We start from the raw sequence: 57,671 nt of genomic DNA, 5'->3' as shown, positions 1-57,671 counted from the left end.
AATGCGCCAAACTTCTGAAACTAGCTTTTGCTCATTTGTCAAAGCTGTTGCTTGGGGGATAAATCCCCCCATCGCCAAACAAAACGCCAAAAATAATGAAAATCCTACCCGAAAAACGTGCTTTTGCATGAACCCCATTTTCAATCCCACCTGAACCCAAATTGTATAGAACTGCCCAGTTCTCTTGTTATTGATGAAATCTATCTCTCGACTATGTTACTTTTTTTATAGAAGTAGTGCATTGCTCTCATCAAATTGTTAGGGCAACTAATGAGAGCAATGCACTCGGCAAACGATAAGATCTACTTTGGAACTGACATTTTAAGTGTTTGGTTGCAAAGAGAGCGCCATATATTTCATATTTACAGAGTGTTAAGTTGCTTAAAACTCTACTCACTCTGACAGCAAAAAAGCAAAAAATAACCTTTTTGTGAAAATCCCAAAATTGCCAATTGGGAGATTTATCAACCGCAACCGATTTTTAGGAACTTGAGATTGTATGGCCAACGTTTACGACTGGTTTGAGGAACGCTTGGAAATTCAAGCGCTCGCTGAAGACGTAACAAGCAAGTACGTCCCTCCTCACGTCAATATTTTTTACTGTTTAGGTGGAATTACCTTAACTTGCTTTCTCATCCAGTTCGCCACTGGATTTGCCATGACGTTCTACTACAAGCCAACAGTTGCTGAAGCTTACTCTTCGGTGCAGTACATCATGAACGAAGTAAACTTCGGTTGGCTAATTCGCTCCATTCACCGCTGGTCTGCCAGCATGATGGTGTTAATGATGATTCTGCACGTCTTCCGGGTTTACCTGACTGGTGGTTTTAAAAAGCCCCGCGAACTAACTTGGGTTAGTGGCGTAATTTTGGCTGTAATCACCGTTTCTTTTGGAGTTACAGGCTACTCTTTACCTTGGGATCAGGTTGGCTACTGGGCTGTGAAAATCGTTAGTGGCGTACCAGAAGCAATTCCCGTGGTTGGAACACTGATTTCTGACTTGCTGCGTGGTGGTTCCAGTGTTGGTCAAGGAACCCTAACTCGCTACTACAGCGCCCACACCTTTGTTTTACCTTGGTTAATTGCAGTCTTCATGCTGTTCCACTTCTTGATGATCCGCAAGCAAGGTATTTCCGGCCCTTTGTAATCGAAATTGTTCAGCCAAAATGTCAAAAGGCAACAGCTATTTCCAGATAAAGTTGTTTGTCTTAAACTGATGAAAAATCAGGTATGGCACATAAGCGAGACAATCGCAGACACTTTTATAGGAAGCTAAAAGCTAAAAACTCCCTTGTCTAAGGTTTTTTAACAGATGTAAGACCAGGGTAGCCTCATAGCAAATGGCTGATATCAATGCTTTAACTGAAATTCAGCAGGAGAGCGCACTGAAAAATGGCAACACAGAAAAAACCCGATCTGAGCGATCCTAATTTAAGAGCCAAACTCGCCAAGGGTATGGGTCACAACTATTACGGTGAACCCGCTTGGCCTAATGACCTACTTTACATTTTCCCAGTTGTAATCATGGGATCTTTCGCTTGTCTTGTGGCTCTAGCTGTACTAGATCCAGCAATGACAGGTGAACCAGCAGATCCCTTTGCTACACCATTGGAAATTTTGCCAGAGTGGTACTTGTACCCTGTATTCCAAATTTTGCGATCGCTTCCTAATAAACTTTTAGGAGTGTTAGCAATGGCTTCTGTACCTTTGGGACTAATTCTTGTTCCCTTTATTGAGAACGTTAATAAGTTCCAAAACCCCTTCCGTCGTCCAGTTGCGACTACAGTATTTCTGTTTGGAACTCTCGTAACTCTGTGGTTGGGTATTGGTGCTGCTTTACCCTTAGACAAATCCTTGACCTTGGGACTGTTCTAAATTAGATTAGTTACCAAAAAGTGCTTTGACGCTTGTAAGTTTCAGTAGCATGTACAAGGATGTGAGTGGTGGTTAACGCCACTCATACTCCGTGAAAATATGCTGGTGAAACACTCAACAAGCGTCAATTTTAGTAATCCAGGTGGGTAGCATCTTGGATGTTTAGTTTTGGACTGTCTCACAATCTTACTGTCTTACTAGTCTTACAGAGTTATGGAGTAAATTTTTCCTCCTAGAATTCTGCTAAAAAGTCAACAAGTAAAAACATTTTTTATTGAATATTTAAGTCAAGGTCAATGCTGAGCATGGTGGAGCGAGACCATCTGACGGTAAAGAGCGACCTTACGCTCTTAAATAGAGTGCAACAATGGTTTGAGCAATTTTGTCTGCAATATGTATTTCAATTTGGTTGGTCAGATACCCAACTTTATCGACTCAATTTAGCATTAGCAGAGGGCTTTACCAACGCAGTTCGTCACGCTCATCGGGCTTTACCACCGGAAACAACTATAGAGATTGAAGTTACTCTGTGGGTTGACCGACTGGAAATCAGAATTTGGGATCATGGCAAACCTTTTAATCCTGATGCGATCGCCGAGCCAGAACCAGGTACTCTGCAAGTAGGCGGCTATGGATGGTTCCTACTGAGGCGTTTAACTGATCGGGTTGTCTACGAACGTAGCATGGATGATAGAAATTGCCTGATAATTGTCAAATACGCCAGCCAATAAATTCCCACTGGTTAACTAAAAAAGTTTGTATAAAAAAAAATACTCACTTAAGTAAAGTCAGCATACGATTGTAGTTACTCCTTTGCTAAAATTTGGCAGCAGCATTGGGATAACTCAAGCTGTAAGAGAATGAAATTTATCTAAATAAAAACATAAATGCTGAGTGATGTAGTGGGACAAAACCCTAAAACCAGTCACAAAATTAACATAAAAACTAACCATGTCTTCGCTTTTATCGAGATTTTTGCTTGCGAAGGTGGTATTCAATCTTATGTAAAAGATATTTTTCAGGCTTATTTAGAATTGAATACAAGCGACAAGACAGAAGTATTTGTACTGCGAGATAGTCCTGACTGCTCAAATCCTTTTGAGTCGGATAGTTTAAAATTTCATTATTTTAAAAATCAGTCTCCTCAAATAGGGAGAATTAATATGGCAGGGGCTTTGCTAAAATTCCTCTGGCAACAACGCCCAAAACATGTGTTTTGTGGTCATATTAAACTAGCAGTATTAATCCAAACCCTTTGTCAGCCTCTAGGTATTCCCTACACAGTCCTCACCTACGGTAAAGAAGTTTGGGAACCGTTAAGAAATCAAGAACGCCGCGCACTAGCCGCAGCCAGTGAAATTTGGACAATCAGCCGCTACAGCCGCGATCGCGCTTGTGCTGCTAATGGTATTGACCCCAGCAAAGTTAAAATGCTTCCTTGTGCAATTGATGGAGACAAATTTACACCAGGGACAAAACGTCCAGAATTAGTGGAAAAGTATGGCTTAACAAATGCCAAAGTCTTAATGACAGTGGCGCGTCTGTGGTCAGGAGATATTTACAAAGGTGTAGATGTGACGATTCGAGCATTACCAAAGATTGCCCAGGTGTTTCCAGAAGTAAAATATTTAGTAATTGGTCGTGGTGATGACCAACCACGATTGGCACAGTTGGCGAAAGATTTGGGTATGAGCGATCGCGTTGTCTTTGCTGGCTTTGTCCCTACAGAAGATTTAATCTCACACTACCGCCTTGCTGATGCTTACATCATGCCTTCTCAAGAAGGCTTTGGAATTGTTTATCTAGAAGCAATGGCTTGTGGCGTACCTGTATTATCTGGTGATGCTGACGGCTCCGCTGACCCCTTACAAGATGGTAAATTAGGCTGGCGAGTGCCACACCGCGATGCTGATGCAGTCGCCACAGCTTGTATTGAAATTCTCCACGGGAACGACCAACGTTGTGATGGAAAGTGGTTGCGAGAACAAGCGATCGCTCATTTCGGGATAACAGCCTTCCGACAGCAGCTGTTGTCTTTAATCAAAAGTTAACAATCTAAACTCCAATAACTTAATTTCACACTTCACACTACCCTGCGGGAACGCCAGGGGCGAACACACTTCATACTTCAGTTGACTTCCAATAAACTCGCTATCCTAGAAAGAGAGCAAGAAAGTATTTTAAAAATGAGCTTTAACAATTCTCAATTGAATCTGGTAAATCTCCGCCCTTTGCTCACTTTATTAGCAGTTATCTGGTTGCTAGGAACATTGGGCTTGGGTTGGTTAGTGAAATCTTTATTTATTCTTTTCCTACTGCTGTCACTAGCACCTGTAGTTGCATTTCTTGGGTTTCGCTGGTGGCTACAACGTAACATCGTAAGTGACAAATGTCCTGTCTGTGAATATGAATTTACAGGTTTAAACAATAGTCAATTACAGTGTCCTAACTGTGGAGAACGGCTATCAGTCCAACAAGGACACTTCCAGCGCTTTGCACCAGAAGGCACAATTGATGTTACTGCGGTGGAAGTACCAGCCCAATCATTGGAAGATTAAAGATAAGAGTTTTGCTGGTTTGTGGTTAGCACTTTAGTGCTAACCACAAGCCTAATTTAATTGATCAGTTTAACTGGCGTTAGCCAATCTACCTTCGATTTCTGATGCTTGTACCGCACCAGTGTAATTTTCAGTATTGATCACTAAGAAAGGTGTGCCAGTAATGCCTAATTTGTCAGCAAGTTGGACATCTTTCTCAATCGCCGTTTTAGCAAGCTTGCGATCGCTCTCAAACTTCGGTAAATCTAGATTGAGTTTTTTGGCAAGATCCAAGTACAAAGTTTCACCTAGTTGCTTTTGATTTGTAAACAAAGCATCATGATATTCCCAAAACTTACCTTGCTGTTTAGCAGCCCAAGCCGCTTGTGCAGCTGGTAATGCTTCTGTATGGGATAAAGTCAAGGGTAAATTTTTATAAACCAATGTCAAATTATCCTTGTGCTTTTCTACCACAGACTTCAGTGTTTTATGTACCTCAGCACAGTAAGGACATTGAAAATCAGAGAATTCTACCAGCACAGTTTTTGATTTAGTTGCGCCAGTTGTAGGTGAATCTCCAATCACACCTTGAGGATCAGTCTTTAAATCTTGTAAAAAAGCCTGTTGTGCTTGCTGTAATGTTTCTTGCTGTTTCAGCTGATATCCTTGTACAGCATTGATAATGGCTTTTGGATTGTCGCGGAGAATCTGTAAGACTTGCTGTTCCAGTTTAGAATCAACTTGAGTAGCCGCTTGTGCAGGTAGTGACCAGCCTAACACTAAACAAAGTAGGCAGAGGATTACCGATGTACGTAGATACTGAAATAATTGTCGCATATCAAAGTACTGAAAATGATCCATCATCATTTCAGTATTATGTACTGCCTGTAAAGGCTAAAAGTAGGGCAGCGTAAATATTTTTTGTCGAGATAAAGTAGGAAGAAAGAGGGTTTTAGCCTGGTAATTTTTCTTGAATGGTTATCTTTATCTGGTTCTTCTACTTAATTAAAAATTAAGAATTACCAATGATCTAGACACGATATTAATTCTCGCCGTTCTTTTCAAGTCAACTCCAACCGACCACGATAGCCGGTGACAATGCGACTACCATCCTTGAGGATATGGATTTCTATTTGGTCACTAGCCCAAGTAATTTGGTTTACTAAAGCTGGGGTAAAGACATTCACCCGTTGATTACTGGAAGAAACTGGAGAATTGGGAGAGTTAATTGCCAGAGATTCTACAAATGGCCCATCAATTAAGATATCTAACTGCTCTAATAATTCTTGAGAACCTGGAGGTGCAGAATCAGACTGGAGTTGCTTGAGGGTAAAACCTGTAAAAGACATAACATTTAAACCAGCGGCTTTGAGTTGACGTGCTAAAGCGGCTAATGCAGGTGCTTGCCAAAAGGGTTCACCGCCGGAGAAACTTACGCCTGTGTTTTGTGGTTTGCTGAGAATTTGTGCGGCGAGGGTATCTACAGAAATTAGTTGGTTAATCTCAAATGGCCAAGACTCAGGATTAAAGCAACCAGAACACTCACGCAGACAACCTTGTACCCAGACAACAGCACGACAACCAGGGCCGTTTACTTCTGACTCGTCCACGTAGCCCATAATGTTGAGATAGCCAAGGGGAATTTCTGGGAGTGTTTGTGATGGTTGAGTTGGTTGAGTTTCCATCTGTTTCCTCCTTTGTTTGCATTGTCCAAGGCTTTCGGTATTCTTTTCGGAATCTTCATTCAATCAATTATCGCTACAGCTGGCTCGACGTGCTGCAATTGATTTGACGAAACGGTATCTAATTTTGGTGTTTACTAAAAAAATACAAAGCGAAACATTTCTTTAAACCAATCTAAACAAAAATTTAACATTACAATATGAGGAACTTGTGGAGGACTGTCTTGTTAAGAGAGTTCTGCACAAAACAAAGTATGCAAATTTTTATTCCTTAGTCTTTAACACCAATCAAATCTATGTTAATAGTATTTTTCCCTATTAATCCAGGCAAATACTTTTTGATGATTTTAGGTACATGGCTAAAAATTTATACGTGCGTTATATTTATTAACAATTCTCTGATTTTAGAGATATTTTATTTTCACTTTTAACACTGAAAGTTTTTAATAAATTAGAAAATTTTATATAAATATGTATAATCAACCGCTCAAGATTCTATTAGTTGATGATCACCCTGTTGATTTAATTTATTTAACTAAAATTCTTGAAGGTCAAAATTATCAGATACAAACATTTACTTCTGGGCAACTAGCGATTAATGCAGTAATAGAAACACCACCTGATTTGATTTTGCTTGACATTTTCATGCCAGAAATGGATGGCTATGCAGTTTGTCAACATCTTAAAAGAAATAAACAAACTCAAGATATTCCCATAATTTTTCTCAGTCCCATAGAAACTTTGAAGGATAAAGAGAATTTTTTTGAGTTAGGTGCTGTTGACTATATTACTAAACCATTATGCTCACAAGAAATTTTAGTCCGAGTTCAAAATCAAGTTAAGATCAAACAAAGAGAATACCAAACCAATGGCACAATTTGTTTACATCAATTAGCTCAACAAAAAGAGTGGGCATTAATCCAAACACAAGATAAATCTACAGAACAAGCCTTAAAAGTAATTAATAACAAGCTCCGCAATCATAGCTTAGTATTAACAGAATTAGCAAAAAATCAAGTATTGTATCAAGGCAATTTGCAGGAAGTATTTAGAAAAATTACCGAAGCAGCTACCAAAAATATTCCAATCGAACGAGCCAGCATTTGGCTATATGATCAAACTTCAACTCATATCTGTTGCCTTGACTTATTCGAGCAAAGTCATCATCAACACAGTGAAGGACATACTTTAGCTGTAGCAGACTATCCTATTTATTTTCAAGCTTTGCAGGAAGATGAAGTGATTGCCGTTGAAGATGCTCACGCCGATCCTCGAACCCAAGAATTTTATAAACCTTACTCAGCCTTGAACATTACTTCTACCTTAGATACACCAATTAGATTGGAGGGAAAGACAGTAGGAGTTTTGTGTTTGGAGGCGGTGGGAGTAGTTTGTAACTGGACATTAGAAGATCAAAACTTTGCCCGTTCCCTGGTAAGTTTAATCTCTTTGGCACTAGAAGCACGGGAACGCCAACGAGCCGAAACTGCTCGTCGTGCTTCAGAGGCAAAGTTAGCATCCGCCTTTAAAGCTTCTCCTGACCCTATTGCCTTGTGTACCTTTCCTGAAATTCGCTACATTGAAGTTAATGACAGTTTCTGTAGGCTGTTTGGTTATTCTCGCACTCAAGTGATTGGTCACACTGATCAAGAATTGCAGATTTGGTCTAATCCTGAAGAATATGTTTTGCTTGCCCAAATCCTGCAACAAACAAAATCCCTACGCAACCATGAAGTTGATTTCCGTACCTCTAATAGAGAAATCAAAACAATGCTGTTAAGTGCAGAAATGATGGAAATTGATGGAAAAAAATATGTTTTAGGCACAGCTAAAGATATTACTGAACGCAAGCAGGCAGAAAATGAAAGTAGGTTATTACTGTTAACATCTCAAGCTATTACCCGTGCAGTTGATGTTAAGAGTGCTTTAAAAGTAGTGCTGCGTTTAATTTGTCACTCTATAAACTGGGATTTTGGCGAAGCATGGTTGCCTAGTGATGATGGCACAGTTTTGGAGCATAGCTTAGTTTGGCATGGAGAGGAAAATAGTTTAGAGAAATTTTGCCACGAAAGCCAAACTATCAAATTTGCCTCTGGTGAGGGACTAGCGGGGCGTATCTGGCAAACTAGGCAACCCGAATGGATTGAAAATGTTTCTGTTGTTACGCAACCATTATTTTGGCGATCGCCACAAGCTGCAAAAGTGGGATTAAAAGCTGGTTTTGGTGTGCCAATTTTAGCTGATGGCGAAGTATTAGCGATTTTAGTATTTTTTAAACGCAGTTCAGCATCAATAGATAAACGGTTGCTGATTTTAGTCGGGGCTGTAGCTACCCAGTTAGGTGGTTTGATTCAGCGCAAAGTGATAGAAGCCGCCCACAGATACAGTCAAGAACGTTTACAACTAGCCCTAGAAGCCAGCGATTTGGGCTTGTGGGATTGGGATCTCAGCACTGGCAAGGTGTATCGTGACTGGCGGTGGAAAAAAATGCTGGGGTACGCAGAAAACGATATTGCAGATAATCACCAAGCCATTGAAAAGATTATCCATCCAGAAGACTTACCCGTAGTCACTTCAGCTTTAAACGACCATTTCCAAGGTGTGAGTGCTGTTTATGAAGTTGAATGTCGGATGCGCTGTGCTGATGGTGAATGGAAGTGGATTCAGTCTCGTGGTCAGATTGTCGAACGCGATGATTGGGGTCAACCTTTGCGGATGACAGGAACTCATAAAGATATTACAGAACGCAAAACATTAGAACGAGAACTGGCGCTACGCGAGGCTAGGCTCAATGCCTTTTTTAGCAGTGCGCCTGTGGGGATGAATATATTAGATAAGCAATTGCGGTATGTGCAGATTAATCAAGTTTTAGCAGATATTAACGGTTTATCTCAACAAGAGCATATTGGTAAGACAATGTATGAAGCCATACCCGAAATTGCACCTTTAGTAGCGCCATTTTACGAACAAGTACTATTAACTGGTCAAGCGATTCTCAATGTAGAAGTCTCTACACCCACACCCAGACAACCAGAAACACTTTGTTACTTCCTCACTTCCTATTTTCCGATTCCTGGGGAGGACAACTGCCTTTCTGGTATAGGTACAGTTGTGGTAGAAATTAGCGATGCCTATCGGCAAGCTACGCAACGCAAACTTGCAGAACTAGCTTTGCAAGAAAGTCGGTTGCGCTATCAAACATTAGCCGAGACTTCCCCTGTAGGTATCTACCATACCGATAAATTAGGTAATTGTATTTATCTCAATCAGCGTTGGTGTGATATTACTGGCTTAAGACAACCAGAAGCTATGGGGACAGGCTGGGCAAAAGCCCTACATCCAGACGATCGTGATCGCGTCTATACTACATGGAGTGAGGCAGCAGCAGCTAAGTCTCTATATAAGTGTGAGCATCGCTTTCTGCGTCCTGATGGTAAAAGTGTTTGGGTAATTTGTCAGGCTTTGCCAGAAATAGACGAAAACGGAGAAATAACCGGACACGTAGGTACAATTACAGACATTACCGATAGCAAACTAGCAGAAGCGGCCTTACATGAAAGTGCTGAACGAGAAAAAGCGATCGCGCAGGTAATTCAAAGAATGCGTCAGACACTAGATTTAGACACAATCTTTGCCGCCACAACCGCAGAATTGCGACAACTACTCAATTGCGATCGTGTGGTTGTCTATCGTTTCAATCCCGATTGGAGTGGTGAATTTGTCTCAGAGTCAATGGGAGAAGGTTGGAATTCTCTAATTATCGAACAAAGAAATGATCCCATTGTGATCAACAATGCTATGGAAGATGATCGATGTCTGGAGACTCTCTTAGAGAATGTAACATATTCAGTTCAGGATACTTATCTCCAAGCAACCCAAGGTGGTTTTTATAACCAAGATGCTAGTTTCCGTTGTGTTCCAGATATCTACAAAGCCGAGTTTGATTCTTGTTACGTAAACTTGTTAGAACGCTTTCAAGCAAAAGCCTATATTGTTGTCCCAATTTTTCACGGTAGTCAACTGTGGGGATTATTAGCAAGTTATCAAAATTCCAGTCCCCGGCAATGGAAAACGGGAGAAATTAACATCGTTGTGCAAATTGGCAATCATCTGGGAGTTGCTTTACAACAAGCAGAACTACTCGCACAAACTCAAAGGCAGTCACAAGCATTACAAGAAGCGGTGATTGCCGCTGATGCTGCCAACCGAGCCAAAAGCGAATTTTTAGCCAACATGAGCCACGAATTGCGAACGCCACTCAACGCGATTCTAGGCTTTACCCAAATTATGAGCTATGACAACGGACTTTCGAGAGAACATCAACAAAACCTAGCAATTATCAATCGTGCCGGGGAACATCTACTCAACTTAATCAACGACATCTTAGAAATGTCCAAAATCGAAGCAGGCAGAACCACATTAAATATTAATAGTTTTGACTTAATTGCACTGTTAGAAAATCTTGAAGAAATGTTGCGCCTGCGTGCTGAATCTAAAGGTTTACAACTGAGATTTGAATATGCACCACAGCTACCGCAATATGTTCAAACAGATGATAACAAACTGCGGCAAGTCTTAATCAACCTCTTAGGAAATGCAATTAAATTTACTCAAACAGGCAGTGTCACATTGCGAGTCAAACTAGGAGAACCAGCAGGAGAGCAAGAGGAAAATATTCTTCTCCTCGGTTCCCTAAAATTTCCCCATTCCCTAATCTTCGAGATCCAAGACACCGGTGTTGGTATTTCTCCCGCAGAAATTGGATTGTTGTTTGAAGCCTTTGGACAAACAGAAATCGGTAGAAAATCTCAACAGGGAACAGGATTAGGTTTAGCGATTAGTCGCAAATATGTGCAACTAATGGGAGGAGATATTACTGTCAATAGTTGGGAGGGTATGGGCAGTATTTTTACCTTTCAAATTGACGTTGATATAGCCTCCAGCAGTCAAGTTTCAACTAGGCAAACTCAACGCCAAATTATTGGTTTAGCACCAGGACAAACCGAGTACCGCATTTTGGTTGTGGATGATGTTTTAGAAAGTCGTTTAGTAGTGGTGAAATTGCTTCAATTCATGGGTTTTGTGGTAAGGGAAGCGGCAAATGGCGAAGAAGCCGTAGCTTTGTGGCAGGTATGGCAACCCCATCTAATTTTTATGGATATGTGTATGCCTGTTATGGATGGTTATGAGGCTACAAAGGTGATTAAAGCCAAAAATGAGGCAGCAGCTTTGCCCAATGTTTATCCTATTATTATTGCTTTAACTGCCCATGCTTTTGAGGAACAACGAGAAGCTATCCTATCAGCAGGTTGTGATGCTTTGATTAACAAACCTTTTCGAGAGGAGGAAATCTTAGAAAAACTCCGTCAATATCTGGATGTTAAATATATTTATCAAGCAGAAAATCAGCAAGTTTCAAATGTAATCCAGCCAAATTTAAAACCTATTGTTACACATGAATATTTATTACCTTGGTTAGCTCAAATGACGGATGAATGGTTAGCACAAGTATATAATGCCGCTGCCCAATGCAGTGATGATCTAATTTTACAATTAATGGCAAGAATTCCTGTAGCAAATACTATTTGTCAACAGTATTTAACAGATTTAGCTCATAACTTCCAGTTTGAAAAAATTATGGAAGTAACAAGAATAGCTAAGGTTGAAGAAGGCAGAAGGCAGAAGGCAGAGGGCAGAAGGTTTTGTTTAGAAGGGGATTCCGATCCCTCCTAAACAAGAGCCACCAAATTTTCAATTTGGTGGGGGTCTGTAATTCTTTTGGGGTAGTTTGAAAGATTTTAGTTTTAATTTGCATGAGAAAATTAAATTAAGGTAATGAAATGACTGGTAACAAAATTTGAGAACTCCCATCGCCGCTACAACTGACTGTTAAGGTGATAATTTGTGCATTTAGTAATTGAGTGCTATTCATAACTGCACCATTACCAGAATTCATTGCATAGGCGGGAAAACACGCTGCACTCAAACTCAAGCGTAAGGCGTTACCTTTGGCAATGCGTACACAAGTCGTTTGCAATTGAATTTTGATTGGGATTGGCGTTTCTCGTTGACAATGCACATAACCTTGGGTGAAATTAAATACCCGTCCATCAGGATGCAACTCTGACAAAACGGCACATACATCATAACTAGGTTGATCGGCAGTGCAATCTATTTCTACTACTACATCTCCTAGTAAATGTAGGTCTTCTATTAGTGGTTGACTGGTGTAAGTTAAAACATCTGAACGTCCATCAATATGCGATCGCTCAAATACACCCGCAGGTATTGCTGCATGACCGCCCAACGATGGTGCTGGTCGCCAAGGGTCGTGAACTAACGCGTCAAAAGAGTTTTGAATTTTGGATTTTGGACTTCGGCTACGCTCAGTCGAACTATTTTGGATTAAAGTTCCTGAATCTTCGCGGATGCTGGCTAATCCGGTAGTTGACAAAAAATAGGATTTCTGGTTTGCTATGTTTAAGCTAGGGAAAGTGCGCCATATATTACTTCCCATTTCAAACAGGCAAATAGATGATTCTTGCAACAAGCCAGTATCAGCCTCTTTAAGAAATTGATCGAACCAACGGATTTGCATTCTATCTACAGGACTGCCAGCCTTAGCCCCAAAGTCAACTTCACCGACTTTTCGACTCCAAGGCAAATGTATCCAAGGCGCGACTAATAGATGTTGTGGTTTAGTACTTCGGGCTGCCATATCTTTGTATAAATGCAGCGTACCACGCAGGTAAGTATCAAACCATCCCCCAATATGGAACATGGGTAAATCAACAGCTTGTAAGTGGTACTTTGGTGAAAGTTCTTCCCAATAAGTGTTTGGTTGAGGATGTGCTACCCACTCATGATAAAACGACTCAGGGGCGAGTTGTTGCAGAACTTCGGGATTATTTACAGGTAAATTGCGAAAAGCAGCAAACAAAGCTTGATAGGCTGTTTGATCACCGCGCAGACGTGCAGTTTCTGTGGCTAATTGAATCGCCCAAGCGAGATTAGTTTGTAAACAGAATGCACCGCCTTCATAAGCCCAATCGGTATATAAATCATAAGCGATCATGGCTGGGCAAATTGTTTTTAAGGCGCTGGGTTTAGCGGCTGCGGCGTATAGTTGTGTCATTCCCTGATAGGAAAAACCATACATCCCAACTTTGCCATTACTACCAGGTAAATGTGCTGCCCAATAGATGGTATCTTCACCATCAGCGATTTCATGAGCAAATAACTTAAATTCTCCCGCTGAAGTGCCGCGTCCGCGGACATCTTGAACAACTACAATATAACCGTGACCAGCATACCAACTCGGATGAGCATAAACAACAGTAGAGGCGATCGCTCTACCATAAGGTTGCCGCATTAATAATACAGGAAGGTTTTCTGTTGCATCAGGGCGATAGATATCTGCATCTAGACGTACACCATCGCGGGTGTACATGGATGCGGTTTGTTTGGGAAGGACTTTATACATATAGCAGGTGACAGGGAACAGGCTTCCGCCGTGAGCGTCAGCCGAACGGTGACAGGTGACAGGGTTAAAAGTCTTTTAGTGCATGAGTTTTATCATTGGCCGATGTCCTAACTGCCTTGGCTACTGCTATACATGGAATTGAGCTAATTATGCAGTTTGTTCTGGTTCTGTTGTTAAAATCTGCCCAATTTTTGGTTCAGTACCCGTCAACAATCGCTCTATATTACTGCGGTGACGCATAATCACATACAATCCACCAAGAATGCCAAACAAAATATAGGGCAATGGTTGATAGAAAACTACCATAAAAATAGAAACAGCGATCGCCCCAGTCATCGAACTCAACGATACAATTCTAGAAATAGCCACAACAAAGGCAAATACTCCCAAGGTTGCCAAACCAACTTGCCAACTCATCGCCAATAATATGCCTAGACTGGTAGCCACAGATTTACCACCTGTAAAGCCGAGAAAAATTGATTTACTGTGTCCCAAAATGGCGGCTAACCCAGCCAAAGTAACCATCCAGGGTTGCCATAGTTGTAAATTTACAGTTGGGGGAATGAAATCTTGGTTAGAAGCAAAGTTAAATAAAGCATAAACTAGAGCGATCGCTAACACTCCTTTTAAGCAATCAATGCCTAAAACAAAAGCTCCCGCACCTTTACCCAAAGTTCTCAATACATTGGTGGCTCCGGTTGAGCCTGAACCCACTTCCCGAATATCAATACCTTTTAACTGCTTGACAGCAATGTAGCCTGTGGGAAAGGAACCCAGCAAGTAAGCTACAACTAAACTCGCTCCGCACAAACTTAACCAAATAGCCATAAAAAATTCAAAAAAGTCAACAGTCTTTAGTCAATAGTGTAAGTGTTTTTGACTGTTGACTAAAGTTTATGTCTGAGGTGTTCAAAATTTTAGATCCTCCTAAATCCTCCTTTTTAAGGAGGACTTTGTGAATGAAGACCGCCGCGCTTCTACTCAGCACTTTTTACAGAATGTCTTTCTAAAGCCAGTTGGATCAATTTATCCCCTAATTCAGGGAAAGATACACCGCTATGAGACCAAAGTTGGGGATACATACTGGTAGCTGTAAAACCAGGTAAGGTATTGATTTCGTTAATTAATATTTCCCCGGTGGCTTCTACGTAAAAGAAATCTACCCTAGCCAATCCCGCCGCATCAACCGCCGCAAAGGCTTGCAACGCTCTATCTTGAATTTGACGGCTGATATTATCTGGAAGCAGAGCCGGAATTAGTAAATCTGCTTTACCTGCTGTATATTTAGTTTCGTAGTCATAAAAATCGCTGTCAAAGGTAATTTCACCAATCACAGAGGCTTGGGGTTGATCGTTGCCTAACACTGCACATTCTACCTCTCTGGCGACCACTCCTGCTTCAACAATGATTCGGCGATCGTAATTGGCGGCTTGGTCAAGTGCAGCTTCTAATTCTGAGCGCGATCGCACTTTGGCAATACCTACCGATGAACCCAAGTTAGCAGGTTTAACAAAACAGGGATAGCCCAATGTTGCTTCTATTTCATCGCACAGTTTGGGAAATACACAAGGATTTGACCAAACTTGCGCTCTGGTTAACGCCTTATATTTTACTTGGGGTAATCCTGCTTGCTCAAATGCCATTTTCATGGCTATTTTATCCATCCCCATTGCCGAACCTAACACCCCAGAACCCACAAAGGGGACTTGCATCAACGTGAGTAAACCTTGAATTGTCCCGTCTTCCCCGTTGGGGCCGTGGAGAATGGGAAACCAAACATCCACTTCTGCAACTTGGGAAGGAGATTGCCAACGGACTAAGGCTTGGGTTTGGGTGTTGCTTAGTTGATTTTGTTCTGAAGTTGTGGGGTTTTGGGATTCTAATAAAGGTTTACCAGAGCTTAGTACCTTTTGAGCTGCATCCCCAGCTAACCAACATCCATCTTTTTGAATGTAGAAAGGCAGAATTTCGTACTTACTAGCATTTTGCTCTGCACTTAAGGCTTTAGCGATCGCCCTTGCCGAATTAATCGAAACTTCATGCTCACCAGAACGTCCACCAAACAGCAATCCCACCCTTAGCTTAGTCATTGTCTGTACCTCTACACTCCTATCGCAGATAGCGTATCACAACCTGCTGAAGTTGCTATGTTTTCCTTTGACTCAGAAAGATTCTGCAATCAAGGATGAGGAACAATCGTAATGGCGTGTCTAGACTAATTTGTTGCATTAGAATCACCTGTTTCTTGGGACTCAAAAATCGGATAAAGATGTTTAAGTTTGACAGGAGCATCATCAGTATCAGTAGTAAAGTGCTAAATCACCTTACTGGTGGTGGAGTTACGTTCTTGTTACCAAGCAGCCAACTCACGAGAAAGTTCTTCAGTAGAAGAAATCCGTCGAGCTAGACACTGTTGGCTTAAAACACAGTATAGTGTCTTTATTTACCATGATTTTTCATCGGTATTTTATTTTCGGCATCATGTTGACTGTAACGGGCAATTTCTGAACAAGTAGCTTCTACAGATTTATGAGCTAAAAAATATTTGCCATCAGGATGAGGACAAAACGCCACTGGGTCGCAAACAAGATATTCTAAACCGTACTTATAAAGTTCTAATTCCTGGATGACTGGCCCTAAGAAAATAAATAAGTGATTCATGGCACAGGGATTGAATTTAAACCCAGGTGCTTCATTTGGCATGAGTTCTTCAGTTGTGCAACCACCACCAGGAAGCGATCGACCTTCCAGCAACAAGACGCTATAACCAGCTTTCAGTAAGTATCCAGCACATACCAAGCCATTGTGACCAGCACCAATAATCACCACGTCATACGCTTCCATTACTGCACTTGAAAATGAGAGTATTTTCCTGATGTTAGAAAATACAACAGACATCTAAATCTTTCGTGGGTTATATGATTTTTCTATTTAGAATTATGCGATGCCTGCGGCGGGCGCAGCCAATCGCACTAATATATAGGGTGAGGTAGTGTTTGTGATGAGGGCGATCGCTTGATCATCTCACGCAGAGAGGAGTAATAAGAGAAATACTTACTCAGCACTTTTTCACTTTTCTTGCTCTGCGGCGCTGCGTTCGCGTGCCAAGCTATCGATAGCATCACCTAAAGCAGTGGTGAGGCTCTTGCGTGTTTGGACGTGGCTTTCTTGTTCGGTTTTCAATGCTTGCAATAAGCGATCGCGTTCTTTGATGGCTGCAATCAGTTTTGTCTGCAATTCTTCTACAGCTTGGATTTGGGTAATTTCGGCTTGGATGGCGGCTGTGGCTTTACCGTCAGCGAGTGTTGCAGCTTCTATACCTTTGAGTTTGTGAATATCTGCTTTCAGGGATGCGATCGTTTGTTGAAATAAATGCGTATCTGTACGGCGTTGTTCTGCTTCTGTGTTATAAAATTTACGCCATTTTTCGGCACTTTCCCAAGCTGCTTCTAAATCAATTCTTTGTTCTGCTAGTTGACGCTTGAGTGCCTGAATCTCCGCTAACCATTGCTGGGTTAAAGATGTATTATTATTAATGCTTTCAGTCATATTTATACTGTGTTTTACGCTTACTCTGCGAGAACGCCTAACGACGAATGCGTGAGGCAAATCAATAATTTATCCAATAAGTCTATTTATATTTACCAAAACGGGATAGGCAAACCTATCCCGTCAATATATCCTATCGCTTAAACTCTCATACTGAGGTTAAGTTCCAGTAGTCCAAGAGTTGATGTACTCAACTTGATCTGCTGTTAGGGTATCGATATGAATGCCGATAGCTTCCAATTTCAACCGAGCAATTTCTTGATCTACCTCAGTAGGAATTGAGTGCAAACCAGGTTCCAATTTACCTTGGTTCTTCACCAGGTATTCGCAAGCCAGCGCTTGATTCGCAAAGCTCATATCCATCACTGCGCTGGGATGTCCTTCCGCAGCGGCGAGGTTTACTAAGCGTCCTTCACCCAAAACAATTACTGACTTACCACTCTTCAGTTGATATTGTTCTGTAAAGGGGCGTACTTGCTTAATTTCTTGAGCTTGACTAGCTAAGTATTTCAGGTCAAGTTCGATATCAAAGTGACCAGAGTTACAAACGATCGCACCATCTTTCATCACATCAAAATGCTCACCGCGAATGACGTGCTTGTTACCAGTCACGGTAATAAACAAATCACCTTGGGATGCGGCTTCAGCCATCGGGAGAACGCGGAAGCCATCCATAACCGCTTCAATGGCTTTGATGGGGTCGATTTCGGTGACAATAATGTTAGCACCTAAACCACGAGCGCGTAATGCTGTACCTTTACCGCACCAGCCATAACCAGCGACAACAATGGTTTTACCAGCCAGCAGAATATTTGTAGCGCGGATAATGCCATCCAGGGTTGATTGTCCTGTACCGTAGCGATTATCAAAGAAGTGTTTGGTGTCTGCGTCATTGACGTTCACCGCTGGGAAGGTGAGAACGCCATCTTTAAACATGGCACGTAGCCGCACAATTCCGGTTGTGGTTTCTTCTGTAGTGCCAATTAAATCAGCAATTTGATGTTGGCGTTGCTGAACTAAGGTAGCAACCACATCACTACCATCATCAATAATGATGTTAGGACGGTGATCTAAAGCAATTTGGACGTGGCGGCTATATGTTTCGTTATCTTCGCCTTTGATTGCAAAGACGGGAATTTCATGATCGACAACGAGACTAGCAGCTACGTCATCTTGTGTCGATAAGGGGTTACTAGCAATCAAAACTGCATCTGCACCACCAGCTTTGAGCGCAATGGCTAGATGTGCTGTTTCAGTTGTGATGTGGGCGCAAGCCACAAGGCGAAGCCCAGCAAAAGGTTTTTCTTGAGCAAAGCGATCGCGGATTTGCCGTAAAACTGGCATTTCCCGTCCAGCCCATTCAATGCGCTGTCTTCCCAAGGGAGCGAGGGCGAGGTCTTTAACCTCGTGCTTTAATCGGGGAGAAGTTGCGGTCATAAATTCCTCAAAAATGTAAAAAATGCACGTAAATGTCTGTTACGTACTTTATTAGTTTATTGTACGACTAGGATTTTTGGGTTGTTTATGGAGGATTTTGAAGTTGTGGGCGATCTGTGGAGTCTTCTGAATTCTGACTTCTATTTATTGACAAATAATTAGTTAATGTACATCCTGAAAGGCGACACCCGGATTTGAACCGGGGGATGGAGGTTTTGCAGACCTCTGCCTTACCACTTGGCTATGTCGCCGGACTCACCATCTACTATCATAGCAATATTTTATCTAAATTGATATCTTTTTGCCTTTCAATCACGTAATACCAATTCTCTAAAATTAGGCAACACATTCAAACCCCACAACCCAGACCAAATCAGAGTTTCTTAATTACGAATTACGTTAGCGCAGCGTTAGCGAGTCCGCGAGCGTCATTACGAATTACGAATTGGTATAAGAAGCAGGCGGTAAGATGATTGGTGTTCAAAACCCACTACATACTTAGAGAGTTGCAAGAAAATAATCAAAAAGAAATATTACTTAGGCAAATATACTGTTAAAATCAGCTAATAAATTCACTGTAGTAATTTTTGGGTGTGTATTTTTAGTGAAAGCACTTAAATCTTCCTAAAAGTAGATACTGAAATAGGTCAATTTTTGAGGTATGGGTGCATATGTGGTTAAAGCTGGCAAGTAGTTTAACTGGATTTGGGGCGATCGCTTGTGCATGTACGCCCCTGGCTTTAGCTCAACAAATCACAGGTGATACTCGCCTACCACTCGGTCAACGAACACAAGTAATCAACAACAACCCCAATTTCCAAATCGACGGCGGAGCAACACAAGGCACAAATCTATTTCATAGCTTTAATGAATTTTCTGTACCCACAGGTGGTGAAGCTTTTTTCAACAATGCTACAACAGTGCAGAACATCATTAGTAGGGTGACAGGTTCCATACCATCTGACATTCAAGGCACAATTCGCGCCAACGGCACAGCAAACCTCTTTCTCATCAATCCCCAAGGAATTGTATTTGGCCCGAATGCCAGATTGAGTATTGGCGGTTCATTTATTGCCAGCACAGCAAATAGTGTCATATTCCAAGACGGTGTGCAGTTTAGCGCCACTAATCCTGATGCTGCACCCTTATTAACTGTCAGCGTTCCCATTGGCTTGCAATTGAACCCCAATTCCGGAAGTATAGAGAATCAATCAAGAACATCTAACAGTCTAGGTCAGCTAATTGGACTACAGGTGCAACCAGAAAAAACCTTGGCACTAGTAGGTGGTGATGTAACCTTAGCCGGAGGGATTCTCAGCGCACCTAACGGAAGGATTGAACTAGGAAGTGTTGCGGGTAATAGCATGGTGAGGTTGACATCAATACCCACAGGCTACGCTCTTGGCTATAACAGTGTAGAAAGCTTTCAAGATATCAATTTAGAACAACAAGCTACGGTCACTACAATCGGCAATTTGAGTGGCAGTATCCAAGTACAGGGCGCTAACTTAACGCTGCTTGATAATTCACTGATTCAAGTAGGGATTTTTGGCAATGGCAGTGGTGAAGGCTTGACAGTCAATGCTTCAGAATCAGTGCAGTTGATTGGTGCTGGTAATCGTTTGTTTACTCTCAATGAAGGTACAGCCACATCTGGAAATTTGACGATTACCACCCCTAGATTGCTCATCCAAGATGGGTCAGAAGTTGTATCTTCGACAACAGGTTTTCGCAAAGGCGGGGATCTAAATATCAACACCTCCCAATTGCTGCAAGTAACTGGTAGCGGTAGCCGCTTGTTTACCCAAACAGAAAGCCGAGAAGTAGGTGCAAGCAATGGGGGTAATCTAACAATTAATACTGGTGAGTTACTCATCCAAAATAGGGGACAAATTTCAGTCGGTACTTTGGGATTTGGTGATGGCGGCGATTTGAATGTGATTGCTTCCCAATCTGTGGAATTGGTGGGTAGAGATAGCCGTTTATTAGCTCAAACTGAAAGCCAAGCCACCGGTGATGCTGGAAATTTAACAATTACTACTCCTGTACTGCGAGTATTGGATGGCGCACAAGTCATAGTAAGTACATTGGGTGCAGGCAACGCTGGCAATTTGACTGTGAATGCTACCGAATCAACCCAACTCATAAGTCGCTCACAAGATGGTGTAGTTGCCAGTGGTTTGTTTGCACAAACTCAAGGTTCAGGAGACGGAGGAGATTTAACAATTACTACTTCTGTACTGCGAGTATTGGATGGCGCACAAGTCTCAGCAGGTACATTGGGCGCAGGTAATGCTGGCAACTTGACTGTGAATGCAGCCGAATCAACCCAACTCATAGGTCGCTCACAAAATGGCAGATTTGCTAGTGGCTTGTTTGCTCAAGCTGAAAGCCAAGCTACAGGAAACGCAGGCAATTTAACGATTACTACCCCCATACTCCAGATTTTTGATGGCGCACAAGTCTCAGTCGGGACATTGGGCGCAGGTAATGGAGGAAATTTGACTGTGGATGCGACGACATCCGTCACATTAATTGGACGTTCTGTTAATGGTGAATTTGCCAGTGGTTTGTTTAATCAAGCCGAAAGCCAAGCTACAGGAAACGCAGGCGACTTAACAATTACTACCGCCACATTCCAGGTTTTTGATGGCGCACAAGTTTCAGCCGGTACTTTAGGTAGCGGTAACGGTGGCAGCTTAACTGTAAATGCTACCAAATTAGTGGAACTGATTGGACGCTCATCAGATAATAGATTTCCCAGTGGCTTCTTTACTCAAACTCAAAGCACAGGAGACGCAGGAGAGGTGAGGGTTACAACTCCTATATTGCGCGTCTTGGATGGAGCGGAAGTATCCGCAGCTACTTTGGGAACTGGCGAGGGGGGAAATGTAATTATCAAGGCTGCTGATCTTTTACGTGTGCAGAATGGGTCACAAATCTCAGTTAGCAGTGTTGGAGCAACAGCACCTGCGGGCAACCTAGATATTACCTCTGGTTTGGTACAACTGGATGGTGGCAGGCTTGTCGCACAGACTTTATCAGGTAACGGCGGTAATATCACATTGAACATTGCTGACTTATTACTTTTACGTCGTGGTAGTACAATTTCTACTACTGCTGGTACAAACGCATCTGGTGGTGATGGCGGTAATATCTCAATCAAAATCCCTAATGGCTTTATTGTCGCTATCCCCTCAGAAAATAGCGACATTACTGCTAACGCTTTTACAGGCAGTGGCGGCAGAATTGATATTACAGCACAAAACTTGTTTGGCCTTCAGAGCCGACCGTTTGATACACCTGAAAGTGATATCACTGCGAGTTCTGAGTTTGGCATTAATGGTGTGGTCAATATCAATACCCCTGATGTTGACCCCAGTCGCGGTGTTATAGCTTTATCGACTAATGTCATCGACCCTTCCCAAATTGTTGATCAAGGTTGTACTGCTTTTGATAGTTCTCAAGGTAGTCAATTTACCGTCACCGGACGTGGAGGGCTACCTGCCAGTCCTAATGAGCCTTTCAGTGGTGAAGTAGTTTGGTCAGATACACGGATACTAAATACTACAGCACAACGGCATCAATCCAGAACGTTTACAGCAAAATTACCAAAAGCGGTTGATGTGCCATCCAAGATTCCTGCTACTGGCTGGATATTTAACAAAGGCGAAGTCACACTGATTGCTCATGCTCCCACAACAAATAACACATCCTGGTTTACATCTACCTGCCATGCCCGCTGAATATTGTTTGAGTCTGAAATATCGTAGGCGATCGCTCAGTCTCCTGATCCTCACATCCTGGTTTCTCGGCAATTTATATCCAAGTTCTGCCATAGCGCAGACTGGGAACACTAATCCAGTCACACAGGCTCAAACCACGCCCAATCTACCATCGCCAGATATATTGCCCCGGCCGCAGCTACCCCAACCTGCTCAACCAGAGACTCCCACCCTACCACCTCCAGAAGATTTATTCCGAACTCCGCCAGAAACTACTCCTACGCCGGAAACAGTCCCCAGTGGTGTACTAGACACTATTCAAGTAGACCGCTTTGAGGTAGTCGGTAGTACTGTATTTAGCCGCGAAGAATTAGCAGCAGTTACCAAAGAATTTACTGGTAAACCCATCACCTTTGCAGAACTGCTGCGAGTAAGTGATGCCGTGACAAAGTTCTATACAGATAAAGGTTACATTTCCTCTGGGGCATTTATTCCATCTGATCAAACTTTCAAAGCTAGAGGTAGTGTTGTTAGAATTCAGGTAATTGAAGGTAGCGTTGAAAGTATCGAAGTTAGAGGACTAAAACGGCTCAATCCACACTATGTGCGTAGTCGCATCGCCGTAGCTACAGGTAAACCCCTCAACGTTAATAAATTACTCCAAGCACTGCAACTACTTCAACTTAACCCCTTAATTCAAAATATCTCAGCGGAGTTGGCTGCGGGTTCCCGCCCTGGAAGTAGTGTGATAGATATCAAGGTATCAGAAGCCAAAACATTCAATGCCCAAGTCGGTTTAAACAATAATCGAGTTCCTAGTATTGGCAGTTTTCAACGACAAATTCAACTCACCCAAGCCAACTTGTTAGGTTTAGGTGACGGACTTTCCATTTCTTATAGCAACACCGATGGCAGCAATGATGTTGATGTCAGCTACACATTACCAGTCAATGCCTACAATGGGACAGTGCAGTTTCAATATAACTATACCTCTAGTAATGTAGTTGAAGAACCCTTCGATATTTTAGATATTGAAGGTAGATCCCAAGACTTTGCTGTGACATTTCGCCAACCGCTAATCCAAACCCCAACCACAGAATTTGCCTTGGGGATTACAGCCAATCGACGCAACAGTGACATTGGTTATTTAGAAACCTTGGCTGGTGAACGCATTCCCTTTCCTTCGCCAGGATCTGTCGATGGACAAACGCGCCTGTCAGTGCTGCGGTTTTTTCAAGATTGGACACAACGCAATAGCCGAGAGGTATTTGCCGCGCGATCGCAATTTAGTTTTGGCTTAGATGCCTTTGATGCTACCAACAGCGGCGCACCACCAGATAGCAGATTTTTCTCTTGGCGCGGACAAGCACAGTGGGTACGCCTTTTAGCTCCTGATACATTACTCTTACTACGTACGGATGCTCAATTAGCAGACAGGGCATTAGTACCATTAGAACAGTTTGGTTTAGGAGGTCAACAAACCGTGCGGGGCTATCGCCAAGATTTGCTATTGACAGATAATGCTTTTTTTGCGTCTGCTGAGTTACGCTACCCCATTCTTCGCGCCCCTCAATTAGGAGGTGTATTACAACTGACACCATTTGTTGATTTTGGTACTACTTACAACAATTCCAATCGCGCCGACCCCGACCCCAGTAGCCTCGCCGCTGTCGGGTTGGGATTACTGTGGCAAAGCGATCGCATCAACGCCCGCTTTGATTGGGGTATTCCCTTAATTGATGCCAATTCTCGCAATAACACCCTGCAAGAAAATGGTCTGTATTTTTCTGTAGTTTATAATCAACCGTTTTAAAAAGTATGAAGTATGAATAATATACGAATTACGAATTAAATCACCAGCCTTTGCCAGTGGGAGCTGCTCATCCTATGTCTGCATTTATTTTTTTAGCGACACTATCTCAAATTACTAACCCAGTTGCCCTAATACCCAACTCTTACCAAGTTGCTATCCAAAATATGACTGCACCTGTAGCGGATACTCTGCGATCGGCAAATCCGCTACAACTTTTAGAACAGGGTATTCAACTTTACCAATCAGAAAAGTTTGCGGAAGCGGCAAAGCTTTTCCAACAAGCGGCTGGAGGCTTTCAAACTCAACGAGATCATCTCAATCAAGCCCTAGCATTAAATTATCTGGCATTGGCTGATCAGCAAATTGGGCAATTACCCCAAGCCGCTAAGGCGATCGCAGACAGTTTGGCATTATTACACATCATTGCTCAAAAAGATTCTCAAGAGTATTTATCCATACTTGCCCAAGCCCTCAACACTCAAGGACAAGTGCAACTGGCATCAGGACACTCCCAAGAAGCATTAACCAGTTGGGAGCGAGCAACAGCTATCTATAGCAAAATGGGTGATGATGCCGGGAAGATTGGCAGCCAACTAAATCAAACTCAGGCATTGCAAGCCTTGGGACTATATCGCCGCGCCAAAATCACCTTAATTCAGGTAAATCAATTACTACAAAAACAACCACTTTCTCCTCTCAAAGCCACAGGATTGCTGAATTTGGGTAATACTTTGCGGGTAGTGGGTGATTTAAATCAAGAAGATACCAAGGTGAAACAAATAGACCAACTTGGCTCTCAACAGGTATTAGAGCAGAGTTTGTCCATAGCAGAGCAAGTGTATCCTCAATTGGTTCCCGAAATTCATTTGAGTTTAGGGAACACGGCCCAAGCATTGAGTTTAGGCGAAAATCCTCAAGAGCAAAGCCAGAGAATTGCTGAGGCTTTAGATTATTACGCAAAAGCGGCTGTTGCCAAATCACCCTTAACTAGAGTACAGGCACAACTCAATCAGATGCGCCTGTTCATGGATCAGAAAAAATGGAACCAAGTACAAAGCTTGTGGCCGGAAATTCAGCAAGAATTGAATGTTGCACCAACCAGCCGCAAAACCATTTATGCGCGGATTAACTTTGCTCAAAGTCTGACTTGTTTTAAACAGTTGACTGAGACTTCCAAGATAGCAATCAATGCTAATTGTCCCAAAAACGAAATATTAGCAGATGATCGCTCAACTGATGTAAAAAACTTGGAAACTGCTCAATCAGCTAGAACTAATTTGGAATGGAAAGCGATCGCCCAAATTGTCGCTACCGCCGTTAACCAAGCCAAAACCCTCAAAGATACCCGTGCGGAAGCTTATGCGTTAGGGACATTAGGTAACTTGTACGAGCAAACCCAGCAGTGGTCAGAAGCACAGCAGCTAACTCAGCAAGCGCTAAAAATGGCTGAAGGTATCAATGCAGCTGATATTGCCTATCGTTGGCATTGGCAATTAGGACGAATTCTCAAGGCGGACGGTAATTTGCAACGCAACGAACCAGGTGCGATCGCCTCTTACACCAAAGCCGTGAATATCCTCAAGTTATTACGTAATGATTTAGTGGCTATCAATCGCGAGGTGCAGTTTTCTTTTCAAGAGGGAGTTGAACCTGTCTATCGAGAACTTGTGAGTTTGCTGCTGCAAAATTCACCCAATCAAGACAAACTCAAAACTGCTAGGGATGTGATTGAGTCACTCCAGTTAGCCGAGTTAGACAACTTCTTCCGCAAAGCTTGTTTAGATGCTAAACCTGTGCAGATTGACGAAATTGATCGCACAGCCGCAGTGATTTATCCCATTATCCTGCGCGATCGCTTGGAGGTGATCGTCTCCCTACCTAACAAGTCAAACAACGACCAAAAGAACTTGTTATTACGCCTCCAACCAGTTAAGATTTCTGAACAGCAAGTAGATGAGACTGTCAGAGAACTACGGGCAAAACTGGTGACACGCTCAACTCGTGAATACTTGCAGGTTTCTCAAAAAATTTATAACTTGCTGCTGAAAGATATCGAACCCCAGTTGCAAGAATACAAAGTTAAAAACTTAGTTTTTGTCTTAGATGGGTCGCTGCGGAGTGTGCCGATGGCAGCATTGTATGATGGCAAGCAATATCTAATTGAGAAAGGCTATAACATTGCACTCACGCCAGGATTACACCTTTTACCTACCCGTTCTTTGGCGAAAGAAAAACCACGCACCATTGTGGCTGGAATTACAGCAGCACTAGGAACTTTCGAGGGACTACCCAGAGTTCAAGACGAAATCGACAAAATTAAAGCAGAAGTACCAACACGGGTATTAGTAGACCGTCAATTCACCAAAACAGCCTTAGAACAAACAGTGAAATCATTTGCTGCGCCAGTGGTTCACCTAGCAACCCACGGTCAGTTTGGTTCCAAAGCCGAAGACACATTCATTTTGACGTGGAAAGATTCTGATGAGACAGACTTGACCTTAGCAAGCGATCGCGTCAACGTTAACGAGTTGAGTTCTTTATTACAAACCAGACAGACAAGCCAACGAACTGCGATCGAGCTACTAGTTTTAAGTGCTTGTCAAACCGCTAGTGGAGATAAACGCGCTGGCTTGGGGATTGCCGGATTTGCACTCCGTTCCGGAGCGCGCAGTACACTAGCAACATTATGGAATGTAGACGATGAAGCTACTGCAATTCTCATGGGCGAGTTTTATAAACAGTTTGCCAATAGTCAAGTTGGTAAATCAGAAGCCTTGAAACGCGCTCAAATCGCCCTTTTAAAAGATCCTCAATACCAGCATCCTTACTATTGGTCTCCTTACGTTTTAGTAGGTAACTGGTTATAAAATTTGACCATCTGGAACAACTCTGATTTTTTAGAAAAATCAGGGTTCTTTCCAATTTAAGTTATATCTATTGGTATATTTATCAACCAGAGAATACTTGAGCTACTTCTGTCCTCAGTGGGGTTAAACACTAAATGTGTGTTTGATAAAGTGGCCAGTGGCGATTATTAACCACCAATAAATTCGTTATGACCTACACTCAAACTAGTGATCCCACCATTCGTGAATGTGTCCAATCATGGCAAAAATTAGATGTAGATCAACAACTAGCTTTGTTCTGGTTCATCTATCAAGAAATGGGTGGCTCTGTTACTCCTGCGGCTCCTGGTGCAAGTACAGTTTCTCCAGAGATTGCTGAAGGTTTATTTAATCAAGTCAAAGGATTGAGTCAAGAACAACAACTACAAATTCAGCGCGACTTGATTAATAAAGCAGACACTCAAATTGGACGCGAATATGGTTCTTTGAGCGATACTACCAAGCTACTATTTTGGTATCGCTTATCTCAAGGTATGGACAGCAATGTAATTATTCCTGCACCTGCTGATTATCACCTTACATCACAAGCTGAAACACTGCTGAACAAAATCAAAGAATTATCTTTTGAACAGCAAATGAATCTTTTTCGTGATTATGTTTCTCCAATGGGTGCCGAACCTAAAGCTGGCGCTGAAATTTAATATCTAGTATTTTTAGCTACAATTCACCTATTGTAGTCTAGGACTAAATTTGCCACAGATGTTAGAGAATAAATTTCTGCTTCCATAACAACAAATAAACACAGAGTAAAAATTATATTTATATTTACTCTGTGTGTTGTTTTTTGGTTGCTCATTAAGGTAGCTGCACCCAGAATTCTTAACGCTCTTTGTTTTATATTTCATAATTTAAATTGATTATTTATAAATTTAATCCATCTGAAGAATAGTTGAAAAAAACTAATTTTTCAACTAAGGAATCAATATTATATAAAATTGTTCATACATGATTTGAGATTAATAAAAAACAAAGTAAAACCCTAGGACTGGGAACTCCTAGGGCTTGTAACCTGACCACCTTTACTTTATTTATAATTTAAAAAGCCATGACCTGTTACTTTGATATAGACTTAAATATGTGATTTACGTCCTAAAAATATTGACAATAACTCTTAAGGTGTTACTAATATTTTCTCGAAATGCACTAATATATTATGCTTTTTATTTATAAAGTCTTAATGCCAATAAAATTATTTAAATATTTTTTTCTGAGTTGTAATTTATTAAAAATAAAAGATAAAACTCATGTTTTTATGTCTAAAGACGTAATTTATTAGCCTTGATTAATATTAGAAAATCAGGAAAAATAAAAGCATCATGATACATGATTGTAGCCAATAACAGTGACAGAAAGCCTAACTAAAGTCCGCACCTGCGGACTTTTTATTTTGTTTTGATTAAAATAACTAGGGAGTCAGCTTTGAAATTTTTTATTTAAGGAAAACAGTTATGCAGGAATCAGCCATAAGAAAATAGTCATCATGTTTTCTGTATATATACGTAGAATAAATGGCTGATGAACAAACAATCACTCCCAAACAAAGCGTAATAGTGGCAAAATATTATTGTTTGAGAACATATTTATTTGGGAAACATAAACTCCTGATGGACATTCATGATAGATGTAAGATTTAATCGAAGTATTTTGAGCCGTCAGGACTGTTTTTTAAGGAAACCGATGAACAAAATTATACTAAGCTTACTTTCTACCCCTGTATTGATTAGTTCTGTTCTGTCTATGACAGTTATGGTGAATCAAGCACAAGCAATTGAACCAGAGGCAAAAAGCACAGAAGACCGTTTATCTTGTATCCGAAATAAGCATAAAGTTGGTTTAGTGTGTGCTAGAGCTTCTGTACTAGCGCAAATCCCCACCGAACAAGCTGAGGTAGAGTTTTCTCAAGAGGATGTGCCAATGCTAGAGTTCAGTGATCAAGAAAGTGATATGGCAGTTACCTTATTTGGTTGTGACTGTCCAGCTTGCATCAATTCCTTACGTCAGATGAGTGGTGCTAGACCTTTAGTTTATTAAAATTTTCTGAGCGATCGCCTAATTTTAGCTGTTGTAGACAAAAATTCAATTTTTAGGGACACAATTGCTGTTGTGTCCCTATTGCATCCTGTACTCATCAGTAACAACCAGCCCAAGTCACCCATTTATGAGATAAGCCTATGTGCAGCACTTTGCCAGTCATCTCATATTCAGTAACGATCGCTTTTGTGAAATCAGCGCCACTAATTTCTGCTTCATTAATGTTACTTGCAATCAAATTTGCTTTCTTGAGATTAGCACCGCTGAAGTCTGCACCACTCATTTCCGCTTCACTGAGATTAGCACTCAGCAGGTTTGCTAGTAATAAATTAGCACTTCGCAAATCTGCGCGACTCATATTGGTTTCTTCTAAGTTAGCCCTAATCAAATCTGCGCCTATTAAGTTTACTTCACTCAAATTTGCACCACTCAGTTTAGCGCCACTTATGTCTGCATCAGTTAGATTAGCTCGGCTGAGGTTACATCCACTCAAGTTAGCTTGACTTAAATCGGCTCCACTTAAGTCAGCTTCAGCAAAGTTTGCACCCATCAAATTAGCACCGCAAAGATTGACTTGATGCAGATTTGCACCAATAAATTCCCGTTCTCCTGCTGCATATAGATCCAGGAGTCTGTTAGCATCCATATTTTCACCTCACAATGTTCATATAGTTAAGTAAGTCTAGTTGTGTCTTAACACTACCCAAACCACACCAAAGACTATTTTTTAATTTGCGAGTAAGGGGACTTTTAAGAAAAACCCGTAGTTTTATTGTGCAATAATTTACGCAGTTTGGAACCTTTCCTTAATGAAAGGATATAATCTTTGCGGAACATAGATTATTGTTGCTCAGACCTCAGATGCTGCTCAACCCAACTATTTAGGGGTTGCTGAATAATAAGATGATTGAAATTGACACGGTGATGATTGTTCATGCAAATTCCAAAATCATGCCGCAATTATGCAACGCCTCAATAAAGTTACAAAATTTAAATTTAGTGGCGTGTTTAGCAAATAGGGCTATAAAATCGGACTCAAACTTGATTTTGACAAAAATTATTGCTATCAATTAGCAGGAAATTGGTGATGCAAAAAATTAATCAACACATATTTTTAAATTTGACTGCGTTGGGTTTATCTGCTACAGCAATTCCCTTTCAAGATTTGCCAAACTTGCAAAAACAAGTATTGGCGTAGTCTCAAACAAACTTCAATGTCAATGAATATTTAGAGCAAAATAAACCGGAAAGTTACAAAATTCTGAAAAAACAGTTAGACGCATCTATTGAAAATGCTAAAAAACCAAGTGCAGATAAGGCTGTAAATAATCTTTGGGCGCTATCAAATCTTAATTCAAAAATTAAAACAAGGGAAATAAACGGTAAAACAGAATTTTTGATGGTGAGTTGGAAGTATGTCAAAAATCCTAGCCAAGATTGGCCAGTAGGCAAAAAAAAGATAGATAATCAAACTTGGTTAACTGTATTTCCCCAAGTTCAAGAATTTTGCCAAAATTGCAAAGGTACTGGTATTAATATACCTGGAAATATTATGCTGGCGCTGAGGTTGCAGCAATATTTAGGTTTAATTTTAAATCGAAATTCTAATAAAACACACTTTGTAGAAATGTGGGTAAAAGCAGAAGATTTAACTAGACCATGTATTGACCCAGAAATTAATGATTCTAATTGCAAAGTTCTACCTGTACCTGTGCCTAAAAGTAGTTTTATTCTGTATGATATCTATAAAAACTCTTATGAAAATGACAAAAAAGAATATTATCCTTGGACAGGTTTAGGTTATACCTACGATTGGGGAAATCCTCAAAAGCCTCATGTTGGTGCTAGTGAGTTTCTCATCAATGCAACTTCCGAAAAACCAGTAGAAGTAGAAGTTTTTGCTGTTAAATCAACTTTAGAATATTGTAATAACCAGTATTTAAAGTAAAATTTAATATTTAATCTGTAAAAATTGAGTAACTCAGATACCCGACTTCTTAAAGAAGTCGGGTATCTTGCAATACAGTTTAGTTAACGCTAAAACTCTTGGTTAAAGCCAATTTTTTTATGGTTAAGGATAATATTGGAGTTTAGACTAATTTTATTTATAAAACCACAAAACCCTTATCCAGAAAGGCTTTGATTATTTATAGGTTGGTTTTGATTCCAAAGCTTAAAATGCTTGCTACACAAGGGTTTTAACCTTAAAAAAAGAATTTAGTCTAAACTTCAGATAATAACTCTAACTCATTTTTGTTTGATAAACCTTGACTAACCTATCAATACCTTTAAAACGATAATCTCCCATTTCCTGAAAATCTAAGGGTTGCGACAGCATTTGATAGGTGGCTTCACTAATTACACATTCACCAGGGGGACAAACTGCTTCCATACGTGCAGCTAAATTAATCGTAGCGCCTAATGCTGTGTAGTCCACCCGTTGCGAACTGCCAACATCACCGACGACAGCCTTACCACTATTAATTGCAATGCGTAATTGTAGAGGTTCTTCCCAAAAACCGTTGGCGTTCAGGCGTTGCAGACGAGTGAGCATTCCTCTGGCTGCGGCGGTGGCGCGGTCTGCGTGATCTAAAAGCGGTTCGGGAGCGCCAAAAAATGCCATAATACAATCGCCAATATATTTATCTAAAGTGCCGCCGTAGCCAAATACTTCTTGCAGCATCTCTTCAAATAAATTATTTAGTAGTTGCGCGATCGCTGTTGGTGTTAATCTCTCTGAAAGAGCCGTAAACCCTACCAAGTCTGCAAACAAAATACTAATCTCGCTTTCCGTTGTAGGTAAACGTCCATCGGGTAATCCACCCACAGAGATTAACTGCTGCACAACTGCGGGGGAATGATAACGTTCTAGGCGGTGACGTATTACTTCTTCGGTTTTTAGTTTCTCTACCAACAGCCAACGTTGCACACTCGAAGCTACCAAGTTTGCTAAAGCCGAAAAAAAGCTGAGTTCTTCTTCACCATTTTTTGCCCAATGATAAGAAGAAAGATGAGCATCAGCATAAAGAACACCAACTACTTTATTTTCATCCCATAAAGGCACAGCCATTGCACTGCGAATGCCTTTAACTAAAATACTGTGTTCGCCAGAAAATCGTTCATCTTTATGAGTATCAGCAGTTTGAATAGCAACTTTTTCCTCAAAGACTCTTTGACAGATACTCCGACTAATCCAACTACCATCAGCGGCTAAATATTTTTGTTGAGAAGCATTTCTCGTACCAGCATTGACTAACTCTAAATGACTGCACCCATTCACATCAATTAATAAAGCCAAGCGGTCAATACTGTCGAGATAACGAAAAACTACTTGTTGTACTTGAGAGAAAATTTCTTCTATGGATGCTGCTGCACACAGATTTTTGGCTATATCTACTAAGTCTTTGAGGCGGGCAATACTTTTGTTTTTATTATCAATATCATCATCGTGACTATCAGCTGCTATCCACTGCTGTTGTAATTGTTCAACGTTACGTAAAATCGTTCTTTGTTCACCATCTCCTGAAACTGCTGCATGTTGAGTCATCAACTGCATCGCTGGATTTGCCAACAACACTAATAGGCTAATATTTCCCAGCCAAACAATATCACCGTTCTGTAACTCTTTGGCAGCAGTCACAAAATTTTGATTGACTTGCGTACCATTTTTACTACCTAAATCCTCAATAGCCCATGCACCATTAGGCTTTTTTAGCAACCGTGCATGTTTGCGGGAAACTCCACCAAAGGGTAAGTACAAGTCACATTCTGGTAAACGACCAATAGTGAATTCGTCTTGATTCACTGTTACCGTTGTTTCCGTATCTCCCTGTTGTAGGCGCAGTGTAAGTTCAGTCATGAGGTATGGTTATTTATCCTGAAAGCTGAGAAAGCATCTTTCAAGTAAAGGATACCCAGGATAAATCCTTTACCTTATCTTTATGACACTGTTAATGGCATTCCGACAACTGTTTACAGTAAATTAAACTAACTTCTTGCACTTAGCCTTGGCCATTAAAAATCACATGCCAGTTGCTTTAAGTTGGCAGAGCCGCTCAACACACTGGCTCGGCTATACAAACGAAGTCCCTGACGCTCCGCTATATATGACAACCCACTACTAACTCTGGTATTTTAATAATCTCCTGGGTAGTGGTAAAAAGTACACAGAAAGCGATCACATTTCTGCATCAGTGATTTGTCATCGTCTATTTGGGAACTTCAATACGATATTTAGGTACTCCAATACGATATTCGGGTACTTCAATACGATATTTGGGAACTTCAATACGATATTCGGGTACTTCAATACGATATTTGGGAACTCCAATATGATATTCGGGAACTCCAATATGATATTCGGGTACTTCAATACGATATTCGGGTACTTCAATATGATATTCGGGTACTTCAATACGATATTTAAGAACTCAACAGCAAGGAACAGAAATTTTATACTTTAAATTATAATATTTTTAAGTAAAATTATTGAATAAATATTAGATTTTACTGTAGACAATACTTTATTTTTGCTTGTTTTTGCTCAGGACAAGAGGGATAGCAGATGGCTAGAGTAAAAATACAAGCTTGTATTAATTCCTACAGGATATTCAGTAGAAAAGGTGGTATATATGGCAAGATTGAAACGTGGTTCTACAGTATTAGATAAAGCAGCGCGACGAATTGCAGGGATGCGATCGATTAGTGAAACGCTAGAATTTAGTGATGACTTGAGTTTGACGGAGTATGAAAGGCGGATTCAAACCTTACAAACAAAACTATCAAGCTACAACACCATGCTTTCTAGTTTAGATGAAGCGATAGGGCAGATTCAATTACTAGAGCAAGATTTGAGCGGCTATTCAGAAAAGATGTTGATGAGTGTAAGGACGCGCTATGGCAAAAACAGTTTGCAATATGTGCAAGCGGGTGGAAAGCCGCGCCAACGAAATAAGCGTGCATTAACGGCTGCACCGACTACAACGATGATGGCGCTAAATGTAGAGAACTCAACAATGAATGGCAAGAGTACAAAGACGACAGTGAATTAGAGAGTAATACGGTTCTGGGATTGAAGAAATCAGACAGCAAGCGTCTTGGAAAAAGTTAGATCGGATTTCTGGCGTTGCTGAATTTAGGGATGAAATAATGAACCGCAAAGTACGCATTCGCGCAGCGTCTCGTAGAGAAGAAGAGGTTTTGAGAGAGAAATATAAGAAAATCATCCCGCATTTATGCAACACCGGATTTCTATATCTAAAAATAAAAGTAGAGATATTACATGTAACGTCTCTACTTTGCATCTGTTTATTTTGAGAATAGTTGTCAATGCAAATTAAAATCAAAAACTGACTAAACAATTTGAATTCTTTGCTCATTTTAACATAGCATTGATTTGCATTCTGTTAATATTTAAATTATCTTTATATCTTTTTTGTAAGCTTAATTACAAATACATATTTTATAATTGTTCAACATTGCATATACAGATATTTTTTTATATGTAATACATCAAAACAAAAGCAAGATAAGCTACATCATTATCATATTTTTTCTGTTAGCAGAACTAATCTTCAAAATTCATATTAATTTTTTTGACAAGTACTAAAAAAATCCTTAAGCTAATAGATAGATGACTAACAATCAATCCAATAATTGCGATTTTGTGAGGTAAATTCAAAATCGTTGTTATAAAGTATCAGCATGAACAAATGAATTGAACTCAATCATTGACGATAAATAGTAACTTCAATCAATTTAGCTAAAAAATAGCTAATACCTGATTCACTAGATTTTGCTACGCAATTTGAACATAATCTTGTCAGGTATAAATGCTTGTAGTAATGGTGATGCTTGTTTGTTAATCAAACTTTGGCTGAGGTGCAGTAAACATGCCTAGGAGAAAACTATGTTTGATTTTTTTACATCATTGAACGACCATAATCTACCTTATCCAGATACGATGCACCCTATCGTTGTTCATTTCGTAATTGCAATGGTATTGTTTGCATTTTTCTGCGATTTAGTAGGTTATTTTACTGGCAAATCGCGTCTATTTGAGGTGAGTTGGTGGAATTTGTTTATTGCTACAATCGCCATTTTTGTAGCAATTATTTTTGGACAATTTGAAGCAGGTTTAGCTCAACCTTATGACGTAGCTAAATCAGTATTAAATATCCATACACTTATTGGTTGGTCGCTTTCTGGCATCATTGCTGCAATTACAGCGTGGCGTTATGTAATTCGTTCTCACAACCCCCACAAATTACCAATTCATTATCTAGCAGCCGGATTTATTTTAGTTGCATTAGTTGGCGTGCAAGTATATTTCGGAGATCAATTAGTTTGGGTATATGGATTGCACACAGTACCAGTTGTTGAAGCAGTAAAGCAAGGGATGTTGCCATGAACTCAGAACTAATTAATCAATTAAACGTAGAACTGGGTGCTAACGGACTACCTTACACTCTGCCTATTCACCCCAATTTAGTACATCTCACCATCGGTTTATTTATCATCGGCATTACCTTTGATATTGTTGGTGTTTTGTTTCCCATTCAAAAATGGGTGTTTAAATTTTTGGCGATTAGTGTTGAACGTGCCAACTTTTTTGATGTGGGTTGGTACAACATGTTTGCTTCAACCGTCATCACCTTTTTCACAGTAGCAGCAGGTTTTTACGAAATGCTGTTAGCAACCCCACCCACAGGAGTCAAAAGTGCATGGGGGTTGCAAGCAATGGAAACCATGCTTTGGCATGGCATTGGCGGTGTCGTCTTACTAGGTCTATTTGTTGGCATGACCATGTGGAGAGGATGGCAGCGCTTTGCTTGGAGCCAAGATTCGGAAATAGAAGTGCATTGGAGCTATTTATTAGCAGGAGTAACAATCATGTTTTTAATGTTCCTCCACGGCACATTAGGAGCGCAATTAGCTGCGGAATTTGGTGTTCATAACACAGCAGATAGATTGCTGCAATTAGGCGAAGACCTAAACACAATGCTCAAGTAATTAGTTTTAATCCTTTGTTCCTTGTCATTTATTAATGACCAATGACCAACAACCATGAAACTCCCAAAGATTTTAAATGTATTGACCTTGATTACTGGTGCGATCGCTGTTAGTATTGCCAGTATTTGGATAGGTAAACAAGCCTATTCTTGGCTACCTCCTCAAGCAGCAGCCGAATCTCATCTCATTGATGACTTGATTAGCTTTTTGGTGACATTAGGTGCGTTTATCTTCCTAGGTGTCACCAGCACCTTAATGTACTCCATAATTTTCCATCGCGCCGAAGAAGACGACCTCAGCGACGGCCCCCACATCGAAGGTAATGTGGCTTTAGAAGTTGTCTGGACAGCCATCCCCATTATGTTAGTGTTGTGGATTGCTGGCTATAGCTCCCAAGTTTACGAACAAATGGGAATTCAAGGGCCAAGCCAGCTAGTGCATCTGCATAATCCAATAGGTATGGAATCAGCTTATGCAGCGCCACAAGATGCAGCCATCAGCGAACCTGTAGAAAAGATTGATGTTATCGCCAAACAATGGGCGTGGGTATTCCATTATCCTGAGAAAGATATTACCAGTACTGAATTGCATTTACCAAGCGATCGGCGCATCCGTTTAGCACTGCAATCAGAAGACGTACTGCACGGTTTCTACATTCCAGCATTCCGCCTCAAACAAGACATCATTCCCAACCACACCATCGACTTTGAATTCACCCCCATCCGCCAGGGACAATATCGCCTCACCGACTCCCAATATAGCGGCACATACTTTGCCACCATGCAAGCCAACGTAGTAGTTGAATCTCCCGAAGAATACCACAAATGGTTAGCAAAAATAGCCACACACAAACCCTCACCCGCCAATAACCAAGCAGCATCTGAATACGCCCAAACAGCCAGCGAACCCGTCAAAAATGGCTGGAAAACAGTAGTACCAGCCGCCCCACCCCTAGTCAACTACTCCAGTTGAGAAATTGCTCTTTTTCTCACCTCACACCAATTCGTCAAAAGTAGACAACTTGAACTTCTGAATTACGAATTACGAATTACGAATTACGAATTACGAATTGGTATTACACCCCCCTTTCTCCAAAAAACCAATGACTAACATCCCCATTGATAGTCTCAGCCTCCCAGTTCACCCCGAATCTCCCGGAGGCTGGAAAAAATACTTCAGCTTCAGCACCGACCACAAAGTAATTGGTATCCAATACCTTGTAACCTCCTTCTTCTTCTTCCTTATCGGCGGTATCTTTGCAATGATACTGCGAGGAGAACTCATCACCCCCGAAGCCGACTTAGTTGACCGCACCGTATATAACGGCATGTTCACCATGCACGGCACTGTCATGCTGTTCTTGTGGACATTTCCTTCACTAGTCGGTTTTGCTAACTATCTCGTACCCTTAATGATTGGGGCGCGAGACATGGCCTTTCCCCGCCTCAACGCCGTCGCCTTTTGGATGGTTCCCGTAGTCGGGATTTTGTTGATGGGCAGTTTCTTTGTCCCCGGAGGCCCCGCCCAAGCAGGTTGGTGGGCATATCCTCCAGTCAGTCTTCAAAATCCCACAGGTAACTTGATTAACGGTCAAGTTCTGTGGTTGTTAGCAGTGGCAATTTCTGGTGTCTCCTCAATTATGGGGGGAGTCAACTTTGTTACCACCATCGTCAAAATGCGCGCTCCTGGCATGGGCTTCTTTCGGATGCCTTTGTTTGTCTGGGCAGTATTCAGCGCTCAAATCATTCAATTATTTGGATTACCTGCATTGACAGCTGGTGCAGTCATGTTGCTACTTGACCTCACCGTTGGTACTGGCTTTTTTAACCCCAGTAACGGCGGAAACCCAGTCATGTTTCAGCATTACTTCTGGTTTTATTCCCACCCTGCTGTTTATGTAATTATTTTGCCAGTTTTCGGCATCTTTTCCGAAATCTTCCCTGTCTATTCTCGCAAACCTTTATTTGGCTATAAAGTAGTTGCGATTTCATCCATGTTAATCGCGGTAGTCAGTGCCATTGTTTGGGTACACCACATGTATGTCAGCGGTACTCCTGGTTGGATGCGGTTGATTTTCATGTTGACAACAATGTTTGTGTCTGTACCGACGGGTATTAAAGTGTTTGCTTGGGTAGCGACAATATGGGGCGGTAAGTTACGGTTGAATACACCCATGTTATTTGCCTTGGGTGGATTAATCATGTTTGTTTTTGCTGGCATCACAGGTATTATGCTTTCTTCTGTACCTGTGGATGTTCACGTTAACAATACCTACTTTGTAGTTGGTCACTTCCACTACGTTCTCTTTGGTACAGTGACGATGGGCTTGTATGCTGCCATTTACCACTGGTTCCCCAAAATGACTGGGCGGATGTACTACGAAGGTTGGGGTAAGCTGCATTTTTGGTTGTCATTTATCGGTACTAACCTCAATTTCTTGCCCATGCACCCACTGGGTTTACAAGGGATGTTGCGCCGAGTTTCTTCCTATGCACCAGAGTATGAATTTTGGAATGTTATTGCCAGTCTTGGTGCATTTTTGTTAGGTATGTCTACCTTACCTTTCATCTTCAACATGGTAATTTCTTGGATGCAAGGTGAAAAAGCACCTGATAATCCTTGGCGGGCAATTGGTTTAGAGTGGTTGGTTTCGTCGCCACCACCTGTAGAGAATTTTGAGGAAATTCCCACTGTTATTTCTGAACCTTACGGTTACGGCAAATCAGAACCGTTAGTAGCAGAAACTCACAGTCAGCATCAATGACTACATCTTCGTCCGTCTGCGTTAAAAACCGCAGACGGACGCTGAGGTAAGCGCGGAGTTACGCAAAGTATTTTTTGAGTTAGATTACACAATTTACCAATGGATAGCTATATTGTTTCTGATGATTTGCAAAATCTTCCTCATCACGGCGAGCATGGACATGATGAAGAAGGCAATAAAATGTTTGGCTTTATTGTCTTCTTACTGTCGGAAAGCGTTATTTTCTTGAGCTTTTTTGCTGGCTATATTGTCTACAAGCTCACGACTCCTAATTGGCTACCGCCTGGTGTTGAAGGATTAGAAGTTAAAGACCCTAGCATTAATACTGTTGTGCTGGTTGCCAGTAGCTTTGTGATTTATTTGGCAGAACGCGCTCTGCAACGACACAATTTGTGGGGATTTCGGCTGTTTCTCCTGGCAACAATGGCTATGGGGAGCTATTTCTTAGTAGGACAGGCGATTGAATGGAGTAATTTGACTTTTAGTTTCACCTCTGGAACTTTTGGCGGGATGTTCTATCTGTTGACTGGTTTTCACGGTTTACACGTTTTTACAGGCATCCTGTTGCAGTTTATTATTTTTGTCCGCTCTTTCATTCGTGGCAATTACGACTCAGGACACTTTGGAGTTAATGCTACTTCATTGTTTTGGCACTTCGTCGATGTTATCTGGATTGTTTTGTTTATCTTGCTCTATGTTTGGCAGTAAATATTAGACTTAGTGCAGAAATTAGGTCGAAGTTGCAGGGGGAGAGTCAAAGAAGTTACCTTTTCCCCTGTTTTTCGCATTTATATGTCATAAAAATGATTTTATGCCCAGTTATGAAATTATGTCACTCTATCTCTGTATAGATGTAAAAAATTTTATTCTCAAGATAAAACTGTGAAGGCTTATAATGTTAAAAATTTAATTTTTTCAGCTGCACAAATTTAGCATATACAATCTTCCCTAGAAATACTTTATTTACCAATGGCACTCCAATCTTTAGCAGAAAGCCCAATTATTGCGTTTACCATTCTCCTGACAGTAATTTTTACCGTACCGCCAATATTTGAGAAATTGCGGTTGCCTGGATTAGTGGGTTTGCTAGTAGCAGGTGTTATTTTGGGAGAAAATGGATTAAAGTTACTAAACTCGGAATCAGACACAATCAATCTGCTGTCGGATATTGGTAAAATTTATTTGATGTTTGTAGCAGGTTTGGAAATTGATTTAGAGCAATTCCGGAGAACTAAAAATCGCTCAATTGGATTTGGAACTCTGACTTTTATAGTTCCGTTGATAGCTGGGATTCTTGTCGGGCATTTGTTTAATTTTGGTTGGAATGCTTCTTTTCTAATAGGTTCTTTATTAGCCTCTCATACTCTTTTGGCTTATCCAATTGTTAGTCGTTTGGGAGTAGTCACAAATGAAGCTGTGACAGTAACAATTGGAGCTACAATTTTTACTGATACAGGTGCTTTGTTAGTATTAGCAATTTGTGTAGGCATTCACGGCGGGGAATTTACAGCCCTGAGTTTAGCTACGCTATTGGGCGGATTAGCAATTTATTCCCTTGTTGTTTTGTTTGGCTTTGATTGGGCAGGTAAGGAATTTTTTCGGCGTTCTGGAGATGAACAAAGCAATCAGTTTTTGTTTATTTTATTAGCATTATTTTTGGCTTCTGTGGGAGCGCAAGTTATTGGAGTTGAGAAAATTGTTGGTGCATTTTTAGCAGGTTTAGCAGTTAATGATGTTTTAGGACGCAGCCCAGTTAAAGAAAAAGTTGAGTTTATTGGCAGTGTTTTATTTATCCCATGTTTCTTTGTAGACATGGGATTGTTAATTGATATTCCAGCATTTCTGAAAACTCTCAGTTCTGTTTGGCTGACTGTAGTAATTGTAGTGGCTTTGATTGGCAGCAAATTTATTGCAGCATTTTTAGCCAAATTATTTTACCGCTACAACACAGCAGAAATGCTAACAATGTGGTCTTTGTCTTTACCTCAAGTAGCCGCTACACTGGCTGCTGCATTGGTGGCTTATCAAACTGTTAACCCGGCTGGTGAAAGGTTGATTAGTGAAGGTGTTTTAAACAGCGTGATTGTTCTCATGCTGGTGACTGCAATTTTAGGCCCAGTGATTACGTCCAGGTTTGCTAGTGCTTTACAAGTTAGCGAAGCTGATTTTGAAACAGATAGTCTCTCAACTTGGTGGGAAAGTTATGAGGATGAGATAGTAGAGCAAAAACAGCCATTCACCGTAATAGTACCAATTTATAATCCTCAAACCCAACGTTATTTGATAGAAATGGCGGCACTGTTAGCGCGTCATGAATCGGGGATGATTGTGCCATTAGCGATTACAAAAGCTTTGATTCAGATGGATGATCCGCAATTAGTCACGGCGCTTGATCAAAGTCAGAAAAGATTGAAATTGGCTAGAGAAATTAGTCAAGAATTTGATGTAGAAGTTTCGCCGGCAATTCGGATTGATGATGATGCAGCTTTGGGAATTAGCCGTGCTAGTCGGGAACGCAATGCTAATTTAGTGGTGATGGGTTGGCCTCAGACTACGGGCTTCCGCGCTCGTTTGTTTGGTAGTGTTATCGATAGTGTGTTTTGGTCTTCACACTGTCCAGTAGCTGTTACACGTCTTTTAATTAGTCCGACAACTATCCAACGAATTCTTGTGCCTGTTGGTGACTTGACACGACAAACTATAGGTGCTGTCAGGTTTGCTCAAATTTTAGCGGATGTTAATCAGGCAGAAGTAGTACTATTGCATGTGAGCGATCGCAAAACTCCCCCAGCTTTAGTTGAAAAATTTGCTTCTCAATTGTCTGATGTCGCATCTAAAAGTCAGTTACAGGTGAAGGCAAATATCCAGACAGTTAGAGGTGATGATATTGCTAGAATTATCATTCAGGAAGCTGCGGGTTTTGATTTAGCTGTGTTGCGTTCTGTTCGTTATCGTACAGCAGGTGGTCTGGCTGTTAGTCAAGTAACGACCCAAATATTGAAAGAATTGAAATGCTCGATTGTGTTGCTAGGAGAGCCTCATTCGTAAGCTGTTGAATACCTAATTTGACGTGAATTCGATGAACCTCTCCCCAACCCCTCTCCGACGCGGAGAGGGGCAGAAATATTACTAGTTTCCAACGGAAAAATCAGAGTTTTAAAGCCTCTAACGCCACTTGCTACAACGCGGGAAACCCGCGCAACGCAGTGGCTCCTCCTTGCAGGGGAGAGGTACCCTGCGGGTTCGCGGTAGCGTCTCGTAAGAGAAGCAAGCTATGGAGAGGGGTTTTTGATCTCCGTCGAACTCACGTTAATTTGCACGTCGAGATTGCAGCAGGGAAGAAATTCTTTTCCCCTCTACTTCCCTTCCCCATTTTCTCTTCTTACTCAACTTAGACCAAAGTAGGGTGGGCATGATTATGCTCACCCTACTACTTTCTGGATTTTAATTTCTATCAATGGTGATAGCTCAGGACATCACACAAACCAAATCTATTTAGATAACCTAGTAAATATGTTGTCGTCATCATAACGCTTGGGCATTTTATGCCTGTGTACGCTCCACACACTAGGAAGTTTGATAAGATGCAGCTTTTTCAACGTTTGAATCAATTAACCAGGTGGAAATTTACCAAATTACTGAATCAGACAGTAGCTTTGGGAGTAAGTGCTAGTGTTTTGCTTTTCAATGCTAGTGCTAACGCTGCCGAGCAGGTGATTTTAAAGTATGGTAGCTTTCAAGGGCCTGTTTCTGTTGCAGAATTGAATGAGTTTGTCAAAACAGGTAAAACTACCCCGACACTGGAAGCTTATTTGCAAGAATCTAAGCAAGACCCTGATGTAGCTCGTAAAGCACTAATCGCAGGTATAAAAGCTGAACCTGCTTATCTAGATAGGCTGTTGTCTGGCTGGACGGGGCCAATTATAATTTCTCAAGTTGGTGAGGTAGTTTATCCGCCAACGGGAAGACTCGATGCACGAGCGCTGCGAACAGCTGTGAATAAATCTATTCAGGAAGATGGTGAAATTACGTTGCTAGGAGCAATTCGTCACTATCCAGAGGATACTGTTGCACTAGAAGGCGATCGCTTGATTTCGGTTTATGAAAGACTAAGTAGTTTGGCGAACATCCTCTAAATGCTGAGTGCTTTGCAAATAATCCCACAATAACATGTGCAGATATGGCGATCGCTCCTTCACTACTTAACCTTGGCACGGAAGCGAACAAAACCATAAGAATTAGCTGGTGTTCCTCGTCCAGTCGCCCCAGATAAATTGGGCAACACACTATCTTTTGTGATATTTACAACTACAGATCCATTGCTATTACTACCGCAATTTGTAGGCGTGGCTGGATCATTAGCTGGGTAGAAACTGCCGCGATCGCCATCTGCTGCATTACTGAAATAGACAGTCGGTGTAGTAGAACCAACAGCCAGCGCAATACCTTGATCTGCACCTGCGGAACCACCATCATTAGGAGATAGACCATTAAAAGCCGTTGGCATAAACGTGGTATTGGGTGGAACCAAATCACAAAATCTGACATTAGTGGCACTACTGCCACCATTAGAGAGAAAATAAATCGTGTATTCCAATTCATCTCCTGGTTTCACAGCACCAGCATTTATTTGTCCTCGCAAGTAACCAGTAGGCCATTTAGAATCATCATCATCAAGGTCACGCGGCGATGGGACATAATTAGGATCTCCGATTGGCACATCACTACGGCCATCTACAATATCAGTTAAATCTTGGTTGTTAATCCGAGTAATGCGTTTGACTAACAACAGTCTTGTATTAGCAACGATATTTAATGGGGTTTGCTCAATATTGCTAGGAAAATAAGTCCATAAATCTAATCCTTTAGTATCCCCAAAAGAACCAGTACATCTTACTCCGGCATTACCACTATTACCGGACACACCAAATTTGCGATCATTACTTGTACTGTTAAACCCAGAAATCGGGTTACTGAAGGCTGGGTTTGGTGGATTAGTACCGCAAAGTACTTGACCTGGAGTACCAACATTTGTACCACCAATGGTAGTGTATCCGCGATCGTCATAAAACGCTGTTGTATTTCCCAAAGGATTACTCGCATTTAGCAGTGTAATGGTAGGCCCACCAAAAAAATTATTCTCCGCATCCAGCAAGGGAAAATGGTATTCACCTGCATGAACTTTAACTCGGACTGGATAGTTAGTACCGACAGGGAAATTATTACGACTGTTATCTTTTCCGTTCCAAGTTACTGACTGTCCACCTGCTGTATTCATCACGCCTCTTAGCACACGGTTTTGGCTGTTAGTGGGGTCAAAATTTACGCCATCCCGACTGATAACAATTTCGTAGTTACCTGTTATGTTGCTGTTAAAAGTAAAAGTACCACCTGTACCTAAAGAAGTGGTACTTCCGCCAACTGTGCCTGTAAAGTTTAAATTACTGACGGTGGGAGGACTTGGAATCAGAGGAATACCAGTGCCATCAAACGTACCATTGGCTCTGTAGCGATCGATATAGGAAAATGCGTCAGTGTTTGGGGGATTGAAAAATGTCGCAAATTGAGGACGAGATAAGCTAGTACTACCATCTCTGGTTGTCAGCACACTCTCTTGTGCAAGAATGTTGTGATAGAGCGGCGTTATCCCATCACTATCATAAAATCCTACTTGATTACCATAAATAAGAAATCCATCTGGATCTGTACCCCTTAAATCAACTCTATAACGATAGCCATCTGTGGTGACTGGATAGATAGGAAAGTAGAGAGGTCGGCCGTTAGCGCCGGTAAATAAGGCAAGATAGTAACTGAATAATCTGCCGTTTAGGTCTGTTGTGGAGTTTTGGTCACTGCTGCGTATAGTTACATCCCAAGCTGCAACAGTACTTCCCTGATTAGCGTTAAAGTTATTGGCATTGCTCAAGCTAATCTGACCCGTAGGAGCATTATTTGATGTGTTATCTCCAACAGGCCCATAAAAAACAATATCATAAATGCCAGTGGACGGAGCCTGATAATAGCAGGGGATATATCCAGTAGTGTTACCTGAACCAGAAATAGATTGAGGGCCTGCTAATTCCTGGGTGCGAGAGGAGATAACACCGCGTCCTGTTTGAGTAGAACATTGAAAATCCGGTGTTGCTGGAATAGTTTCACTACCAACACTACCTGTGACTCTACCTGGTTGAAAAACTCGAATATCGCCGTTATTGACTCTGACCGCACTAGAGCCTAGGAGAATGTATTCATCTTTTTCGGCATACACTTTCAGTATGGTTCGCCGAAGAATCAAGCCACCCCATAAGTCAGTGCGCCACTCTAGGTTAGCTCGATTACCAGTAGCACCGCTAGGATACAAACTTCTACTACCTTCAGCAAAACTTGGCTGTATTCCTTGTCCCAAGACGCACAAACAAAAAGCAAGGCTAGTAATTAACTGTCGTGGGTTGCTGTTGGGTAATATATTTTTTATCTTACTGTTCATAGGTTTTTTATATAATTTGGCACGATAGAAACGCGAAATTTCGCGTCTCTATCGTGGTGGTGGAATTTTTTGCTGTCCAAAGCCGTCAAATAATTCATTGAGTTTCAAAGTTAACCCTAAATAAGGGCCACCTGCGGAACGTACACCCGAAAAATCTCGGTCATCAACTCTGCCAAAGGCATATCCAGCAGCCAAGCGCAGGTTAGGAGACAGGTAATAACCAGTTTCTACAACAAAGCCAGTTTCACTATAGTTAGATTGACCTATCCAACGCGCCTCACCGACTAAATCCATGCTGTATCCCAGGCGATAGGTGGCTCTAAGTTGCGCTAAGTTAACTGTACTCGTCCCTACCAAATCACTTGCTAAGTAGGATGTACTGTTACGTAGGGCATACTTACCATAAAATTCCCATTGCCAGTTAGGTGCATAGATGCTTTCTAAGGCAAAGGTATGGTCTTGAGAGCCTGTACCACTACCTAAAAGGATGGTGTCAGGAATTACAGATGGATTCTCTCGATATTCATAACGCAGCAAAGCATTAAATTTATCGTTGCTGGGGTCGCGGTAAGCTAAACCCACTCTCAGATTCACTGTATCACCAAGACCTGTTAGCCTTTGATTGGCAGAGTTTGCTTGTTGATAGCGTGCTAAGGCGGTCAATGCTGGCGAGATTTTACCCGTTGCTGCTGCGGAAATTACGGTGTTAGAACCACTACCAGAAGTGCGATGTTCGTAACGGGCGCTGGCTTGAAACTGGGGGTTATCACTGTATTCCAAACCAACACTGTAGCTATCGCCACTCTCAAAACCTATAGATGAGGCGGCTTGACCAACTGTAAAGGGTTGGGCAAATTGTTGTCCTGTGGCATTGCGGTTAAAGAAGTTGCCAAATACGTGTTCGTAAGCCAGATTCAGACGTAATCCTGGGGCGATCGCCCAACGGTTATTTAGACCGATCGCTCCTTGGGTGGTAAGCTGGTTAGCACCTCCCAAAATTGAGTAACGACCTGTTAAAGTGGTGTCTGTGCCGAGTTTGTGTTCGCCGTTGATGCTTAAACTGGTGATGGAATTCCCACTAAATTGACCACTACTATAAAACTGTTGAGCCAGACTAACATTTACGCCAGGTATTGCTGCCCAATTCAAACCTAAGATGGTACGGTCTGGGTATACAGTATCTGCACTAGAGGATAAAGTTAGTTCGTTTTGGGCGGCAAAAGTCAGATTTTTGGCCAGGGGAAAAGCCAGGCGCGATCGCAATTGATTAGAATCACTGGTTAAAGCATTAATCGGGATTCTGTCTTCCCGATGGCGATGAATCCAATCAAGGTCAACCGTAGCCTTACCTAAGCCTTGTTGAATCCCCGCCGAAATCGTTGTTAAGGAGTTATCAACTTGACTTCCTGGTGTCGCCTCAGAACGTGGTGCAAATAGTTCTTCAAAGGTATCTAGGGGTTGGGGTGCAATGCCAAAATTATCTTCGTGGTCGTATTGTAGGCGGAGATTGGTAGTTTTTGAAAGTCTACCTGTTAGTTGTCCTCCATAGCGGGTTTGTCCTGGAACAAAGCTAACGGTGGCATTATTGGCAAAGCCTGTATCTGCAAACCGATAATAAGCGCGTCCTTGGACAGCATTGGTAATTTTTCCTTCTGCTTCCAAGCGGTAAGCTGCACCACTAACTTTACCTATCAGTTCCGAATCGTTGCTGGAATGGGCGTATTCAGCGATTAACTTGCCATTACGTCCCCAAGAAATCATCGCATCTGCACCATAGAGTTGAAAGTCACGCACTCCTTGATTTTCTTGGATAAAGGTTGCGCCTAGCCAACTTTCCTGATTCAAGGTACGGGACAGATTATATTGCAACCGACCTGCATAGATATTACTGTCAGAGCTTTCACTGTCGTATTGATAGCTAACAACAATCCTTCGGACTAATACTTGTCCAGTGCTATCTATATCTGTACGCAGAATTGGTTCACGGAATATTAATGTACCGCGATCATAGTCGATTTCGTAGTCTGGGCCGCGATTTAGCTGCTTGCGCTCTAGTACTGTACCAGGACGATTGAGTTCCTCTAGTTCAATAAAGACATTTTCACTTCCTGGAAGCAGTAGTCGTCGGGAGAGGAAGTAAAAACCACTCGTACCATCAGGCGCAATGGTATCTCGTTGAAAGCCTTCTAAATTATTGCCATAGAAGCCTGTGAATTGGAAATTGCCTAAGTTGTAATTAGTTTTAAAGCCGTGCAGTTGACGAGTAATCGAAGTATACTGCTGGGAGGTTCGCGCAAATTCTTCTGTGTTGTAGTCACCCCACATAAAATAGTCAGGCGCAACACCAGGAATTCTAGAAGAACGCTCAAAACGCAAAAATACACTATCAATGGAAGGTGCGACAACATCTACTCTTGAGCTATCACCATAAACGGGATAATTTCTTTCACTAAATTGGTCAGTTCTAAATAGGCGATTATCACAGTTGCAATCTTCATTGAGTGTGCGCGAACTATTATATGCACCTGTAAACAACCACTCACCAACTGCACCTGTGGTAAATACTGCTGAGTGAAAATCGAATTGAGTTCGATTATCTTTGTCAGGACGGATAAAGTCTCGGAACTTACCATAATAATCTGTACCTCTAGCACCCAGGCGAACATCTATCACCCCAGTCAACAAACTTGGACGCAGTGCTGTTTCAAATTGCAGTTGAGTAAAGGCTTCTAAATCGTTAGCGACAGATCGAATTCTGACAGTTTGCGCTTTTAATTGCGATCGCAAAGTCGCGGTAAATTCTCCACCTTTTACCTCTACCTGAAATCCTGGTTCATCAGGTTTAAAGTCCTTCCCTAGCAATTCTCCCGCACTCGGTATGATGGTAACAACAGCATCTCGGTTAGAAAGATTGTTATTTTCATCCAACAGTTGACCGCGAATTGTGGCTGTTGAACGTCCATCGGCTGGAATGCGAGATTCTACTGTTTCAATTGTGAGTTTTTTTGCCGCACCCCGCACCATTACCCTTACTATTACAGATGATTCTGGTTTACCAACTTCTTGTGCAGAGATGATGTTTTCGCCATCTTTCAATGAGACACCGTACCATGTCTGCGTTGCCAAGTTAGTATCCGCATCAGTTTCTGTACGTCCTACTAAGGATGAGTCTACCAACACCCCATTTACTCGCAATTCTACTTGAGTATTACTAGGAAACTGCACACTTACCGTAGCCGCAGGTAAATCAACAACGCTATCAGTGGTGGGAGTCAGAATTTTGATGGTTGTGTTTTGATTCTCGATGGCTGCGGCAATTTTGCGTAAACCTTTAGGTAACTGAATATCAGTTGCTGGTTGAAATGGTGGGATGGCTGTTAATTTTTCCTCGACTGCAACGGATGTTATTTGCGATTCCGAACTATTAATATCAGGAAAAGAATTAACTTGTTGTGGTTGAACACTGTCTTCCAATCCCTGTGTCCATGCGTCTTCTTGTTCTGAAATAGTAACTTCCGCCTTAACTATAGCTGGATAGACAACAAAGGCGATCGCACCTGTCACAGCACCCATCAGCTTGAGATTAAAGGTAGTTGCACCATGCAATTTAGGTTTCATTGCTTTATTTACTCCTGCTGGGGGTGACAGCAAAGTTCATTCTGACTAAGCCGCCAGGTTCTAGACGTACCCAGCGAGATTGACTATTGCGTTCGCGGAATTTGCGATTGGGAGCTAAGGTATAGCCGGGGACACTAGTGAGGTCGAGTACACCTGTATGGCTTCCTGGCAAAACGTTGGCGACAGAAAACAAACCATTGGGATCTGTAGTGATGCGGTTCCCGTCTTCTAGAAAAATCACTGCATTCGCTATTCCCGGTTCACCAGATTGTTGTTCGCCGTCAAAGTTTTTATCTTCAAACACGCGACCGATAATCGTGCCACAATCAGCAACAATCCCTGGACGAATCAACAATTGGTGAGTTGCAGGGCCATCTTTCGTACTTAGGCGGTTATCAGTTCTGAGTCCATTAGCGATCGCGCTATTACGGCCAGTTCCGCGCAGTGCATCAGGTGTAAGTTGTGCAGCGTAGGCAATATTTAGGACTTTTGTTGGTGGGATGATTGCATCTGTGCGGAAGGTGACTGTATTACCGTTGCGTTCAGATGTGATGGTGACTGTTTGACTATCCATCTCGCCACGCACAGATTTCGGGATGAAATGAAAGCCTAGAGGTAAGTTATCGGTGACAACTACGTTATTTAACCCAATATCAGCCAAATTTCTCACCGAGATGCGGTAAATAGCTGTATCGCCTGGTTCCGCAGTCGCGCGATCGCCTGTTTTAATAATCTGCAACTGCTGTGCTTGACACATATTGGTTGTAAATGCCAAAGCTAATAAATTTAGTTGTGGTGTTTCTGGATTTGTAACCACAGACAATATATCCTCTACTCTAGTTGCACCTGTACTATTCAAAGGTTGCCCATCTAAAGAAGAAGCTATATACTTAACGCTGTTATTATTTTGGTTAGTGTTGTCAATAATTTGAATTTTGATGCGTCTTTGTGGATATCGAGACTGTGGCGGAGGGTTGGCTACTAAAATGTAAGTTTTACCTGAAGCCGTTTGTCCTCTACTAGCATCTAAAAGCAAGTTATAAACACCTGCGGGATTATTGCTCAGAAAATAAGGATTAGCATTTTCAATATTTGGTGTTTGACCTTGGGGAATTTTATTATTAGGAATATTTGGTAATTCTGTGCGAGTTAAACTGACCAAATTACCCAACTCAGTACCTGTTGGATCGTTTAAATTTGGTTCATATAAACCAACAGAAAAACCTGTATAATCAGATATGATTGTACCCGCACAACTTAGTATTCGTCCTAAATTATTGCTTGTCGAACCAAAAACTAGTTGCAATTGGCTAGAAACACCTTGATATGTAAAATTACTGCCAGGGTCTTGATACGTATAACTTGCTTGATTATTAATATTAACAGTTGTTTGTGCTGTTACTTTAATCGGTAAATTTGTTGTTAATAAACTTCCTAAGACAACAGTAGTAGCTAATTTTTGATACCAGCTACTACTAGAAATTCTCTGCTTTGTTTTCCGAGAAATATTTACTAATTTCATTTGTAATAAAATGTTATTTTTTGTTTCAAATCAACCTTTTAAAAATTTGCTAAAAATCTAAAGTTATTCAACATTTAAAATAAAGAAATAATTAACTGCAAATGAATGTAAGTAAAGGTGTTGCATGGATAACCAATAATTCTATTTCACCTGCTTCACTTCAACTACGCGGCAGTTGAGCGAAGTCGAAACTCAGTGACTACCTGCCTCCTGGCTCCTGCCTCCTAAATCAACGCACTTGAGTTTGATAAGTCGCTTTTAGAGTGGTTTTTGCTGGCAAGACTGGGGTAGAAAAGCGAATGTGTGTATAAGCGCTGGCTGGTGCAGGTTTTGTTTCTACCTTGCCGTTAGCAAGGGTAACTTTAATTGTGGGATTTTCAACAAAACTACGTGCGCCATCAATGCTGTAGGTAATTTTGGCATTGCTGGTAAAATTGGCAGATTGCAAAATATAAACCATGCCTTGGGGAATGGGTTGATTGAGAGTAAGATTTTTAATTGGGCGATCGCTTCTATTTTCCCCAGTCAAGGTATAGCGTAATATATCTTTTGGTTGAACAGTTGCTTGTCCTTTTAAAGTTTGCCAAGTCACTTTTTGCTTACCTTGTTGATCCTTAGTTAAAACTTGCTTTTCTGCTGATAAAAGTAACTTTAAAGCCTGTTGTTTTTCGAGATTTTGGGCAACTCCTGGTACATTAGTAATAAATGAGGTTGTTGTTAGTAATAAACTTGTGGCTATTCCAGCCATAAAAATCTGTTTCATCTTCATCTCCTGGAGTAAATTTCTATTAGTTAACTTGTGTTTGCACGTCAACGCTATTAACTTTGCGTTGAAAGATAAATGTTCCTGATATATTTGGTGCCACTGTGCCAACATTATTTACATATCTAGTAACATCAGTTGCCGCCGTAGTCCCGCTAGTTTGGTTAGTAGCAGCAGTAGTAGCAGGATTACCACTGAAAAAATTAATTGTTCCAGTTCCTTGTGCTGAATCAACCACGTGACTGGTATCAATTACACTGTTGTTATCGTTATCTCTTGCCCAATTATTGGGAAGCACAGTGCCATCTTCAGTAATAACTACATTGCCAGCGTTTAAAATCACATTGTTTGAACCATTAGCTGGTTGTGGTTCAGAAATATTTCGGTACTGAATCACGTACTCAATAATATTGCCCGGTGCAGGTGTTTTTGGTGTTGTACTCAAAGTCCCGTCAGCACCTTGAACAGCTGGCCCATCTCCTTGTAAAACCCGCGACTGTTTGATCAGTTGCAAGAAGCCAGTATAGACGCGATTAATAGTGATGTTTGTCACTAGGTCATCAGCTAAACCATTAAAATTGGTGTCAATAAAAGCTGTGATTGGTACAGGGAAGCCGCGTTGAATATTAGGATCGGTTGAAGGTGGAGTACCATTAGGCAGATCAATATTCACAGTATAGTTAGCTGTACCATTGGAAGCTACGTTATCAATGCGTATTGGGTTTGCGGCGCTAACTGGGTTGCCTCCCACAAAACCAGTGCCATTTGTAAAGGTAAAGACCCCGTTATTGTAGGTATAAGTAGCAGTTGTAGTACCGTTGTTAGCAGATATCGTCACAACTGTACCGTTAGGCAAGTCACCTGCGGTTGCTGGTGGTGTAGGCAATAAAGAAATATTTTCTGTTTGATTACCTGTGTTGCTAACGGTGTTAGGAAAACTAACTACGTTTGGATCAAATGTTGTACCTGGAACCTGACCAGCTGGAACATTGGAAGATTTATTAGTAAAATCATCATTGTTATTTGTCGGGCCAACTGCGCCAGGAAAATTATTTGGCCCGTTGAGGAGGGAGTTCACGCTGATTGTAAATACGTTGGCTTCACCACCTAAGTTTGCACCTGGGTTGCTAGTATCGCCAGTATTATTGCCATTAGTATCAGTTCCGGTTGTTGTCAAATCATTCGCGTCATTAATATAACCATCAGGTACAGTAGGTGGTAACTGGTCTGGCACACCATCCCCATTAGTATCTGTATTGGCTGGGGGTGTCATGTTACCTGGAGGCCCATCAAAGTTGCTAGGATTTTGATCGCCAGACTCGTCAAGTACAGGAGTATTGGTGTCTGGTGTTTTACCAAATACTTGCGCGACGTTGGCAATGGTTAAAGGTGCAGTCTGTCCTGTTCTAACTCTTACTTGAATAGAGAAGCCAGTAACAGTTGTATTAGTTGGTATATATGTACTGGAATTACCATCTACAGTAGTTTTAACAAAACCAATTCGCGTGACTGTAGATAAATCTCCTGGTGCTGTACTTGTCCAAGAGGCTGCATTTGCAGATGTGGTGACAGCAGTGGTGGAGTAAACTACAGTCCAACCAGTGGGGGGTGTTGGTGCTACTGCTAGTTGTGTCCCAGATGGAATGGCATCGGAAATTAGAATATTTGTGCCAGAAAGACCTGGTACAACGGAACCAGCTAAAGGTGCAGGAGTGATGCTTTGTCCTGTAGGATCACTAGACTCAACTCGCAAACCCAGGTTATAAGTGATGGTATCGTCGGTGATATCTGCTGGTGTATTGTTATTGCTATAAATACTACGAGTTTTGAGTATGGTAGCTAGAGAATAATTCTTTGCAGAAACAGTTATAGAAGCTGAGGTACTACCTTCGACTACACCGTTAGCGGGTGAACCTGTAACTTCTCCGCCGGGTGTACCATCTGGGTTATCTACAGTGTAAACGTCTCTAGCATCATTAATCGATCCGGTGCGTGGAGAGTTGCTCGCGGTTAAAGCTGGGTTAGTTTCTCCTAAAGTAACTTGAATTTGTTGTCCAGATGTTGCGCCGGAGTTGACAGTTACAGGGACTCTGACTTGTATCGTCCCATTCACAGGTATGGAAGATGTAGTGAATCCAACAGGCGGAATATCGGTCCATGTTGTCCCGTTGTCGGTACTATATTGTAGTGTGCCTTGTGTACCTGGCCCTGTGATACCTGCTTGGCTGGGAAGTCGGAAGCGAGTGGGATCGTTACCGATGTTGGTGATAGTAAACGGAAAGTAGATGAGATCATTGACGAGAACAGTTCCACCGTTGTTATCTACAGGCGTACCTGCAACAATGGAGATACCGGCTACTTCTGCAATAGTGACTCTTACGGTGTTAGAAGTACTATTGATTGGTACGTTGGGATTGTTGGGATCTTCGTACGTGGCTGTTGCTTGGTTGTCGATCGCCGCACCGGCTAATGTTGGTGTGGTTTGAGCTATAGTCGGTTGGACAAAGCTATTAGCTAGTAATGTCGTTGCTAATAAAGTAATATAAAGCTTAGGATTTATAGTTTTGTGAATTCTGTAAGGAAGTTTCATTTAGTTAGTAGAATTGCTTGGTATGGTGCAGCCTGGTTAAGGTGAATCATAATTAGCCAAATTTAGATGTTTGACTGACTTTGTTGTTGTTTTGTGAGACGAAATGATTCCAAAGCAACTAAAATTACTTCGGAATACTGCACTTGAGTGTATATAAGCGTATAAATTTGCTATAACCCTAGTTTTAGCTAATTTCAGTTTGATTTACTGATATTTAACTGACTAGTTGTTACATAGTGTTCTCGTAACAATAACAACGTTAAATCAGATATATTTGATTCCAAAACCGTCTAAATACTGGTACTTCAAAAATTTATACTAGAAAAAACCACGTCTTATTACTGATGGCATTACTAATTAATTTTATATTTTTTATACTTAATTAATATGAGATTCCGTAATACCGATTCTGGTGTTAATGGGAGCAGGGTTTTACTGGCTGGGAACATACCCGATAAAAAAAGTCGGGTATGTTTGACTGGTATTTTTGCTTGTGATACTATCGAGCGACAGTTGACGGACAAACAGGGAAAGCGATCGCTATGACTCAGGCAACCTCCACACACCCCCACGCAACCACAGCAACCTTAGAAGCATTGAAGTGTAAGGAATGTGGCGCAGAATATGAACTCAAAGCTAGTCATGTTTGTGAGTTTTGCTTTGGGCCGTTGGAAGTCAAATATAACTACAATGCCCTACGTCAGACTGTCACCCGTGAAAAAATTCAAGCCGGGCCAAATTCCATTTGGCGCTACCGTCCCTTTCTGCCCGTTTTAACTGACAACGTTATTGATGTGGGAACTGGTATGACTCCCTTGGTGCGTTCCCACCGCCTTGCCCGTCGCCTGGGTCTCAACAAGCTTTATATTAAAAATGATGCCGTCAACATGCCCACCCTCAGCTTCAAAGATCGGGTGGTGTCTGTTGCACTGTCTCGCGCACGAGAGTTAGGTTTTACCACAGTTTCCTGTGCTAGTACTGGTAATTTAGCAAATTCTACAGCCGCGATCGCAGCCCATGCAGGTTTAGACTGCTGCGTGTTCATCCCTTCCGATTTAGAAGCAGGGAAAATTTTGGGCAGCTTGATTTATAGCCCAACCCTGATGGCTGTCAAAGGTAACTATGATCAGGTAAACCGCCTGTGTTCCGAAGTTGCAAATACACATGGTTGGGGTTTTGTTAACATCAATCTGCGTCCCTACTACTCTGAAGGTTCCAAGACTTTGGGCTTTGAAGTTGCTGAACAACTAGGCTGGGAACTACCCGATCATATAGTTGCACCCCTGGCTTCTGGTTCGCTATTCACCAAAATATATAAAGGCTTTAATGAATTTGTCGAAGTTGGTTTGGTAGAAGGTAAAAAAGTTCGTTTTAGCGGCGCACAAGCTGAAGGTTGTTCCCCCATCGCCCAAGCATTTAGAGAAGACCAAGACTTCATCAAGCCCGTGAAACCAAATACAATTGCAAAATCTCTCGCAATTGGTAATCCAGCCGATGGTGTATATGCGATCGAAATCGCCAAGAAAACAGGCGGTAATATTGAATCAGTAACTGATGCAGAAATTATTGAAGGCATCAAGCTGCTGGCAGAAACCGAAGGTATCTTCACCGAAACAGCTGGCGGTACAACCGTCGCCGTGCTGAAAAAATTGGTAGAAGCTGGCAAAATTGATCCAGATGAAACTACTGTGGTTTACATCACTGGCAATGGTTTGAAAACTCAAGAAGCAGTCCAAGGCTATATTGGCGAACCGTTGACAATTGATGCCAAACTCGATAGTTTTGAACGTGCGCTAGAGCGTTCCCGCACACTTGACCGCTTGGAATGGCAACAAGTTCTCGTATAAAGTTTAAAGTCTGAAGTCTGAAGGATTTAAACCCGGAGGGGTTTGCCGCAGGCTAAGATGAAATTTCTATTTCACACTTCACATTTCATACTTCATAATTCACACTTCATACTTCAAATATGGCTGTAACTGTTTTAGTTCCTACTGCTCTCCAAAAATTCACAAACAATCAAGCTACCATAGAGTGCAATGGTAGTAATATTTCCGAGTTGTTCGATTCTTTAGAAACAAACTGTCCAGGGATCAAATCTCGCCTGTGTGATGAACAAGGACAGCCACGACGCTTTTTAAATTTGTATGTTAATAGCGAAGACATCCGCTTTTTAGAGGGAACAGCTACTCTTTTAAAAGATGGTGATGAAGTGAGTATTGTACCTGCTGTTGCAGGTGGTTGATACGCTAAAACCTAGGTTCGTAAAATACAGTTTCTAAAGTAATCAAGAAAAATAAATAATTCTGAATTTCCTCCTACTTTTAGAGGATAATCTCTTCACCCAGTTTTCAAGACTGGGTTAATTTATGTTGCCAATAGTCGTTTTTATCAAAAAACAGGACAATCCGTTTATAGGATTCATCCTGTCATTTAATATTTAAATATTTGAGCCAATGTTATTTGCTAAGGTTTTAATTAACAATGCTATTTTACTACCTGGCTACCATGACTGCGGGGATCATCTTGAGCTGTTGGTGCAACTGGGGTGGAAACTTTAGAAGTTTTACCACTAGCTTGGGCATAGGGTAAAGGCGAATCAGTAACTAAGGCATCCACATTACTGGCCATGACAGTGCGGGGTATATCACCTATCGCCTGGGCTATGGCTTTTCCATCTTTAGTTAAAAATACAAAATGGGGAATGCCATCTACGCGATATTTCAGCATTTCTGGCAACCATTTGTTGTTATCTACGTTCAGCATGACAAAATTTGCTTTTTCTGCATACTGCTGTTCTATTTTGGCCATATCCGGTGCCATTTTTTGGCAGACAGTACACCAGTCAGCGTAAAACTCAACTATGGATGGTTTACCGTTACTCAAAGCAACATCTAGAGGTGTAGAGGTTTTACCTAACTCTGCGACAGAAATAGAACTACCCTCAGTTCGCAACCCCAAGACGAGGGCAACACTGAGGGCGATCGCTACTATTACAATTAAGAAGTTTCTCAAACGCGCCCCAAATGTAGATTCCGGCTTGGCGGGAGAATTAACGGGTGCTTCTGTAGTCATAGCAAATTTATTCATACTGATTAACTATTGCCATTATTAGTCTATCGCTTTCTTTATCGGTGTCCGCCTCTGCTCGCTCAACCCTAGATAACTCTCTGCTAAACCTGTGAAAAAACGAGTTACCCTCACCTTTCCCAAACGCGCCATTCAAATGCCAGTAACCTATGTATTGGCAAAAGATTTTAATGTAGCTGCCAACATTATCCGCGCCCAAGTCGCCCCCAATCAAATTGGCAAACTGGTAGTAGAACTATCGGGAGACATTGATCAGTTGGATGCAGCAATTGAGTGGATGCGATCGCGCCATATTGGTGTTTCTTCTAGTTTGGGAGAAATTGCCATTGATGAAGATGTCTGTGTTGATTGTGGCTTGTGTACTGGGGTATGTCCTACAGAAGCACTGAGTCTGCATCCAGAAACATACAAGCTGACATTCACGCGATCGCGCTGCATTGTGTGTGAACAGTGTATTCCGACTTGTCCTGTACAAGCTATTTCTACCAATCTTTAACCTAATTGGAATACATCTGCTATGACAATGCGATCGTCAACTAACCTAGTCTGGGCTGGAGAATCGTAAACTACTAACAGTGAAGGCACTCCAGATATATCTTGAAATAAAGTCATACCCTCGGCATGATCATCCCGATTTCCATAAGGAATTTCTTGCACAACCTGTGGATAATTGAGCATATTTTCTGACGCGTTGACACCATTTTGCCAACGATGAACTTGCACTGGCCCATCTAAATCCATTGTTGGCCCAGCTAAAATCAATAAATCTTCCCCATCTACACACAAGTCAC

General features: G+C 41.5%; 42 protein-coding genes, 1 tRNA gene and 2 pseudogenes (2 of these 45 cut by a window edge). 25 read left to right on the top strand and 20 right to left on the bottom strand.

Going from position 1 to position 57,671, the window contains the following annotated elements; all coding sequences use genetic code 11:
• Positions 1 to 138: the 5' end (the start) of a carboxyl-terminal processing protease CtpA gene (gene ctpA, locus IQ259_RS04010; RefSeq protein ID WP_193881158.1), read on the bottom strand. The gene continues 1,110 nt to the left of window position 1, outside the view; the window shows 138 of its 1,248 coding nt (coding positions 1-138); its start codon is at positions 136 to 138; its stop codon lies off the left edge, out of view.
• A 361-nt stretch (positions 139 to 499) separates the two neighbouring features.
• Between ctpA and petB the strand changes: the two genes are divergently transcribed.
• The 5 genes from petB (at position 500) to IQ259_RS03985 (ending at position 4,433) form a co-directional block, all read left to right on the top strand.
• Complete coding sequence (gene petB, locus IQ259_RS04005) at positions 500 to 1,147, top strand: cytochrome b6 (protein ID WP_193881155.1); 648 nt, start codon at positions 500 to 502, stop codon at positions 1,145 to 1,147.
• A gap of 245 nt (positions 1,148 to 1,392) precedes the next feature.
• Complete coding sequence (petD, locus tag IQ259_RS04000) at positions 1,393 to 1,875, top strand: cytochrome b6-f complex subunit IV (protein WP_193881150.1); 483 nt, start codon at positions 1,393 to 1,395, stop codon at positions 1,873 to 1,875.
• Positions 1,876 to 2,171: 296 nt separating this feature from the next.
• Positions 2,172 to 2,606 (top strand): anti-sigma regulatory factor, encoded by a 435-nt coding sequence (locus IQ259_RS03995; RefSeq protein WP_193881147.1) that lies wholly within the window; start codon positions 2,172 to 2,174, stop codon positions 2,604 to 2,606.
• A 156-nt stretch (positions 2,607 to 2,762) separates the two neighbouring features.
• On the top strand, positions 2,763 to 3,926 hold the full coding sequence (locus tag IQ259_RS03990; RefSeq protein ID WP_193881144.1) for a glycosyltransferase family 4 protein: 1,164 nt from the start codon (positions 2,763 to 2,765) through the stop codon (positions 3,924 to 3,926).
• A gap of 135 nt (positions 3,927 to 4,061) precedes the next feature.
• Positions 4,062 to 4,433: a hypothetical protein gene (locus IQ259_RS03985; RefSeq protein WP_193881141.1), complete on the top strand. Its 372-nt coding sequence runs from the start codon at positions 4,062 to 4,064 to the stop codon at positions 4,431 to 4,433.
• Positions 4,434 to 4,502: 69 nt separating this feature from the next.
• Here IQ259_RS03985 and IQ259_RS03980 read toward each other — a convergent pair whose 3' ends face one another.
• Together IQ259_RS03980 and IQ259_RS03975 are read right to left on the bottom strand one after the other, a co-directional pair.
• Positions 4,503 to 5,249 carry a thioredoxin domain-containing protein gene (locus IQ259_RS03980; protein WP_193881138.1) on the bottom strand — a complete coding sequence of 249 codons (747 nt, stop codon included), beginning with the start codon at positions 5,247 to 5,249 and terminating at the stop codon, positions 4,503 to 4,505.
• Positions 5,250 to 5,473: 224 nt separating this feature from the next.
• Positions 5,474 to 6,097 (bottom strand): 4Fe-4S single cluster domain-containing protein, encoded by a 624-nt coding sequence (locus IQ259_RS03975; protein ID WP_193881135.1) that lies wholly within the window; start codon positions 6,095 to 6,097, stop codon positions 5,474 to 5,476.
• Between the two features lie 468 nt (positions 6,098 to 6,565).
• On the opposite strand from IQ259_RS03975, the gene IQ259_RS03970 reads away from it, so the two are divergent.
• A complete protein-coding gene (locus IQ259_RS03970) occupies positions 6,566 to 11,827 on the top strand; it encodes a PAS domain S-box protein (protein ID WP_193881133.1) in 5,262 nt (1,753 codons plus the stop codon).
• Between the two features lie 94 nt (positions 11,828 to 11,921).
• On the opposite strand, the gene IQ259_RS03965 is transcribed toward IQ259_RS03970, so the two are convergent.
• From IQ259_RS03965 to IQ259_RS03935, 8 genes and pseudogenes are all read right to left on the bottom strand, one after another.
• A complete protein-coding gene (locus IQ259_RS03965; protein WP_193881131.1) occupies positions 11,922 to 13,577 on the bottom strand; it encodes a CocE/NonD family hydrolase in 1,656 nt (551 codons plus the stop codon).
• A gap of 147 nt (positions 13,578 to 13,724) precedes the next feature.
• The gene (gene plsY, locus IQ259_RS03960; protein ID WP_193881129.1) at positions 13,725 to 14,405 is read right to left on the bottom strand and encodes a glycerol-3-phosphate 1-O-acyltransferase PlsY; all 681 of its coding nucleotides are present in this window, start codon (positions 14,403 to 14,405) and stop codon (positions 13,725 to 13,727) included.
• Positions 14,406 to 14,554: 149 nt separating this feature from the next.
• A complete protein-coding gene (locus IQ259_RS03955; protein ID WP_193881127.1) occupies positions 14,555 to 15,667 on the bottom strand; it encodes a D-alanine--D-alanine ligase family protein in 1,113 nt (370 codons plus the stop codon).
• 125 nt (positions 15,668 to 15,792) lie between these two features.
• Positions 15,793 to 16,017, bottom strand: a pseudogene (locus IQ259_RS27030) (IS630 family transposase); the annotation flags it as partial.
• 32 nt (positions 16,018 to 16,049) lie between these two features.
• Positions 16,050 to 16,421: pseudogene (locus tag IQ259_RS03950) on the bottom strand (phytoene desaturase family protein); the annotation flags it as partial.
• 225 nt (positions 16,422 to 16,646) lie between these two features.
• Positions 16,647 to 17,126: a hypothetical protein gene (locus IQ259_RS03945; protein ID WP_193881125.1), complete on the bottom strand. Its 480-nt coding sequence runs from the start codon at positions 17,124 to 17,126 to the stop codon at positions 16,647 to 16,649.
• Between the two features lie 159 nt (positions 17,127 to 17,285).
• Positions 17,286 to 18,563 carry an adenosylhomocysteinase gene (gene ahcY, locus IQ259_RS03940; RefSeq protein WP_193881123.1) on the bottom strand — a complete coding sequence of 426 codons (1,278 nt, stop codon included), beginning with the start codon at positions 18,561 to 18,563 and terminating at the stop codon, positions 17,286 to 17,288.
• Positions 18,564 to 18,742: 179 nt separating this feature from the next.
• Positions 18,743 to 18,814, bottom strand: a tRNA-Cys gene (locus IQ259_RS03935).
• A gap of 420 nt (positions 18,815 to 19,234) precedes the next feature.
• On the opposite strand from IQ259_RS03935, the gene IQ259_RS03930 reads away from it, so the two are divergent.
• From IQ259_RS03930 to IQ259_RS03910, 5 genes are all read left to right on the top strand, one after another.
• Positions 19,235 to 22,309, top strand: a complete 3,075-nt coding sequence (locus IQ259_RS03930; protein WP_193881120.1) for an S-layer family protein — start codon at positions 19,235 to 19,237, stop codon at positions 22,307 to 22,309.
• Positions 22,299 to 24,101, top strand: coding sequence for a ShlB/FhaC/HecB family hemolysin secretion/activation protein (locus IQ259_RS03925; RefSeq protein ID WP_193881273.1), 1,803 nt, complete (start codon positions 22,299 to 22,301; stop codon positions 24,099 to 24,101). The genes IQ259_RS03930 and IQ259_RS03925 overlap by 11 nt, the downstream gene beginning before the upstream one ends.
• Positions 24,102 to 24,175: 74 nt before the next feature.
• Positions 24,176 to 26,968 (top strand): CHAT domain-containing protein, encoded by a 2,793-nt coding sequence (locus tag IQ259_RS03920; protein WP_193881117.1) that lies wholly within the window; start codon positions 24,176 to 24,178, stop codon positions 26,966 to 26,968.
• Between the two features lie 188 nt (positions 26,969 to 27,156).
• Entirely contained in the window at positions 27,157 to 27,648 is a 492-nt protein-coding gene (locus IQ259_RS03915) for an orange carotenoid protein N-terminal domain-containing protein (RefSeq protein ID WP_193881114.1), read from the top strand.
• A gap of 1,036 nt (positions 27,649 to 28,684) precedes the next feature.
• A complete protein-coding gene (locus tag IQ259_RS03910; RefSeq protein ID WP_193881111.1) occupies positions 28,685 to 29,038 on the top strand; it encodes a hypothetical protein in 354 nt (117 codons plus the stop codon).
• 97 nt (positions 29,039 to 29,135) lie between these two features.
• Here IQ259_RS03910 and IQ259_RS03905 read toward each other — a convergent pair whose 3' ends face one another.
• On the bottom strand, positions 29,136 to 29,684 hold the full coding sequence (locus IQ259_RS03905; protein WP_193881108.1) for a pentapeptide repeat-containing protein: 549 nt from the start codon (positions 29,682 to 29,684) through the stop codon (positions 29,136 to 29,138).
• Between the two features lie 753 nt (positions 29,685 to 30,437).
• Between IQ259_RS03905 and IQ259_RS27725 the strand changes: the two genes are divergently transcribed.
• Entirely contained in the window at positions 30,438 to 30,986 is a 549-nt protein-coding gene (locus IQ259_RS27725; RefSeq protein WP_339383948.1) for a hypothetical protein, read from the top strand.
• A gap of 294 nt (positions 30,987 to 31,280) precedes the next feature.
• Here IQ259_RS27725 and IQ259_RS03895 read toward each other — a convergent pair whose 3' ends face one another.
• Entirely contained in the window at positions 31,281 to 32,897 is a 1,617-nt protein-coding gene (locus IQ259_RS03895) for an adenylate/guanylate cyclase domain-containing protein (RefSeq protein ID WP_193881105.1), read from the bottom strand.
• Positions 32,898 to 33,231: 334 nt separating this feature from the next.
• On the opposite strand from IQ259_RS03895, the gene IQ259_RS27720 reads away from it, so the two are divergent.
• From IQ259_RS27720 to IQ259_RS03855, 9 genes are all read left to right on the top strand, one after another.
• Complete coding sequence (locus IQ259_RS27720; RefSeq protein WP_370567996.1) at positions 33,232 to 33,501, top strand: hypothetical protein; 270 nt, start codon at positions 33,232 to 33,234, stop codon at positions 33,499 to 33,501.
• Positions 33,502 to 33,669: 168 nt separating this feature from the next.
• Positions 33,670 to 34,089 (top strand): hypothetical protein, encoded by a 420-nt coding sequence (locus IQ259_RS03890; RefSeq protein WP_193881102.1) that lies wholly within the window; start codon positions 33,670 to 33,672, stop codon positions 34,087 to 34,089.
• An 857-nt stretch (positions 34,090 to 34,946) separates the two neighbouring features.
• Positions 34,947 to 35,447 carry a DUF2231 domain-containing protein gene (locus IQ259_RS03885; protein WP_193881099.1) on the top strand — a complete coding sequence of 167 codons (501 nt, stop codon included), beginning with the start codon at positions 34,947 to 34,949 and terminating at the stop codon, positions 35,445 to 35,447.
• Complete coding sequence (locus IQ259_RS03880) at positions 35,444 to 36,049, top strand: DUF2231 domain-containing protein (protein WP_193881096.1); 606 nt, start codon at positions 35,444 to 35,446, stop codon at positions 36,047 to 36,049. The genes IQ259_RS03885 and IQ259_RS03880 overlap by 4 nt, the downstream gene beginning before the upstream one ends.
• Positions 36,050 to 36,103: 54 nt before the next feature.
• Complete coding sequence (locus IQ259_RS03875) at positions 36,104 to 37,021, top strand: cytochrome c oxidase subunit II (protein WP_193881093.1); 918 nt, start codon at positions 36,104 to 36,106, stop codon at positions 37,019 to 37,021.
• A 130-nt stretch (positions 37,022 to 37,151) separates the two neighbouring features.
• The gene (ctaD, locus tag IQ259_RS03870; RefSeq protein WP_193881090.1) at positions 37,152 to 38,813 is read left to right on the top strand and encodes a cytochrome c oxidase subunit I; all 1,662 of its coding nucleotides are present in this window, start codon (positions 37,152 to 37,154) and stop codon (positions 38,811 to 38,813) included.
• 99 nt (positions 38,814 to 38,912) lie between these two features.
• A complete protein-coding gene (locus tag IQ259_RS03865; protein ID WP_193881087.1) occupies positions 38,913 to 39,521 on the top strand; it encodes a heme-copper oxidase subunit III in 609 nt (202 codons plus the stop codon).
• Between the two features lie 261 nt (positions 39,522 to 39,782).
• Complete coding sequence (locus tag IQ259_RS03860) at positions 39,783 to 41,861, top strand: cation:proton antiporter (protein ID WP_193881084.1); 2,079 nt, start codon at positions 39,783 to 39,785, stop codon at positions 41,859 to 41,861.
• A gap of 536 nt (positions 41,862 to 42,397) precedes the next feature.
• Entirely contained in the window at positions 42,398 to 42,949 is a 552-nt protein-coding gene (locus IQ259_RS03855) for an alpha/beta hydrolase (RefSeq protein WP_193881081.1), read from the top strand.
• A 62-nt stretch (positions 42,950 to 43,011) separates the two neighbouring features.
• On the opposite strand, the gene IQ259_RS03850 is transcribed toward IQ259_RS03855, so the two are convergent.
• The 5 genes from IQ259_RS03850 to IQ259_RS03830 form a co-directional block, all read right to left on the bottom strand.
• On the bottom strand, positions 43,012 to 45,300 hold the full coding sequence (locus IQ259_RS03850; RefSeq protein WP_193881077.1) for a DUF11 domain-containing protein: 2,289 nt from the start codon (positions 45,298 to 45,300) through the stop codon (positions 43,012 to 43,014).
• A 48-nt stretch (positions 45,301 to 45,348) separates the two neighbouring features.
• Positions 45,349 to 48,918 (bottom strand): TonB-dependent receptor, encoded by a 3,570-nt coding sequence (locus IQ259_RS03845; RefSeq protein WP_193881074.1) that lies wholly within the window; start codon positions 48,916 to 48,918, stop codon positions 45,349 to 45,351.
• A 4-nt stretch (positions 48,919 to 48,922) separates the two neighbouring features.
• The gene (locus IQ259_RS03840; RefSeq protein ID WP_193881071.1) at positions 48,923 to 50,440 is read right to left on the bottom strand and encodes a DUF11 domain-containing protein; all 1,518 of its coding nucleotides are present in this window, start codon (positions 50,438 to 50,440) and stop codon (positions 48,923 to 48,925) included.
• A 229-nt stretch (positions 50,441 to 50,669) separates the two neighbouring features.
• Complete coding sequence (locus tag IQ259_RS03835; protein WP_193881068.1) at positions 50,670 to 51,203, bottom strand: DUF11 domain-containing protein; 534 nt, start codon at positions 51,201 to 51,203, stop codon at positions 50,670 to 50,672.
• A gap of 25 nt (positions 51,204 to 51,228) precedes the next feature.
• Positions 51,229 to 53,793, bottom strand: a complete 2,565-nt coding sequence (locus IQ259_RS03830) for a hypothetical protein (protein WP_193881065.1) — start codon at positions 53,791 to 53,793, stop codon at positions 51,229 to 51,231.
• Positions 53,794 to 54,180: 387 nt separating this feature from the next.
• On the opposite strand from IQ259_RS03830, the gene IQ259_RS03825 reads away from it, so the two are divergent.
• From IQ259_RS03825 to IQ259_RS03815, 3 genes are all read left to right on the top strand, one after another.
• Positions 54,181 to 54,339 (top strand): hypothetical protein, encoded by a 159-nt coding sequence (locus IQ259_RS03825; RefSeq protein ID WP_193881063.1) that lies wholly within the window; start codon positions 54,181 to 54,183, stop codon positions 54,337 to 54,339.
• Positions 54,336 to 55,640 (top strand): threonine synthase, encoded by a 1,305-nt coding sequence (thrC, locus tag IQ259_RS03820; protein WP_193881060.1) that lies wholly within the window; start codon positions 54,336 to 54,338, stop codon positions 55,638 to 55,640. The genes IQ259_RS03825 and thrC overlap by 4 nt, the downstream gene beginning before the upstream one ends.
• A 119-nt stretch (positions 55,641 to 55,759) precedes the next feature.
• A complete protein-coding gene (locus IQ259_RS03815) occupies positions 55,760 to 56,035 on the top strand; it encodes a MoaD/ThiS family protein (RefSeq protein ID WP_193881057.1) in 276 nt (91 codons plus the stop codon).
• Positions 56,036 to 56,277: 242 nt separating this feature from the next.
• Here IQ259_RS03815 and IQ259_RS03810 read toward each other — a convergent pair whose 3' ends face one another.
• On the bottom strand, positions 56,278 to 56,865 hold the full coding sequence (locus IQ259_RS03810; protein ID WP_193881270.1) for a thioredoxin family protein: 588 nt from the start codon (positions 56,863 to 56,865) through the stop codon (positions 56,278 to 56,280).
• A gap of 106 nt (positions 56,866 to 56,971) precedes the next feature.
• On the opposite strand from IQ259_RS03810, the gene IQ259_RS03805 reads away from it, so the two are divergent.
• Entirely contained in the window at positions 56,972 to 57,376 is a 405-nt protein-coding gene (locus IQ259_RS03805; protein WP_015111384.1) for an NIL domain-containing protein, read from the top strand.
• Here the strand turns inward: IQ259_RS03805 and IQ259_RS03800 are convergent.
• Positions 57,373 to 57,671: the 3' portion of a DUF3616 domain-containing protein gene (locus tag IQ259_RS03800; protein ID WP_193881054.1), read on the bottom strand. 769 nt of this gene lie beyond the right edge of the window; 299 of the gene's 1,068 nt are visible here — the last part of the coding sequence; the start codon falls outside the window, past its right edge — the gene reads right to left on this strand; its stop codon occupies positions 57,373 to 57,375. The genes IQ259_RS03805 and IQ259_RS03800 overlap by 4 nt on opposite strands.

Source organism: Fortiea sp. LEGE XX443, assembly GCF_015206815.1.
Classification (GTDB): domain Bacteria; phylum Cyanobacteriota; class Cyanobacteriia; order Cyanobacteriales; family Nostocaceae; genus Nostoc_B.
Note: the sequence above shows the minus strand (reverse complement) of the source record. Positions and strands in the feature narration are given on the sequence as shown.

Coding starts and splice junctions, on each gene's coding strand:
- IQ259_RS27725 (WP_339383948.1), top strand. CDS start 30,438: ATGGTGAGTTGGAAGTATGTCAAAAATCCTAGCCAAGATTGGCCAGTA.
- IQ259_RS03990 (WP_193881144.1), top strand. CDS start 2,763: ATGCTGAGTGATGTAGTGGGACAAAACCCTAAAACCAGTCACAAAATT.
- IQ259_RS03815 (WP_193881057.1), top strand. CDS start 55,760: ATGGCTGTAACTGTTTTAGTTCCTACTGCTCTCCAAAAATTCACAAAC.
- IQ259_RS03945 (WP_193881125.1), bottom strand. CDS start 17,126: ATGACTGAAAGCATTAATAATAATACATCTTTAACCCAGCAATGGTTA.
- IQ259_RS03810 (WP_193881270.1), bottom strand. CDS start 56,865: ATGACTACAGAAGCACCCGTTAATTCTCCCGCCAAGCCGGAATCTACA.
- IQ259_RS03865 (WP_193881087.1), top strand. CDS start 38,913: ATGGATAGCTATATTGTTTCTGATGATTTGCAAAATCTTCCTCATCAC.
- IQ259_RS03885 (WP_193881099.1), top strand. CDS start 34,947: ATGTTTGATTTTTTTACATCATTGAACGACCATAATCTACCTTATCCA.
- IQ259_RS03835 (WP_193881068.1), bottom strand. CDS start 51,203: ATGAAACAGATTTTTATGGCTGGAATAGCCACAAGTTTATTACTAACA.
- plsY (WP_193881129.1), bottom strand. CDS start 14,405: ATGGCTATTTGGTTAAGTTTGTGCGGAGCGAGTTTAGTTGTAGCTTAC.
- IQ259_RS03840 (WP_193881071.1), bottom strand. CDS start 50,440: ATGAAATTAGTAAATATTTCTCGGAAAACAAAGCAGAGAATTTCTAGT.
- IQ259_RS03980 (WP_193881138.1), bottom strand. CDS start 5,249: ATGCGACAATTATTTCAGTATCTACGTACATCGGTAATCCTCTGCCTA.
- petD (WP_193881150.1), top strand. CDS start 1,393: ATGGCAACACAGAAAAAACCCGATCTGAGCGATCCTAATTTAAGAGCC.
- IQ259_RS03860 (WP_193881084.1), top strand. CDS start 39,783: ATGGCACTCCAATCTTTAGCAGAAAGCCCAATTATTGCGTTTACCATT.
- IQ259_RS03905 (WP_193881108.1), bottom strand. CDS start 29,684: ATGGATGCTAACAGACTCCTGGATCTATATGCAGCAGGAGAACGGGAA.
- ahcY (WP_193881123.1), bottom strand. CDS start 18,563: ATGACCGCAACTTCTCCCCGATTAAAGCACGAGGTTAAAGACCTCGCC.
- IQ259_RS03850 (WP_193881077.1), bottom strand. CDS start 45,300: ATGAACAGTAAGATAAAAAATATATTACCCAACAGCAACCCACGACAG.
- IQ259_RS03955 (WP_193881127.1), bottom strand. CDS start 15,667: ATGACTAAGCTAAGGGTGGGATTGCTGTTTGGTGGACGTTCTGGTGAG.
- petB (WP_193881155.1), top strand. CDS start 500: ATGGCCAACGTTTACGACTGGTTTGAGGAACGCTTGGAAATTCAAGCG.
- IQ259_RS03890 (WP_193881102.1), top strand. CDS start 33,670: ATGGCAAGATTGAAACGTGGTTCTACAGTATTAGATAAAGCAGCGCGA.
- IQ259_RS03970 (WP_193881133.1), top strand. CDS start 6,566: ATGTATAATCAACCGCTCAAGATTCTATTAGTTGATGATCACCCTGTT.
- IQ259_RS03825 (WP_193881063.1), top strand. CDS start 54,181: ATGAGATTCCGTAATACCGATTCTGGTGTTAATGGGAGCAGGGTTTTA.
- IQ259_RS03985 (WP_193881141.1), top strand. CDS start 4,062: ATGAGCTTTAACAATTCTCAATTGAATCTGGTAAATCTCCGCCCTTTG.
- IQ259_RS03855 (WP_193881081.1), top strand. CDS start 42,398: ATGCAGCTTTTTCAACGTTTGAATCAATTAACCAGGTGGAAATTTACC.
- IQ259_RS03880 (WP_193881096.1), top strand. CDS start 35,444: ATGAACTCAGAACTAATTAATCAATTAAACGTAGAACTGGGTGCTAAC.
- ctaD (WP_193881090.1), top strand. CDS start 37,152: ATGACTAACATCCCCATTGATAGTCTCAGCCTCCCAGTTCACCCCGAA.
- IQ259_RS03975 (WP_193881135.1), bottom strand. CDS start 6,097: ATGGAAACTCAACCAACTCAACCATCACAAACACTCCCAGAAATTCCC.
- IQ259_RS03930 (WP_193881120.1), top strand. CDS start 19,235: ATGTGGTTAAAGCTGGCAAGTAGTTTAACTGGATTTGGGGCGATCGCT.
- IQ259_RS03915 (WP_193881114.1), top strand. CDS start 27,157: ATGACCTACACTCAAACTAGTGATCCCACCATTCGTGAATGTGTCCAA.
- IQ259_RS03845 (WP_193881074.1), bottom strand. CDS start 48,918: ATGAAACCTAAATTGCATGGTGCAACTACCTTTAATCTCAAGCTGATG.
- IQ259_RS03895 (WP_193881105.1), bottom strand. CDS start 32,897: ATGACTGAACTTACACTGCGCCTACAACAGGGAGATACGGAAACAACG.
- IQ259_RS03830 (WP_193881065.1), bottom strand. CDS start 53,793: ATGAAACTTCCTTACAGAATTCACAAAACTATAAATCCTAAGCTTTAT.
- IQ259_RS03925 (WP_193881273.1), top strand. CDS start 22,299: ATGCCCGCTGAATATTGTTTGAGTCTGAAATATCGTAGGCGATCGCTC.
- thrC (WP_193881060.1), top strand. CDS start 54,336: ATGACTCAGGCAACCTCCACACACCCCCACGCAACCACAGCAACCTTA.
- IQ259_RS03920 (WP_193881117.1), top strand. CDS start 24,176: ATGTCTGCATTTATTTTTTTAGCGACACTATCTCAAATTACTAACCCA.
- IQ259_RS03965 (WP_193881131.1), bottom strand. CDS start 13,577: ATGTATAAAGTCCTTCCCAAACAAACCGCATCCATGTACACCCGCGAT.
- IQ259_RS03995 (WP_193881147.1), top strand. CDS start 2,172: ATGCTGAGCATGGTGGAGCGAGACCATCTGACGGTAAAGAGCGACCTT.
- IQ259_RS03875 (WP_193881093.1), top strand. CDS start 36,104: ATGAAACTCCCAAAGATTTTAAATGTATTGACCTTGATTACTGGTGCG.
- IQ259_RS03910 (WP_193881111.1), top strand. CDS start 28,685: ATGAACAAAATTATACTAAGCTTACTTTCTACCCCTGTATTGATTAGT.